Annotated in this window: 63 protein-coding genes and 1 tRNA gene; 21 read left to right on the top strand and 43 right to left on the bottom strand. The window is 68.7% G+C overall.

The annotated features are described in order from the left end of the window. The first annotated feature begins 114 nt into the window (after positions 1-114). The gene (gene rpoZ, locus GO308_RS17225; RefSeq protein WP_066482264.1) at positions 115-459 is read left to right on the top strand and encodes a DNA-directed RNA polymerase subunit omega; all 345 of its coding nucleotides are present in this window, start codon (positions 115-117) and stop codon (positions 457-459) included. A gap of 265 nt (positions 460-724) precedes the next feature. Here the strand turns inward: rpoZ and GO308_RS17220 are convergent, their stop codons facing one another. Both GO308_RS17220 and GO308_RS17215 read right to left on the bottom strand, forming a co-directional pair. Next, a complete protein-coding gene (locus GO308_RS17220; protein ID WP_240886285.1) occupies positions 725-1,408 on the bottom strand; it encodes an RlmE family RNA methyltransferase in 684 nt (227 codons plus the stop codon). Then, positions 1,405-2,496 (bottom strand): Ppx/GppA phosphatase family protein, encoded by a 1,092-nt coding sequence (locus tag GO308_RS17215; protein WP_066546998.1) that lies wholly within the window; start codon positions 2,494-2,496, stop codon positions 1,405-1,407. Before GO308_RS17215 ends, GO308_RS17220 begins: the two co-directional genes overlap by 4 nt. 157 nt (positions 2,497-2,653) lie before the next feature. Here GO308_RS17215 and GO308_RS17210 point away from each other — a divergent pair. Continuing rightward, positions 2,654-2,727: transfer RNA gene (locus GO308_RS17210), tRNA-Gln, on the top strand. 77 nt (positions 2,728-2,804) lie between these two features. Here the strand turns inward: GO308_RS17210 and GO308_RS17205 are convergent. After that, positions 2,805-3,026, bottom strand: coding sequence for a hypothetical protein (locus GO308_RS17205; protein ID WP_066482145.1), 222 nt, complete (start codon positions 3,024-3,026; stop codon positions 2,805-2,807). Positions 3,027-3,162: 136 nt separating this feature from the next. Between GO308_RS17205 and GO308_RS17200 the strand changes: the two genes are divergently transcribed. The 6 genes from GO308_RS17200 to GO308_RS17175 all read left to right on the top strand — a co-directional run bounded on the left by GO308_RS17200 (position 3,163) and on the right by GO308_RS17175 (position 6,893). Then, complete coding sequence (locus GO308_RS17200; RefSeq protein ID WP_240886284.1) at positions 3,163-3,765, top strand: hypothetical protein; 603 nt, start codon at positions 3,163-3,165, stop codon at positions 3,763-3,765. A gap of 69 nt (positions 3,766-3,834) precedes the next feature. After that, positions 3,835-4,215 carry a fluoride efflux transporter CrcB gene (gene crcB, locus GO308_RS17195; RefSeq protein WP_082731220.1) on the top strand — a complete coding sequence of 127 codons (381 nt, stop codon included), beginning with the start codon at positions 3,835-3,837 and terminating at the stop codon, positions 4,213-4,215. Beyond that, positions 4,212-5,318, top strand: a complete 1,107-nt coding sequence (locus tag GO308_RS17190) for an RluA family pseudouridine synthase (RefSeq protein ID WP_240886283.1) — start codon at positions 4,212-4,214, stop codon at positions 5,316-5,318. Before crcB ends, GO308_RS17190 begins: the two co-directional genes overlap by 4 nt. Beyond that, a complete protein-coding gene (locus GO308_RS17185) occupies positions 5,315-5,974 on the top strand; it encodes an HAD-IA family hydrolase (protein WP_240886282.1) in 660 nt (219 codons plus the stop codon). Before GO308_RS17190 ends, GO308_RS17185 begins: the two co-directional genes overlap by 4 nt. Then, positions 5,971-6,195, top strand: a complete 225-nt coding sequence (locus tag GO308_RS17180; protein ID WP_066482136.1) for a hypothetical protein — start codon at positions 5,971-5,973, stop codon at positions 6,193-6,195. Before GO308_RS17185 ends, GO308_RS17180 begins: the two co-directional genes overlap by 4 nt. Further along, positions 6,192-6,893: an ATP12 family protein gene (locus GO308_RS17175; RefSeq protein WP_240886281.1), complete on the top strand. Its 702-nt coding sequence runs from the start codon at positions 6,192-6,194 to the stop codon at positions 6,891-6,893. Before GO308_RS17180 ends, GO308_RS17175 begins: the two co-directional genes overlap by 4 nt. A gap of 114 nt (positions 6,894-7,007) precedes the next feature. Here GO308_RS17175 and gmk read toward each other — a convergent pair whose 3' ends face one another. From gmk to fumC, 4 genes are all read right to left on the bottom strand, one after another. Further along, complete coding sequence (gene gmk / locus GO308_RS17170; RefSeq protein WP_066482132.1) at positions 7,008-7,658, bottom strand: guanylate kinase; 651 nt, start codon at positions 7,656-7,658, stop codon at positions 7,008-7,010. 159 nt (positions 7,659-7,817) lie between these two features. Beyond that, positions 7,818-8,015 (bottom strand): hypothetical protein, encoded by a 198-nt coding sequence (locus GO308_RS17165; RefSeq protein ID WP_240886280.1) that lies wholly within the window; start codon positions 8,013-8,015, stop codon positions 7,818-7,820. Then, positions 8,012-8,224, bottom strand: coding sequence for a hypothetical protein (locus tag GO308_RS17160; protein WP_066482128.1), 213 nt, complete (start codon positions 8,222-8,224; stop codon positions 8,012-8,014). Before GO308_RS17160 ends, GO308_RS17165 begins: the two co-directional genes overlap by 4 nt. Before the next feature lie 55 nt (positions 8,225-8,279). Continuing rightward, positions 8,280-9,671 (bottom strand): class II fumarate hydratase, encoded by a 1,392-nt coding sequence (gene fumC, locus GO308_RS17155; protein ID WP_240886279.1) that lies wholly within the window; start codon positions 9,669-9,671, stop codon positions 8,280-8,282. A gap of 131 nt (positions 9,672-9,802) precedes the next feature. On the opposite strand from fumC, the gene GO308_RS17150 reads away from it, so the two are divergent. Both GO308_RS17150 and GO308_RS17145 read left to right on the top strand, forming a co-directional pair. Continuing rightward, entirely contained in the window at positions 9,803-11,251 is a 1,449-nt protein-coding gene (locus GO308_RS17150) for an ABC transporter substrate-binding protein (RefSeq protein ID WP_240886278.1), read from the top strand. A 5-nt stretch (positions 11,252-11,256) separates the two neighbouring features. Continuing rightward, positions 11,257-11,688 (top strand): DUF4112 domain-containing protein, encoded by a 432-nt coding sequence (locus tag GO308_RS17145; RefSeq protein WP_240886277.1) that lies wholly within the window; start codon positions 11,257-11,259, stop codon positions 11,686-11,688. Between the two features lie 27 nt (positions 11,689-11,715). On the opposite strand, the gene GO308_RS17140 is transcribed toward GO308_RS17145, so the two are convergent. From GO308_RS17140 to GO308_RS17020, 25 genes are all read right to left on the bottom strand, one after another. Continuing rightward, complete coding sequence (locus GO308_RS17140) at positions 11,716-12,405, bottom strand: ribonuclease T2 (RefSeq protein ID WP_082731221.1); 690 nt, start codon at positions 12,403-12,405, stop codon at positions 11,716-11,718. A 23-nt stretch (positions 12,406-12,428) separates the two neighbouring features. Beyond that, positions 12,429-12,863, bottom strand: a complete 435-nt coding sequence (locus tag GO308_RS17135) for a hypothetical protein (RefSeq protein ID WP_156437817.1) — start codon at positions 12,861-12,863, stop codon at positions 12,429-12,431. 69 nt (positions 12,864-12,932) lie between these two features. Then, a complete protein-coding gene (gene nadC / locus GO308_RS17130) occupies positions 12,933-13,778 on the bottom strand; it encodes a carboxylating nicotinate-nucleotide diphosphorylase (RefSeq protein ID WP_240886276.1) in 846 nt (281 codons plus the stop codon). Continuing rightward, positions 13,747-15,411, bottom strand: a complete 1,665-nt coding sequence (locus tag GO308_RS17125) for a response regulator (RefSeq protein WP_240886275.1) — start codon at positions 15,409-15,411, stop codon at positions 13,747-13,749. The genes nadC and GO308_RS17125 overlap by 32 nt, the downstream gene beginning before the upstream one ends. Before the next feature lie 112 nt (positions 15,412-15,523). After that, positions 15,524-16,534, bottom strand: coding sequence for a quinolinate synthase NadA (gene nadA, locus GO308_RS17120; protein WP_240886274.1), 1,011 nt, complete (start codon positions 16,532-16,534; stop codon positions 15,524-15,526). A 54-nt stretch (positions 16,535-16,588) separates the two neighbouring features. Further along, entirely contained in the window at positions 16,589-17,368 is a 780-nt protein-coding gene (locus GO308_RS17115; protein WP_240886273.1) for a hypothetical protein, read from the bottom strand. A 74-nt stretch (positions 17,369-17,442) separates the two neighbouring features. Next, positions 17,443-18,150 (bottom strand): DUF4230 domain-containing protein, encoded by a 708-nt coding sequence (locus tag GO308_RS17110; RefSeq protein WP_066482108.1) that lies wholly within the window; start codon positions 18,148-18,150, stop codon positions 17,443-17,445. Further along, positions 18,132-18,998, bottom strand: coding sequence for an MBL fold metallo-hydrolase (locus GO308_RS17105; protein WP_066546961.1), 867 nt, complete (start codon positions 18,996-18,998; stop codon positions 18,132-18,134). Before GO308_RS17105 ends, GO308_RS17110 begins: the two co-directional genes overlap by 19 nt. Positions 18,999-19,185: 187 nt before the next feature. Next, entirely contained in the window at positions 19,186-20,865 is a 1,680-nt protein-coding gene (locus tag GO308_RS17100) for a M56 family metallopeptidase (RefSeq protein WP_240886272.1), read from the bottom strand. Further along, a complete protein-coding gene (locus GO308_RS17095) occupies positions 20,862-21,233 on the bottom strand; it encodes a BlaI/MecI/CopY family transcriptional regulator (protein WP_066482100.1) in 372 nt (123 codons plus the stop codon). The genes GO308_RS17100 and GO308_RS17095 overlap by 4 nt, the downstream gene beginning before the upstream one ends. 401 nt (positions 21,234-21,634) lie before the next feature. Next, positions 21,635-21,958 carry a Grx4 family monothiol glutaredoxin gene (gene grxD / locus GO308_RS17090; RefSeq protein ID WP_066482097.1) on the bottom strand — a complete coding sequence of 108 codons (324 nt, stop codon included), beginning with the start codon at positions 21,956-21,958 and terminating at the stop codon, positions 21,635-21,637. Between the two features lie 6 nt (positions 21,959-21,964). Beyond that, positions 21,965-22,204, bottom strand: coding sequence for a BolA family transcriptional regulator (locus tag GO308_RS17085; RefSeq protein WP_066482089.1), 240 nt, complete (start codon positions 22,202-22,204; stop codon positions 21,965-21,967). 2 nt (positions 22,205-22,206) lie between these two features. After that, positions 22,207-22,530: a DUF1476 domain-containing protein gene (locus GO308_RS17080; protein ID WP_066482085.1), complete on the bottom strand. Its 324-nt coding sequence runs from the start codon at positions 22,528-22,530 to the stop codon at positions 22,207-22,209. A gap of 222 nt (positions 22,531-22,752) precedes the next feature. Continuing rightward, the gene (locus GO308_RS17075) at positions 22,753-23,754 is read right to left on the bottom strand and encodes an NADPH:quinone oxidoreductase family protein (RefSeq protein WP_240886271.1); all 1,002 of its coding nucleotides are present in this window, start codon (positions 23,752-23,754) and stop codon (positions 22,753-22,755) included. After that, positions 23,717-24,346, bottom strand: a complete 630-nt coding sequence (gene leuD / locus GO308_RS17070; protein WP_240886270.1) for a 3-isopropylmalate dehydratase small subunit — start codon at positions 24,344-24,346, stop codon at positions 23,717-23,719. Before leuD ends, GO308_RS17075 begins: the two co-directional genes overlap by 38 nt. Next, positions 24,346-25,200: an N-acyl homoserine lactonase family protein gene (locus GO308_RS17065; protein ID WP_240886269.1), complete on the bottom strand. Its 855-nt coding sequence runs from the start codon at positions 25,198-25,200 to the stop codon at positions 24,346-24,348. The genes leuD and GO308_RS17065 overlap by 1 nt, the downstream gene beginning before the upstream one ends. A gap of 331 nt (positions 25,201-25,531) precedes the next feature. Further along, entirely contained in the window at positions 25,532-25,672 is a 141-nt protein-coding gene (locus GO308_RS17060) for a hypothetical protein (protein ID WP_240886268.1), read from the bottom strand. A 4-nt stretch (positions 25,673-25,676) separates the two neighbouring features. Further along, positions 25,677-27,125 (bottom strand): 3-isopropylmalate dehydratase large subunit, encoded by a 1,449-nt coding sequence (leuC, locus tag GO308_RS17055; protein ID WP_240886267.1) that lies wholly within the window; start codon positions 27,123-27,125, stop codon positions 25,677-25,679. Between the two features lie 46 nt (positions 27,126-27,171). After that, positions 27,172-28,140 carry an NAD(P)-dependent oxidoreductase gene (locus tag GO308_RS17050; RefSeq protein WP_240886266.1) on the bottom strand — a complete coding sequence of 323 codons (969 nt, stop codon included), beginning with the start codon at positions 28,138-28,140 and terminating at the stop codon, positions 27,172-27,174. A 75-nt stretch (positions 28,141-28,215) separates the two neighbouring features. Beyond that, positions 28,216-28,689 (bottom strand): hypothetical protein, encoded by a 474-nt coding sequence (locus tag GO308_RS17045; RefSeq protein WP_240886265.1) that lies wholly within the window; start codon positions 28,687-28,689, stop codon positions 28,216-28,218. Between the two features lie 7 nt (positions 28,690-28,696). Next, positions 28,697-30,022 carry a LysM peptidoglycan-binding domain-containing protein gene (locus GO308_RS17040; protein WP_240886264.1) on the bottom strand — a complete coding sequence of 442 codons (1,326 nt, stop codon included), beginning with the start codon at positions 30,020-30,022 and terminating at the stop codon, positions 28,697-28,699. 87 nt (positions 30,023-30,109) lie between these two features. Continuing rightward, positions 30,110-30,781 carry a 3-oxoacid CoA-transferase subunit B gene (locus GO308_RS17035; protein WP_066482065.1) on the bottom strand — a complete coding sequence of 224 codons (672 nt, stop codon included), beginning with the start codon at positions 30,779-30,781 and terminating at the stop codon, positions 30,110-30,112. Between the two features lie 12 nt (positions 30,782-30,793). Next, entirely contained in the window at positions 30,794-31,186 is a 393-nt protein-coding gene (locus GO308_RS17030; protein ID WP_240886263.1) for a type II toxin-antitoxin system VapC family toxin, read from the bottom strand. Continuing rightward, entirely contained in the window at positions 31,183-31,443 is a 261-nt protein-coding gene (locus GO308_RS17025) for a type II toxin-antitoxin system prevent-host-death family antitoxin (protein ID WP_276616651.1), read from the bottom strand. Before GO308_RS17025 ends, GO308_RS17030 begins: the two co-directional genes overlap by 4 nt. A gap of 39 nt (positions 31,444-31,482) precedes the next feature. Continuing rightward, positions 31,483-32,190 carry a CoA transferase subunit A gene (locus GO308_RS17020; protein ID WP_240886261.1) on the bottom strand — a complete coding sequence of 236 codons (708 nt, stop codon included), beginning with the start codon at positions 32,188-32,190 and terminating at the stop codon, positions 31,483-31,485. Positions 32,191-32,442: 252 nt separating this feature from the next. On the opposite strand from GO308_RS17020, the gene GO308_RS17015 reads away from it, so the two are divergent. The 3 genes from GO308_RS17015 to GO308_RS17005 are packed head-to-tail and all read left to right on the top strand — an operon-like array spanning position 32,443 to position 36,012. Then, complete coding sequence (locus tag GO308_RS17015) at positions 32,443-33,882, top strand: NAD-dependent succinate-semialdehyde dehydrogenase (protein ID WP_066546934.1); 1,440 nt, start codon at positions 32,443-32,445, stop codon at positions 33,880-33,882. Positions 33,883-33,929: 47 nt separating this feature from the next. Next, on the top strand, positions 33,930-34,346 hold the full coding sequence (locus tag GO308_RS17010) for a hypothetical protein (protein ID WP_066482059.1): 417 nt from the start codon (positions 33,930-33,932) through the stop codon (positions 34,344-34,346). Between the two features lie 10 nt (positions 34,347-34,356). Beyond that, positions 34,357-36,012: a thiamine pyrophosphate-binding protein gene (locus tag GO308_RS17005; protein WP_240886260.1), complete on the top strand. Its 1,656-nt coding sequence runs from the start codon at positions 34,357-34,359 to the stop codon at positions 36,010-36,012. On the opposite strand, the gene GO308_RS17000 is transcribed toward GO308_RS17005, so the two are convergent. The 8 genes from GO308_RS17000 to GO308_RS16965 all read right to left on the bottom strand — a co-directional run bounded on the left by GO308_RS17000 (position 36,009) and on the right by GO308_RS16965 (position 43,510). Then, positions 36,009-36,788, bottom strand: a complete 780-nt coding sequence (locus GO308_RS17000; RefSeq protein WP_240886259.1) for an alpha/beta fold hydrolase — start codon at positions 36,786-36,788, stop codon at positions 36,009-36,011. The two genes, GO308_RS17005 and GO308_RS17000, sit on opposite strands and share 4 nt — an antisense overlap. A gap of 164 nt (positions 36,789-36,952) precedes the next feature. After that, positions 36,953-37,096, bottom strand: coding sequence for a hypothetical protein (locus tag GO308_RS16995; protein WP_197417084.1), 144 nt, complete (start codon positions 37,094-37,096; stop codon positions 36,953-36,955). A 10-nt stretch (positions 37,097-37,106) separates the two neighbouring features. Next, a complete protein-coding gene (locus tag GO308_RS16990; RefSeq protein ID WP_240886258.1) occupies positions 37,107-37,466 on the bottom strand; it encodes a hypothetical protein in 360 nt (119 codons plus the stop codon). 69 nt (positions 37,467-37,535) lie between these two features. Then, positions 37,536-37,706: a CsbD family protein gene (locus GO308_RS16985; RefSeq protein WP_066482053.1), complete on the bottom strand. Its 171-nt coding sequence runs from the start codon at positions 37,704-37,706 to the stop codon at positions 37,536-37,538. A gap of 75 nt (positions 37,707-37,781) precedes the next feature. Then, positions 37,782-39,035: a lipase gene (locus GO308_RS16980; protein ID WP_066672788.1), complete on the bottom strand. Its 1,254-nt coding sequence runs from the start codon at positions 39,033-39,035 to the stop codon at positions 37,782-37,784. A gap of 44 nt (positions 39,036-39,079) precedes the next feature. Beyond that, positions 39,080-40,081: an alpha/beta hydrolase gene (locus tag GO308_RS16975; protein WP_240886322.1), complete on the bottom strand. Its 1,002-nt coding sequence runs from the start codon at positions 40,079-40,081 to the stop codon at positions 39,080-39,082. 2 nt (positions 40,082-40,083) lie between these two features. After that, positions 40,084-42,372 (bottom strand): TonB-dependent receptor, encoded by a 2,289-nt coding sequence (locus GO308_RS16970; protein WP_240886257.1) that lies wholly within the window; start codon positions 42,370-42,372, stop codon positions 40,084-40,086. 130 nt (positions 42,373-42,502) lie between these two features. Further along, positions 42,503-43,510, bottom strand: a complete 1,008-nt coding sequence (locus tag GO308_RS16965; RefSeq protein WP_240886256.1) for a helix-turn-helix domain-containing protein — start codon at positions 43,508-43,510, stop codon at positions 42,503-42,505. Between the two features lie 139 nt (positions 43,511-43,649). Here GO308_RS16965 and GO308_RS16960 point away from each other — a divergent pair, with 139 nt between their 5' ends. Genes GO308_RS16960 through phbB form a run of 3 tightly spaced genes read left to right on the top strand, consistent with a single transcriptional unit; the run spans position 43,650 to position 47,602 of the window. Further along, complete coding sequence (locus GO308_RS16960; protein ID WP_240886255.1) at positions 43,650-45,842, top strand: molybdopterin cofactor-binding domain-containing protein; 2,193 nt, start codon at positions 43,650-43,652, stop codon at positions 45,840-45,842. Beyond that, complete coding sequence (gene hemH / locus GO308_RS16955; protein ID WP_066550002.1) at positions 45,839-46,846, top strand: ferrochelatase; 1,008 nt, start codon at positions 45,839-45,841, stop codon at positions 46,844-46,846. The genes GO308_RS16960 and hemH overlap by 4 nt, the downstream gene beginning before the upstream one ends. Before the next feature lie 33 nt (positions 46,847-46,879). Beyond that, positions 46,880-47,602 carry an acetoacetyl-CoA reductase gene (gene phbB / locus GO308_RS16950; RefSeq protein WP_066482046.1) on the top strand — a complete coding sequence of 241 codons (723 nt, stop codon included), beginning with the start codon at positions 46,880-46,882 and terminating at the stop codon, positions 47,600-47,602. Between the two features lie 202 nt (positions 47,603-47,804). Here the strand turns inward: phbB and GO308_RS16945 are convergent, their stop codons facing one another. Continuing rightward, on the bottom strand, positions 47,805-48,188 hold the full coding sequence (locus GO308_RS16945) for a glycine zipper 2TM domain-containing protein (protein WP_066482043.1): 384 nt from the start codon (positions 48,186-48,188) through the stop codon (positions 47,805-47,807). Positions 48,189-48,376: 188 nt separating this feature from the next. On the opposite strand from GO308_RS16945, the gene GO308_RS16940 reads away from it, so the two are divergent. Then, on the top strand, positions 48,377-49,372 hold the full coding sequence (locus GO308_RS16940) for an esterase-like activity of phytase family protein (protein ID WP_240886254.1): 996 nt from the start codon (positions 48,377-48,379) through the stop codon (positions 49,370-49,372). Here GO308_RS16940 and rpmB read toward each other — a convergent pair. Then, the gene (gene rpmB, locus GO308_RS16935; protein WP_066549997.1) at positions 49,369-49,665 is read right to left on the bottom strand and encodes a 50S ribosomal protein L28; all 297 of its coding nucleotides are present in this window, start codon (positions 49,663-49,665) and stop codon (positions 49,369-49,371) included. The genes GO308_RS16940 and rpmB overlap by 4 nt on opposite strands. Positions 49,666-49,840: 175 nt before the next feature. On the opposite strand from rpmB, the gene GO308_RS16930 reads away from it, so the two are divergent. The 3 genes from GO308_RS16930 to GO308_RS16920 all read left to right on the top strand — a co-directional run bounded on the left by GO308_RS16930 (position 49,841) and on the right by GO308_RS16920 (position 50,975). Beyond that, complete coding sequence (locus GO308_RS16930) at positions 49,841-50,086, top strand: hypothetical protein (RefSeq protein ID WP_066667084.1); 246 nt, start codon at positions 49,841-49,843, stop codon at positions 50,084-50,086. Between the two features lie 92 nt (positions 50,087-50,178). Then, positions 50,179-50,607, top strand: coding sequence for a nucleoside deaminase (locus GO308_RS16925; protein WP_066482033.1), 429 nt, complete (start codon positions 50,179-50,181; stop codon positions 50,605-50,607). Further along, positions 50,604-50,975, top strand: coding sequence for a hypothetical protein (locus GO308_RS16920; protein WP_240886253.1), 372 nt, complete (start codon positions 50,604-50,606; stop codon positions 50,973-50,975). The genes GO308_RS16925 and GO308_RS16920 overlap by 4 nt, the downstream gene beginning before the upstream one ends. A 49-nt stretch (positions 50,976-51,024) precedes the next feature. Here GO308_RS16920 and GO308_RS16915 read toward each other — a convergent pair whose 3' ends face one another. Beyond that, positions 51,025-51,702 carry an OmpA family protein gene (locus GO308_RS16915; RefSeq protein WP_066482028.1) on the bottom strand — a complete coding sequence of 226 codons (678 nt, stop codon included), beginning with the start codon at positions 51,700-51,702 and terminating at the stop codon, positions 51,025-51,027. A gap of 150 nt (positions 51,703-51,852) precedes the next feature. On the opposite strand from GO308_RS16915, the gene GO308_RS16910 reads away from it, so the two are divergent. Next, the gene (locus GO308_RS16910; protein WP_066482022.1) at positions 51,853-53,151 is read left to right on the top strand and encodes a hemolysin family protein; all 1,299 of its coding nucleotides are present in this window, start codon (positions 51,853-51,855) and stop codon (positions 53,149-53,151) included. The last annotated feature ends 253 nt before the right edge of the window (positions 53,152-53,404 follow it).

The raw sequence follows: 53,404 nt of genomic DNA, 5'->3' as shown, positions 1-53,404 counted from the left end.
CCGGCGACGCAAGCGGAGGGTAGCGGGCGGCGCGCGGGGCATGACGTTGACATTGAGCGCCCGTCGATCTACCTGCTCGCCTTTCCCGAATTCCGTAAGCGAAGGAAGCGTGGCATGGCGCGCGTGACAGTCGAAGATTGCGTCGACAAGGTTCCCAACCGGTTCGATCTCGTCCTGCTGGCGGCGCAGCGCGCCCGGCAGATTTCGGGCGGTGCGGAGCTGACGATCGACCGCGATCGCGACAAGAACCCGGTGGTGGCGCTGCGCGAGATTGCCGAGGAAACGATCCGTCCCGACCATCTCGAGGAAGCGGTCGTCTCCAGCCTGCAGCGCGTCCAGGTCGATGACGAGGAAGCGCCCGACGATGTCGGCTCGCTCGCCGCGTCGGCGGAGGCGCTGCGCCTCACCGCGGCCGCGCCGCCGCGCAACCAGAATTTGGGTGGCGACTACGACGGTTGAGTCGCTGATTTAGGACGTCGCCCCGGCGCAGGGGCTCCCGCAAACCATTACTTTGCGGTGAACCGCGCAGGCCGGGACCGCTATCCACTGTAGCGCAACATTTGCCAGCGGCCCCGGCCTGCGCCGGGGCGACGCGTCTTGGCCATGCGCGCGGTGAGCCGTCACCCGACCTCGTGCCGGGGTGACGACAGCGGGGCGGTGGTGCGCGGGTGACGCTTTCTTCGGACGCACGCTTTGTGCGGGCAGCCCCTCGGCCGGGGCGATGCTAGCTGTCGCTTGCGGTCGACCGGCCCTTGAAGCCCTGGGCGATCACATACCATTCGGATGAATCCTTGCGGCTCGCCGGTGGCTTGGCGTGCTTGACGGTCGCGAAATTGCGCTTCAGCCCGGCGACGAGCGTGTTGTCCGCCCCGCCCGCCAGCACCTTGGCGACGAACGCGCCGCCGGGGCGCAGGACGTCGCAGGCGAAATCCGAACCCGCCTCGACCAGCGCCATGGTGCGCAGATGGTCGGTCTGGGGGTGGCCGACGGTGTTCGCCGCCATGTCGGACAGCACGATGTCGGCGGAGCCGCCCAGCGCCTCGACCAGCAGCTCGATCGCACGATCGGACAGGAAATCCATCTGCAGGATCGTCACGCCGTCGATCGGGTCGACGGGCAACAGGTCGATGCCGACGATCGCCGCCTGGGGTACCTGTTTGCGCACCACCTGTGCCCAGCCGCCCGGCGCGATGCCCAGGTCGACGACGCGACGCACGCCCTTCAGCAAGCCGAAGCGTTCGTCGAGCTCGATCAGCTTGTAGGCGGCGCGGCTGCGATAGCCCTCCGCCTTGGCGCGGCGGACATAGGGGTCGTTCAATTGGCGTTCCAGCCATCGCGTCGACTGGGCGCTGCGCCCGCGCGCGGTGCGCACCCGCTGATGGCCGGGGCGGCCGATGTTGCGGCTCACGCGGTGCCGCCCTGCATCAACCGGCGCAAAATGCCTTCGCGGATGCCGCGATCGGCGACGCCCAGCCGTTCGGCCGGCCACAGATCGAGGATCGATTCGAGGATGGCGCAGCCCGCGACGACCAGGTCGGCGCGCTCCTGGCCGATGCACGGGATGGCGGCGCGATCGTTGAGGTCGAGGCCGGCCAGCCGCGTGCTGATCGCGCGCATGGCATCGGCGCTCACGGTCAGCCCGTCGACCTGGGCGCGGTCATAGCTGGCGAGCGCCAGGTGGACGCTGGCCAGCGTCGTCACCGTGCCGCTGGTGCCGAGCATGCGCAGCGGCGGCCCGTCGGCGATCCCGCGCGCGTCGAGCCGCGCCGCAAAGGGCGCGAAGGCCGCGCTCGCCACTTCGCGCATCCGGCGATAGGCGGCCGCGCGGGCGGCGCCATCGGTGCCGTCGCCGCCACCATGCGCCTCCGTCAGCGACACGACGCCCCATGGCGCGCTGTGCCAGTCGAGCACGCGGAAGCGGTCGGCATGGCCGTCGATCAGCACCAGTTCGGTCGACCCGCCGCCGATGTCGAACACCAGCGCCGGGCCGTCGCCGGCTTCGAGCAGATTGTGGCAGCCCAGGACCGCAAGCCGCGCTTCTTCCTCCGCGCTGATGATGTCGAGCCGGATGCCGGTTTCCTCCTGCACCCGCGCGATGAAGGCCGCGCCATTGGCGGCGCGCCGGCATGCCTCGGTCGCGACCGAGCGGGCGAGCGTGACCTGGCGGCGGCGCAGCTTGTCGGCACAGATGCGCAAGGCCGCGATCGTCCGCTCGATCGCCGCATCGCTGAGCCGGCCGCTCGACGCCAGCCCCTCGCCCAGCCGGACGATGCGCGAAAAGGCGTCGACGACCGCGAAGCCCTCGCGCTGCGGCCGCGCGATCAGCAGCCGGCAATTGTTGGTGCCCAGATCCAGCGCGGCGTAGAGGCCGGGATGATGCCGCGGGGCGCGGGGTTCGGGCGGACGTGGTTCGGCGGTGCGTGGCCGCTGCTGGCCCCCGGGGTTACGGGGGCCCGGTCGCCGCGATGGCGGCAGATGGGCGGGACTTTCCCCCATTGCATACTCACTTCGGTTCTTCCGTCACAGCGAAGTCGCTGCTCGGCGCTTGGGACAAAGGCTATCGCAATGTCGACGCGCGGGCAAGCGGCGCCGCCACGGCCACATCGCCGCCCCCTTGACCCCTCCCGACGCGCGCTTTAGAGCCGCCCGCGATTGCCCCGTCGTCTAAAGGTAAGACCACGGACTCTGACTCCGTTAATTGAGGTTCGAATCCTCACGGGGCATCCAGCCACCTTTGCCAGCCGTCATTCAACGCCGGGCACCGAGAAAGGCCTGTATGCCTCGCGGCCACGCGCCGTGCGGGATCAGAAGATACCGCCGCCGAGGATCAGGCGCAGCGTGCCGATCACCAGCACGACGAGGTTGAGGTTGCGCCCGGAATTCGAGCTCGACAGCGCGCCGATACCCGCGCCGACCACCGCGAAGGGCAGGATTAGCCAGTTGGCCCAGCCGAGCAGCGGGAAGAACGCGACCGCGACCAAGGCGAGCGCGACGATGCCGATGAGAATCGAGATCAGGTTCAGCATGGCGGTTCCTCCGTACGGCCGACCCTTAGGGCTTGGCTGCGGGCGTTAACAGAAATTTTATCAATTAACTGTCTTTGCACAGACTTTCTTAACCTTCGCGACTCAAGGCTCGTGCGATGATGCAGGAGCTGTTTGGATGACGCATTCCCTTTTGCGCGCGACGGGCGCGGCGCTGCTCGTACTGGGGCTGGCCGCGTGCCAGTCCGAACCGGACAATGCGCTGGTCGCGCTCGACGATGCCCTGCTGGAAGGGGACAACCGCACCGCGGCGCCAGCCGCCGCCAATGCGACCGATACGGGAATCGTCGTCGACCCGCGCGTGGCCGGCGCGGCGACCGGCAATGCGCCGGCGGCGACGCCCGGCGCACTCGCGAAGGGACGAAAGAACGCCGCCGCCTGCGCGACCGAAGTCGACTATTCGCCGCAATGGGCCGAAAAGCTGCCCCGCGACCTGCCGATGACGCCCGATGCGCGGCTGATCGAGGCGGCGGGCAATGCCACGGGCGATTGCGCGCTGCGCGTCGTCAATTTCACGACCGCGCTGCCGGTGGAGAAGGCGATCGACTGGTATCAGGCGCGCGCGACCAAGGCGGGTTACAGTGCCGAGCGTCAGCGCGACGGCGCGCAGCACGTGCTGGGCGGCGTGCGCGAGCGCGACGGCGCGGCCTATGTCGTGTTTCTGAGCGCGCGGCGCGAAGGCGGCACCGAAATCGACCTGGTCGCCAATCGCGGGGTGTGAGCGCGTCGCGTCGCCGTCGCGGCGCGCGGCCATTTCCCTGAAGGCCGATCCGCGCTACGGCAACGCCAGATGCCTAATCTCGTTCTTGTAATGATCGGCGGCGCGATCGGGTCGGCCGCACGCTACCTGGTCGGCCGCGCCGCGCTCGCTTCGTTCGGGCCCGCGCTTCCGTGGGGGACGCTGATTGTCAATCTGGGCGGCGGGCTGGCGATGGGCGCGGTGGCGGCATGGCTGGCGCGCGGGCCGGCGACCGCGGGCGAGCCGGCACGGCTGCTGATCGCGGTCGGCGTGCTGGGCGGCTTCACCACCTTCTCGGCCTTTTCGCTCGACGTCGTGACCCTGATCGAGCGCGGCGCATGGGGACCGGCGATCGGCTATGCGCTGGTGTCGGTGGTGGGATCGGTGCTGGCGCTGTTCGCGGGCCTGTCGATCGTCAGGGGGCTGGCATGAGCGAGGGCGCGCGCGAGGTCCGCCAGTTCACCGTCGCCGCCGATGACGACGGCATCCGGCTCGACCGCTGGTTCAAGCGGCACCTGCCCGAAGCGAGCTTCAACACCGTGTCGCGCTGGGCGCGCACCGGCCAGTTGCGCGTCGACGGCGCGCGCGCGACGCCGGGCGACCGGCTGGCCGCGGGCCAGGTGCTGCGCGTGCCGCCCGCCGAGCCCGAAAAGCCCGACACCGCGGCGCGGGCCAAGCCGGCGCGCAAGCCGCTATCGGCCGAGGAGGTCGAGCTGGCGCAGGCGATGGTCATCCATCGCGACGCGCAGGCGATCGTGCTCAACAAGCCGCCGGGCCTCGCGACGCAGGGGGGCACCAAGACGACGTCGCATGTCGACGGGCTGCTCGACGCGCTGACCTTCGAGCTCGAGGCGCGGCCCAAGCTCGTCCACCGGCTGGACAAGGACACGTCGGGCGCGCTGCTGCTGGCGCGCACCGCGCGGGCGGCGGCGTTCTTCTCCAAGCATTTTTCGGGGCGCAGCGCGCGCAAGGTCTATTGGGCGCTGGTCGTCGGCGTGCCGCAGATCGAGGACGGCTATATCGACCTGCCGATCGCCAAGCAGCCGGGGACGGGCGGCGAGAAGATGCATGTCGACGAGGCGGAGGGGCAGGCGGCGCGCACCCGCTATCGCGTGATCGAACGCGCGGGCAACCGTGCCGCCTGGGTCGAGCTGCAGCCGCTGACCGGGCGCACCCACCAGTTGCGCGTGCACATGGCGGCGATCGGCCACCCGATCGTCGGCGACGGCAAATATGGCGGGCCGGAGGCGTTCCTGAGCGGGCGGATCAGCCGCAAGATGCACCTGCACGCACGCCGCATCCGCATCGACCATCCCGATGGTGGGCGGATCGACGTCACCGCCGGCTTGCCCGATCACATCGCCGAATCGATGGCGACGCTGGGCTTCGACGTGGCGCAGGGCGATGCGATGATGATCGACGACGCGCCCCCGCCGCCGAGCCGGGCGCAGCTGAAGGCCAAGGCGAAGGCGCATGCCAAGACGGTGCGCAAGGAACGGCGCGGCGAACGGCGCAGCCGGGGGAGCGGCGGATGACTCGACTGGTGGTCTTCGACTGCGACGGTACGCTGGTCGATGGCCAGGCGAACATCTGCATCGCGATGGAGCGGGCATATGACGGCGACGGCCTGACCCCGCCCGATCGCCACGCCATTCGTCGCATCGTCGGGCTGAGCGTGCAGGATGCCGTCGCGGTGCTGTCCCCCGCGCTCGACGCCGCCGCGCACCTGCGGCTCGCAGAGGCGTTCAAGGCCCATTTTCAGGCGCTGCGCACCTCCGCGCTGTTCCAGGCGGAACCGCTGTACGAGGGGATTCGCGAGCTGCTCGCCGGGCTGGCGTCGGCGGGCTGGGTGCTGGGGGTCGCGACGGGCAAGTCGGATCGCGGCCTGCGCCTCGTGCTCGAACATCACGGGCTCGCCGACCATTTCGTCACGCTGCAGACCGCCGACCGGCACCCGTCGAAGCCGCACCCCGCGATGATCCATGCCGCCATTGCCCAGGCGGACGCGACGCCCGAGACGACGATCATGATCGGCGACACCAGTTACGACATGGCGATGGCGGTCGCGGCGGGCGTGCATCCGGTCGGGGTCGACTGGGGCTATCACGACCGCGACGAGCTGGTCGCGGCCGGCGCGCGCTTTGTCGCCGATCACGCCCGCGACCTCACCCGTTATCTGGAGCACGCATGAGCAGCGACGACGAGGAACGGGCCCGCAACCGATACTTCACGCTGGTCGGCGTGCACCTGGCGGCGACGGCGGGCGCGGTGTTCGGGCTGGTCATCGTCGGCCGTGCCGCCGCGTTCGAGACGCGGTTGCTGGGCGCGGCGATCCTGCTCGCGGCGGTCTATGTCATGGCGGTCGTCCCGCGCAGCCTGGCGCGGCGGTGGCGCACGCCGCCGGGCGCATGAAGCGCTTCTGGCGATCGGTCACGGTCGCGGATGCCGGGGCGGGCTGGCAGGTGCGGCTCGACGACCGCACGGTCAACACGCCGGGGCGCGTGCCGCTGGCGCTGCCGACCGAACGACTGGCCGATGCGGTCGCGCGCGAATGGGACGCGGTCGGCGATCGGATCGATCCGGCCGCCATGCGGCTTACCGGCCTCGCCAACGCGGCGATCGACCGGATCGCGCCCTATCCCGACGGGTTCGCGGCGGGCATCGCGGCCTATGCGGCGAGCGACCTGCTCTGCTATCGCGCCGATGCGCCGCCGCCGCTGGTCGCGCGCCAGCAGGCGGTGTGGGACCCGCTGCTCGACTGGGCGCGCCGGCGTTACGACGTGCATTTCGTCGTCACCACCGGCGTGATGCATGTCGATCAGCCGGCCGCGACCCTGGTGCGGTTGAGCGATGCGGTTGCGGCGCGGCCGGCATTCGTGCTGGCGCCGCTGTCGTCGCTGGTGCGGCTGAGCGGATCGCTGGTGATCGGGCTGGCGCTCGCCGAGGGCGCGGTGGAGGCGGCGACCGGCTGGGCCGCGGCGCAGGTCGACGAGGACTGGCAGACTGAGCAATGGGGCGAAGACAGCCTGGCCGCCGAGGCGCGGGCGGGGCGGCGGATGGATTTTGATGCGGCGGTGCGGTTCCTGGCGCTGCTCGACGATCGGGGATGAGGCGCATTCGCCCTTCACCCCGACACGAGGCCGGGGTGAGGGCGATCTGGGTCAGTGCCAAAGCAAGGATGATTGCACCGCGGCCGGAGACCCATGTCTCACGACTTGGGCCGGTTACTTCATCAATTCGCGGATGAAGCCGATCAGGCCGGGCTGGCGCGACCGCTTCATGCGTTCGGTGACCAGGATCTGGCGGACCTTTTCAAAGCAGCGATCGACATCGTCGTTGACGAGCACATAGTCATAGCCGTCCCAATGGCTGACCTCGGCCGCGGCACGTGCCATGCGGGCATCGATGACCTCCGCGCTGTCGGTGGCGCGCGCGGTCAGCCGGCGGCGCAGCTCCGCCATCGACGGCGGCAGGATGAAGACGCGAACGACGTCGCCGCCCTTCAGCTGGAACAGCTGCTGCGCGCCCTGCCAGTCGATGTCGAACAGCACGTCCTGCCCGAGCGTGAGCATCGCTTCGACCTGCGCGCGCGGCGTGCCGTAGCGGTGGCCGAAGACATGCGCCCATTCCAGAAAGGCGTGTTCCGCCACCATCTGCTTGAAGCGGTCGGTCTCGATGAAATGATAATCCTGGCCGTCGACTTCGCCCGGCCGTATCGGGCGGGTCGTCGCGGACACCGACATGCCGAGTCCCGGTTCGGCGTCGAGGAGCTTGCGCGCGATCGTCGACTTGCCCGCGCCCGATGGCGAGGACAGGACGAACAGCACGCCGCGGCGATGAAAGCCGTGCGGATCGGGTTCGGGGACGAAAGCCATGCGCGCCCTTGCCGTGTGCAGGGGCCGCTCGTCAAGCTGCCAGCACGATGGGTCGCCCCGGGGCAGGCCGGGGCCTCCATCCACTGTCGCGCAACATTTGCCAGAGGCCCCGGCCTGCGCCGGGGCGACGTGGTGGTTCAGCCGGGGCGACCGCGCGGATCAGCCGCGTCGGCGCGCCTTGTGGCGGTCATACGCCTTTTTCGCGACATAGCCGCCGCCGATCACCATGCCCAGCGGCCCCATGCGGCGCAGCAACCCCGCCGCCGCCCAGCCCAGCGCCGCGCCCTTGACGCCCCCGCTGCCGTCGCGTCGATCGATCTCGCGTCCGACAAGCGCGCCGATCACATGCCTGATCATCCTTCGCCTCCGCCAAACAGCCGGTCGCCGGCCTGTCCGATGCCACGCAGCACCGCCCAGCCGACAAAATAGGTGACCGCGACCGGAATCGCCACCTTGAGGACGTTGGCAGTGACGGCGCCGATGATCGCGCCGTCGGCGACGCCGTCCTCGCCGCTCATCCCGTCGATCGCGCCGCCGATCAGCGCGCCAATGGTGGTTGCACCCAAAACCGGTCTCCTTGAATTGCTGGTCCCGCCGTCAACGCGCCAGCCGTCGGCGGGTTCAATTGCCGACCATCGTCTCGGGGCGCACCACGCGGTCGAAAGTCGCCGCGTCGACCAGGCCGAGCGTCAGCCCCGCCTCTTTGAGCGTCAGGCCATGCGCATGGGCATGCTTGGCGATCTTTGCCGCATTGTCATAGCCGATCTCGGGCGCGAGCGCGGTGACCAGCATCAGCGACCGGTCGCGCAGCTCGGCGATGCGCGCTTCGTTGGCGACGAGGCCGTCGACGCAGTGATCGGCGAAGCTGCGCATCCCGATCGCCAGCAGCTCGATCGAGCGCAGCACCGCCGCGCCGATCATCGGCTTGAACACATTGAGCTCGAGATGCCCCTGCATGCCGCCGACGGTCACCGCCTGATGATTGCCGATCACTTGCGCTGCGACCATCGTCAGCATTTCGCACTGGGTTGGATTGACCTTGCCCGGCATGATCGAGCTGCCGGGTTCGTTGGCGGGCAGGTCGATCTCGCCCAGCCCCGATCGCGGGCCCGAGCCGAGCAGCCGGATGTCGTTGGCGATCTTCGTCAGCGCGACCGCAAGGGTCGCGAGCGTCGATGACAGATGGACGAGCGGGTCGTTGGAGGCGAGTGCCTCGAACTTGTTGTCGGCGGTGCGGAAGGGCAGCCCGGTCAGCGCGGCGATTTCCGCCGCGACGGCGGTGTCGAAGCCCGGCGGCGCGTTGAGCCCCGTGCCGACCGCGGTGCCGCCCTGCGCCAGCGCGGTCATGCCGTGCATCACCGCCGGTTCGATCCGCGCGCGACAGCGATAGATCTGGTGGACATAGCCCGAAAACTCCTGCCCCAGCGTGACCGGGGTCGCATCCTGAAGGTGCGTGCGGCCGATCTTGATGAGGCCCGCCCACGCCTTCGCCTTCACATCGAGTGCGTCGTGCAGCCGGTCGAGTGCGGGCATCAGGTCGCGCGTCGCGGCGATCGCGGCGGCGATGTGGAGGGCGGTGGGAAAGCTGTCGTTCGACGACTGGCTCATGTTGACATGGTCGTTGGGGTGCACGGGTGACTTGCCCCCGCGCCTGCCGGTCAGCGCCTCGTTCGCGCGGCCGGCGATCACCTCGTTGACGTTCATGTTGCTCTGGGTCCCGCTGCCCGTCTGCCAGATGACCAGCGGGAACTGGTCGTCGAGCACCCCGTCCGCGACTTCGACGGCTGCCGCCTCGATCGCGTCGGCGACGGCGGGGCCGAGTCCGTGCGCACGGTTCACGCGTGCCGCCGCCTGCTTGATGCGGGCGAGCGCGTGGATGATGCCGATCGGCATGCGTTCGTGAGCAGGGAAGGGAAAATTGCCGATCGACCGCTGCGTCTGCGCGCCCCAATAGGCGTCGGCCGGAACCTCGATCGATCCGATCGAGTCGCTCTCGGTACGCGTCGCGCTCATGGCATTCTCCCGTGGCTGGCCCGCGCCCAAGCTGGGGTCGCGCGCCGGCTTCGCCAAGGCGCGGGCTTGCGATTGTTTGCCGCGCCGATCGCGTGTTGCCCGCGCGCGGCACGCGGCATAGGACGGCGGTCATGGCGCGCGCGATGCTCACCCTGCTGGTCCTGCTGATCACGGTCGGCTGCGAGCGCCGCCCCGACAATGTGCCGGTGGTGGTCAGCGTCGTCGGCGGGCGCGCCGGCCTGGTCGAACCGTCGCAGCGCGACATGACCGAGCCGCAGCGCGTCCTGGTCGGCGCGACCGCGCAGGGGCTGGTCCGCTTCGACGCCAATGGCCAGGTCGAGCCGGGGCTGGCCGAACGCTGGATCATGATCGACGACGGCACCAGCTACATCTTCCGGCTGGGCGAGGCGGAATGGGCCGACGGCAGCCGCGTGACGGCGGGCGACGTGGTCGCGGTGCTCAATCGCGCGATCGCCGAAGGATCGGCCAACCGGCTCCAGCCCTTCCTCGCCAACATCAACGAAGCGGTCGAAATGACGCCGCAGATCGTCGAGCTGCGCCTGAGGCGGCCGGTGCCCAATTTGTTGCAGCTGCTCGCCCAGCCCGAGCTGGCGATCATCCGCGCGCGCGGGCTGACCGGCAGCGGGCCGTTCCGCGTGGCCGAGCGCGAGGGCGGCAGCCTGGTGCTCAGCCCGGTGTTCGACCCGGTCGCCAATCCCGATGCGGCCGAGCCGCAGCCCGAGGACCTGGTGCGCCTGCGTGGCGAGCGCGCGGCGTTGGCGATCGCCCGCTTCGCCGCGCTCGCCTCCGACCTCGTGCTGGGCGGCAGCTATCTCGACTGGCCGCTGCTCGGCCTGGCCGAGCTGCCGCCGCGCAGCGTGCGCACCGATCCCGCCGCCGGGCTGTTCGGCTTTGCCGTCATCGGTCGCCAGGGTTTCCTGGCGTCCAGCACCGCGCGCGAGGCGGTGGCGATGGCGATCGACCGGCCGCGGCTGCTCGCCCAGTTCCGCCAGGACTGGGCCCCGGCGGAGGCGATCCTGCCCGAGCCGCTCGATTCCGCCGCGCCGCCCGCCGAGCCGAGCTGGCGGTCGCTCAATTACGACATCCGGCTGGCACTGGCGCGCACGCGGGTGAACAACTGGGCGGCCGACCAAGGCGCGCCGGCGATCCGCATCGCGCTGCCCGACGGGCCGGGCGCCAACCTGGTCTGGGGCGCGGTTGCCGCTGACCTGCGCGCGGCGGGGATGCGGCCCCAGCGGGTCGGGATGCGTGCCGCCGCCGACCTGATCCTGATCGACCTGGTTGCGCCGACCGACACCGCGCGCTGGTATCTGACATCGGCGTGCGTGCGCTGTGCCGACGACGCGGCGACGCTGATCGATGCGGCACGCGACGCGACGACGACCGATGCCAAGCGCCAGCGCCTGGCGGAAGCGGACGCGGCGCTGACTGCGGATGCCGCCTTCATCCCGATCGCGCGACCGCTGCGTTGGTCGCTGGTCGCGCCGCGGCTGCGCCAGTGGCAGGGCAATGCGCGCGGGTGGCATCCGTTGAATCGATTGCGCGCCGACCCCAATTAGAAGGTATGGCCAAACCCAACCCCGTCGACCCCGCTACCCTGGACCGCATCGCCGCCGCATTGCAGGTCGGCACCGACCCGGCATCGGTCCGCCGCCGGGTCGAGGCGATCGAGCGCGTGCTCGAACGCGCCTTCACCATCCCGGGCACGCAGCAGCAGTTCGGCCTCGACGCGCTGCTCAGCCTGATGCCCGTCGGCGGCAGCTTCATCGCCGCCGCGATGGGCAGCTATATCCTGTGGGAAGCGCGCAATCTGGGGCTCAGCCGGCTTCAGATGGCGCGGATGGCGGGCAATGTCGGTTTCGACTGGTTGCTGGGCCTGATCCCGGTCGTCGGCGCGGTGCCCGACCTGTTCTTTCGATCCAACAGCCGCAACCTGAAGATCATCCGCCGTCATCTGGACAAGCATCATCCGGCGACGGTCACGATCCAGGGCTAGCGCGCGTTCACTGACGCGCTGAACGGATCAGCGGCTGCGCCAGATGCGCAGCCGTCCGCCCGTTGGCTGGCGTTGGTGCGCGGGACAGGCGCGATAGCGAAAGCGCGTGTCGAGGCAGACCCACAGCTCGTCGAGCCACCCGCCTTTCGCGGTCGTCACCCGCATCATGTCGGCCCGCAGCCCCGGATTGGCGCGCGCGACCGCCGTGGCGAATTGCGCGACGGTCAGGTCGCGCCGCCGCGACAGCGCGTCCATGTCGGGATAGCGCAGCCGTGCGTAGAGCCGCGTCGCCCGCCCGAAATAGGCCGCCGCGCCACCGTCCATGCAGCTCCCATGTTTGGCCCATTCGTGCTGAAGCAGCTGGACCGAAGGGGTCGCGCACAGATTGGCGCGCACGACCGGCTCGCTTAGCAGCGGCACGGCCCGGCAATATTGCGGCCATACCCGGTCGCGACCGTCAGGCCACAGCCCGTGGAGCGTGAAGCCGAAGCGGTTGCCCGCGCCGCACTGGAACCGGTCGTTCCTGTCGCGTGCATTCTCGCGGCAATATTGCGGCGCCCAGCTGAGCGCGAGCGTGTAGCCGCCGATCGGGACGACCCGGCGCGGCGTCCGCGCATCGGGCCCGTCGGGGCGCGGACGCGGCAGATCGGCAGGGATCGCGCAGCGATAGGCCTGGGCCAGTGCGCTCCCCGGCGCAAGGAGCACGCATGCGGCCATCGCCGCGATCGCGGCGCGCCGGATCACGTCCGCGGCTCGACATCCGGCTGCGCGTCGGACGCGAACCAGGTGACAGTGTCGCGGCGGAACAGACACAGCAGCGACGCGACCGCGAATACCCATGAGATGATGTTGACCACGGTCGACGGCCCGAACACGAACATGTCGGACAGCGCGGTATTCAGGAACAGGCCGGCGCTGATGAAATACAGCACCGCCATCACCCAGCGCGCGGTGTTGTTGCCGCGCCGCGCGATCAGCAGCCACAGCAGGAACGACAGGCCGAGATTGATGACGATGCCGATGATCAGCAACGGCGTCGCCAGCGCGGCGATGTTGGGATCGGCGCTGAGCTGTTCGCGCACGGGACCCCAGGCCAGCAGCGTCGCCACGATGCCGAGCAGGACGCTGATCCAGAACAGGCGTTCGAACAGGATGATCGACTTGGGACGGGACACGCGCGACTCCCCATAGCGTGACGGTAACATGAATACTAACTTCACCGCGTTGCGCGGCAAGCCGCAAACCTAATTGAAGTCGAGTCCGATATCGGCGGCCGGCGCGGATTGGGTCAGCCGCCCGACGCTGACATAGGTGACGCCCGTTTCGGCGATCGCGCGGATCGTGTCCAGTCGTACCCCGCCCGATGCCTCGGTCGGCACGCGGCCCGCGACCAGGTCGACGGCGCGGCGCAGCGTCGCCAGGTCCATATTGTCGAGCAGCAGGTGGGTTGCGCCTGCATCGATCGCGGGCGCGATCTGTTCGGTCCGGTCGACCTCGACGATGATGCGTGTGATCCCCGCCGTGACGGCGCGGCGCACCGCCTCGCCCACCGATCCGGCGACGGCGACATGATTGTCCTTGATCATCGCGGCGTCCCACAGGCCCATGCGATGATTGGTCGCGCCGCCCATGCGGGTCGCATATTTCTCCAGCACGCGCAGCCCCGGCAGCGTCTTGCGCGTGTCGAGCAGGGTCGCGCCCGTGCCCGCGATCGCATCGACATAGGCGCGCGCCAGCGTCGCGACGCCCGACAGATGCTGGACGGTGTTGAGCGCGCTGCGTTCGGCGGTCAGCATCGCGCGCGCATTGCCCGACAGGCGCATCAGGTGCGTGCCGGCCGGAACCGCATCGCCGTCGGCGACCAGGCGCGTGATCGCCATGTCGGGCTGGATCGCTCGGAAGAACGCCTCAGCGAGTTCAAGTCCCGCGACGACGATCGCGTCGCGGCTGGACATCACGCCGTCGAAGCGCGCGTCGGCGGGAATGACCGCGGCCGACGTGATGTCGCCGATCGCGCCCAGATCCTCGGCCAGCGTCGCGGCGACGAACGCGTCGCGGTCAAACCCCGCCAGAGTCATCGATGCTTTCATGCTGCGTCCCCAGTCCGCGAACCGCGCCCTGATAGGCAAGTTGCGCCAGATCGCCAGCCTGAAACGGCTTGCGCAGCAAATGGGTGTCGGCATCCATCACCGCGTCCAGCGCGGCGCTGTCCGAAAACCCGCTGACCAGGATGATCGGCAGGTTCGGTGCGGTCTGGCGCACCCGGCGCACCACCTCGGCCCCGTTCATCTCGGGCATCGCGAAGTCGACGACCATCAGCGCCGGGTCGCTGTCGCGCAGCGCGGCCAGCCCCGGTGCGCCGCCGTCAAAGGCTTCGACCCGATAGCCAAGCTGGTCGAGCGTGTCCGCGATCACCTGGCGCACGCCATCATCGTCGTCGATCACCATCACCCGCACATCGTCGTGCGGCGCGCGCGGCGCGGGTGTCTCGCTGGCGAGGTTGAGGCTCGGGACGTCAAGCAGTTCGGTCTCCTGGTCGCGCCGCAGCAGGATGGTGACGGTCGTGCCCTGTCCAGGCCGGGTGTCGATGTGAAGCGCACCGCCCGACTGCTTGGCGACGCCATAGACCATGCTGAGGCCCAGGCCCGTGCCCTTGCCGACCCCTTTGGTCGTGAAGAACGGGTCGAGCGCGCGCCGTGCGACTTCGGGAACCATGCCCGAGCCCTGATCGGTGACGCGGATCGCCACATATTCGCCCGGCTCGACCCCGGGTGCCTCGCCGAATCGGATCCGGGTACGCTGGGTCGAAATGGCCAGCGTGCCGCCGTCGGGCATCGCGTCGCGCGAATTGATCGCGAGATTGAGGATCGCGAGCTCGAGCTGGGTACGATCCGCCAGCACCGTGCTTTCCTGACCCTCCAGCCGGGTTTCCAGCCGGATCGTCGGCGTCAGGCTGCGCTGGATCAGATCATGCATGCCGCCGATCAGCGCGTTCACCTCGACCGGGCGCAGCTCCATCCGCTGGACGCGCGAAAAGGCGAGCAGCTGGTGAGTCAGACGGGCGCCCCGCTCGACCGCACCGATCGCGTTCTGCGTCCAGCGCTTGACCGCGTCGAGCCGGTCCGGCTGCTGGCGGATGAGCTCCAGATTACCGGCGACCGCCTGAAGCAAATTATTGAAGTCATGCGCGATTCCGCCAGTCAGCTGGCCGATCGCGTCGATCTTCTGCGCCTGGACCAGAGCCTCTTCGGCGCGTTCGCGCTCGCCGATCTGTGCCTTGAGCTCGGCAAGCGCCGTGTCGCGCTGCTCGACCATGCTGGCCAGCTCCTGGTTGGCCAATCGCAGCTGCTGGGACGAGGGGATGGCGAGCAGCCGGGGGATGAGCATCCACAACAGGATGGCGGTCGGCACCGATGCCGCCGCGGTCACCAGCTTGATCAGCGCTTCCAGCCCGTAATCGCCGTGCCACAGGTTCCAGATCGCGATCAGATGCGATGTCCCGCAGGCGAGAATGAACATTGCGAACAGCCAGAAGATCGCGCCGAACTGAAGGTCGCGGCGGCGCCGGACGAAGCTGACCAGGGCGACGGGGATCGAGAAATAGGACGCCGCGATCAGACCGTCGGAGATGACATGGGTCCAGACCAGTTCCGGCTGCCACAACAGGCAGTAGCCGTGCGGCGCGAATTCGCCGGCTAACAGTCGGTCGACATAATTCTGCATGGCTTGTCCCCAGCCCCATCAGGCCCAAGCGGCCCCCGGCGCCAGCATCACATGGGTCGGGACAACAAGCTAGAAGCTAATTCAAAACATGAGCTTAACGTAGTCGAAGCCGTCAGTCGCCGCTGATCCTGACCGGCCCCAGGTCACCGAGCCCGACCGTGCCGCTGGCCATGGCCAGCATCCGGTCGAGCGAGGTCTTGGCCTTGAGGCGCAGCTCTTCCTCGATCTCGATCCGCGGCTCGAGGTCGCGCAGCGCGACATAGAGCTTCTCGATCGTGTTGAGCGCCATGTACGGACAGATGTTGCAGTTGCAGTTGCCGTCGGCACCCGGCGCGCCGATGAAGGTCTTTTCCGGCACCGCCTTTTCCATCTGGTGGATGATGTGCGGTTCGGTGGCGACGATCAGCGTGTCGCCGGGCATCGTCTTGGCGTAGTCCAGAATGCCGCTGGTCGATCCGACATAATCGGCGTGATCCAGGATGTGGGCCGGGCATTCCGGGTGCGCGGCGACGGGCGCGCCGGGGTGCTGCGCCTTCAGCTTCAGCAGCTCGGTTTCGCTGAACGCTTCGTGGACGATGCACACCCCCGGCCACAACAGCATGTCGCGCCCCGTCTTGCGCTTCAGGTAGCCGCCGAGATGCTTGTCGGGGCCGAAGATGATCTTCTGCTCCGGCGGGATCTGGCTCAGGATCTTTTCCGCCGATGAACTGGTGACGATCACGTCCGACAGCGCCTTCACCGCGGCCGAGCAGTTGATGTAGGTGAGCGCGATGTGATCGGGATGCTGGGCGCGAAACGCCGCAAACTGTTCGGGCGGGCAACTGTCCTCAAGGCTGCAGCCGGCGTCCATGTCGGGCAGCACCACGATCTTCTGCGGGCTCAGAATCTTGGCGGTTTCCGCCATGAAGCGCACGCCGCAAAATGCAATGACGTCGGCGTCGGTCTCCGCCGCGCGGCGCGACAGTTCCAGGCTGTCGCCGACGAAATCGGCGATGTCCTGCAATTCGGGACGCTGGTAGTAATGCGCCAGGATGACGGCGTTGCGCTCACGCCGCAGTCGGTCGATCTCCGCCAGCAGGTCGAGCCCGCCCAGCGATCCGCCCATGCCGTTGCGTGCGTCCATGTCCCGTACCCCGCATTGCCAGAACGGCCCACATGGCCGCCCGGCGCGCGCTAATCAAGGGCGCGCGGGCGGAGGGGGGGCAAAGGCGAGCGGGGCGGCCGACGCGCCGGGATGCCCGGCGGTGACGGCTGCGAAGATCGCGTCGCCGACCGGGCTGCGCACGATCAGCTCGCCGACCCCCAGCGTGCCGAGCAGCACCGCCACGCTCCACCACCATGCCGGGTGCACCCGTCCCTCGACCCGCCGGTCGCGGATCATGCCCGCGATCGGGAAGACGAGCGCGACCAGCGCCGCGATCTGGAATGCCCAGGGGATCATCAGCGGCATCGGCAGCATGCGCCCGAAGCCCGGCCCCAGGATCATCGTCATCGCCCCCAGGTGCAGCCGCGCGTGCCAGTCGGTACGGCGGCGGTTGACGATCGCGGCTGCGGTGAGCCCGGCAAAGGCGAAGATCGTCATCGGATTGACGATCAGGAAATATTGCGGCTGGAAGAAGAAGGGCGTGAGACCCGCGCGCGTCTTCACGATGATGACGCCAACCCCCGCAATCAGCATCGCGATCACCCATCCCGCGCCGATCCAGCCGAGCGCGCGATGCAGCGCGATCGATCCGCGCGACGCGAGCAGCGTCTGGGTGACGAGCAGCGCGACCCAGCCGAAGAAGATCATGCCATGTGCGTGGGTGAGCATGGGCGCGTCGAAGCTCGAGCGCCCGGCGAGATATTGCGTGGCGAACCCCGCCACCAGCACCAGCGCCATCAGCAGCGCCATCGTGACGAAGAAGCGCGCGTCGCGCGGTACGGCGACCGGTGACGCGGAGAAGGCTGTGGCCATGTTGCATCCCCCCGAATGACTGCGCGCGCCTATAGCGCAATCGCGGGCCGGGCGACAGTCGTCCGCGTGCGCGCTCAGCGCGCCTGGCGGTCGGCCAGCACCTGCTGGATCGATCGCGTCACGTCCCAGCGTTCGTCGTCGCCGGGCACAGGTTCGTCGGGAAAGAACGCCTCGACACGCGCATCGACGCCGGCGGCGCGCAGCGGCAGGGCAAAGCTGCGCTCGACCGCGCGGCGGGTGGCATCGCGCGCCAGCTTCATCGGCACTGGCTCGCCCGCCTGGCGAACCAGTTCCGCTTGGCCGGCGCGACGATTGGCGGCATCGAGCCGCGCCTCCGCATCGGTGATCGCCAGCAGGATGCCGCCGCCGTCATATTCGCGGATCTGGGTCAGGTCGATCTGCGGGCCGACGATGGCCACAGGGGGCAGGCGCACCCGCATCGTCCGCGTCGGCGCGTCCCAGGCGATGTCGTCGGGGCCGAGCTCGGCCATGTCGATCTCGTACCGGACCAGCCCCGGCAGGATCAGCGTGCGTTCGGCGGACAGGCCCAGCCGGGTCTGGCGCGACGTCACCACCGCGACATAGCGCGCGGCAAAGGCCGACAGCCGGTTCTGTTCGCGCAGCCCCTGCAGGCTGGCGCTGGCGATCGTCACCGGATCGGGATCGAGCCGCTGCTCGACGCTTCGCCCGACCAGCCAGACCGCAGCTGCGCCGGCCAGCGCGATCAGGACCAGCAGGCCGGCGGCGCCGACCAGCGCGCGGCTTACGCGACCCCCCGCCATCGATCCTCCTGTCCGACCACCAACCCGCGATTTTCCAGGTCGATCAGGTGGGCGAGCACCGATCGCCCCGCCGCGCCGTGCAGCCGGGGGTCGAGTCCGGCATACATCTGCGCCACCATGTCCGGGATGGCGCGGGGCGCGTCGCGCAACAGGCGCAGGATCTGGCCCTCGCGCTGCTTGCGGTGCCCGATCATGCCGCGCACCAGCCGCTGCGGCCGGTCGATCGCGTCGCCATGCGCGGGGTAATAGATGCGGTCGTCGCGCGTCATCAGCCGCTCCAGGCTGGCCATGTAGGCCGCCATGTCGCCGTCCGGCGGCGAGACGACGCTGGTCGACCACGCCATGACGTGATCGCCGGTGAACAGCGCGCCGCTTTCGATCAGCGCGTAGCAGAGATGGTTGGATGTGTGCCCCGGCGTCGCGACCGCGCGCAGCGTCCAGCCGTCGCCCGCCACCTCCTCGCCATCCGCCAGGACGCGATCCGGCGCATAGGCCGGGTCGAACGCGGCGTCGGCGCGCGGCCCGGCATCGTCGAGCGACAGCGGTGCGCAGCCGACGATGGCGGCCCCGGTCCGCGCGCGCAGCGGGGCGGCGGCGGGGCTGTGGTCGCGGTGGGTGTGGGTGCACAGGATGGCCGCGATCCGGCGCGAACCCGCCGCCGCCACGATCGCGTCGACGTGCGCGGCGTCGTCAGGACCCGGATCGATCACCGCGACGTCGGCGGCACCGGTCGCGCCGACGACATAGGTCTGGGTACCCCAATAGGTGTAGGGTGACGGATTGGGCGCCAGCACGCGCGCGACCAGCGGCTCGACCTGCACCGCGATGCCAAAGGGGGGCTCGCTCATATCAATGGAGATGGCCGTTCGGCCGGCGGCTGGCAAGGGCGCGCCGCGCGCCGCGCGCGCGAAAAAGGACGGGGCCGGCTCCGCGCACGAAGGAAGATGGAGCCGGCCCCGGTTGCGACGACAGCGGGCCATGGGGTGCCCCGCCGCCGCGCTGTCCCCTCCCCAGGGGAGGCGGAAAGCGTGTCGATCAGTCCTCGTCGCCGTCGATCTTCTCGACCTGAAGCTCCTTCAGTGCCTGATCGATGCCGGCCAGCGCCTCGCGCCGCTGTTCCTCGCTGAGCTCGGACTGATGTTCGATGGTGTTGCGCGCATGCTTCAGGCCCCACATCGCGCTCTGGATGCCCATGCGCGCCGAATTAAGCGCGAAGACGCGGGTGCGCTCGGCCTTGCCGGCGGCATCCTTCGCCATCCACTCGATCCGATCCTTGCAGATGATCGTCGCGGGCTTCTTGGCGCCGCCCTCACCGGTTTGCAGGTGGATGACCGGGGCCTTGCCCTTGCCGCAATCGCGTTCGACGATCTCGGGCAGGTTCCGTTCCACTTCCCGGGCGAGCCGTTCGGCATCGACGGCCTTCAGCGCCGCCGAGTCCGCCAGCTTGCGCAGTTCGGCGATGTCCTTCCCGTCCATGGTCATGAACGTCGTATGCTCCTCGCCCTCGGGCGTGCGGACCACGACGAAGCGGCGCTCGATCTTCTTGATCTTCTCCGGGGCTTCCGGGGCCTCGGGCGCTTCGGGTGCCTCGGTTGCTTCGGGCGCGGCCGCCGGGGCGGGCGGAGCCGGCGGGGCGGACTGCAGCGCGACCGCCGACAGCCGCGTCAGATCGGCGCCGATCGTGGCGCTCACCCGCTCGCGGACCCGCTCGGCCGCGGCGGTGCCGGACGCGGTGACGAACAGCCCGGCCATCGCCAGCGTCGTCAGGCTGAGCGTGCCGCCCACCAGCTGGCCGCGAGTCATCTTCCTGTGCTTTGTCAGCATCTTCAGTCTCCCTTTGATGTCGTTTATGGTATGGAGGTGGCAGGCAGCCGACACCGCGCCGCCATGCGCTGATTTGACGATCGCGCGGCCATAGGCGTGGCGCAGGTCGGGCGCGCGGCCGGCCAGGACATAGGCGTCGCAGGCCATTTCCTGATCGGCGCGGAACGCCTTGAACGCGCGCCAGGCCAGCGGATTGAACCAGTGGAGCGCGAGCATCGCCAGCGCCACCCAGTTGGCGACGAGGTCGCCGCGCTGGTGGTGGGTCAGCTCGTGCGCCAGCGCCAGGTTGCGCTCGACCGGATCGTAACGCTCGGCGAAGTCGCGCGGAAAGGCGACATATTTGCGCCAGATGCCGAAGGCGAGCGGGCCGCTGGTCGCCGCGGTCTCGATCACCGTCACCCGTCCGTCGGCGACCAGGCGCTTGCGCCGCGCCTGGGCATGGACCCGCGCGCAGAAGCGGCTGTGCGAGACGAGATGATAGGCGAGAAACGCGACTGCGCCGACCAGCCAGAGCGCACCGACCAGGACTGCGATGCTCGGCCCGTGCGGCGTGGCGACGGGGGGCAGCACCGCGATCTCGACTGGGCCGTGGGCCATCACGATCTTCGCGTCCAAGATCGACTGGCGGGCGAGCTCCAGCGACAGATGCGCGGGATTGAGCACGCCGACCGCGACGCCGCCGTCGCTCATGCCGCTGACCGCCGGCGCGATCAGCTGGCTGAGCCGCCAGTCGCCGGGCAGGGGCGGCAGGAACAGCCGCAGCACCGGCAGCGCCCACAGCGCATAGGCGACCGAAGGGCCGAAGGCGCGGCGCACCGGATCGCGCAGCACGAGGACGAGCAGCATCAGCAGGCTGGAGGCGATCAGCGCCTCGACGATCCACGCGATCATTGTTTCAGCTCCTTCAGCAGGGCCTCGATCTCGGCAATGTCCTGGTCGGTCAGCGCGTCGCGCTCGGCGAGGTGCGCGACCAGCGGGGTCAGCCGGCCGCCGAACAGCCGGTCAATGAAGCGGCGCGATTCGCCCTCGACATAATCCTCCCGCGCAACCAGCGGGCGATAGAGGTAGCGGCGACCGTCGGCCTCATGCGCGATCACGCCCTTGGACAACAGCCGGCCGAGCAGCGTCTTCACCGTGTTGGCGGTCCAGTCGCGCGCAGGCGCGACGCGGTCGACGACATCCTGGGCGGTGAGCGGACTTTCGTCCCACAACACCTCCATCACGCTATGTTCGGCGTCGCTGATCCGTTCCTGCGTCATCTGTTCGTTTCACCCCATCCGGCCAATCGACTCGCGGCCTGTCGACCACAGCCGTAATCGTATTGATTACATCTGTAGTCAACCGGCTGAACCGCGAATGAACGAAACGGTCGGGAAATGACCGGATGGCGACTGACGGCGGGGCCGGGGATCAGTCGCGGCGGTTCGGGAGGCGCTGTCGGTGGGTTTTACAGCCGGGGCACGGCCGGGAGGGGCGTTAACGATCGCAAACCGCATCTGGCCGTCATTCGTGCCAATTGGCACGGATGGTGCGGGACAGGGGGACAGCCGAGCGCAAGGACGGCTTCAATCCGGCGGGCCGATGCCCCCCCGATCTCCGTATCGGCCCGCCATCCCGCTTCATTCGACGATCAAGCGCCCGCCGGAGCAGGCGGGTACGTTCAGCCCTGCGCCTTCGCGCCGAGCAGCTCGGCGAGCTCGCCCGATTCGTACATTTCCATCATGATGTCGGAGCCGCCGACGAACTCGCCCTTCACATAGAGCTGGGGGATGGTCGGCCAGTCGGAATATTCCTTGATCCCCTGGCGGATGCCCTGATCCTGGAGCACGTCGACGCTTTCAAACGGCGTGTCGAGATGCTGGAGGATGGCGACCGCGCGGCTGGAAAAGCCGCACTGGGGAAATAGCGGGCTGCCCTTCATGAACAGCACTACGTCATTGGTCTTCACGATCCCGTCGATCCGGGCCTGTGCGTCGTCGGTCATGTCACTTCACTCCTGTACCGGCGCGGCGGTGGTCAGTTGCAGCGCGTGCAGCACGCCGCCCATCCGCCCGCCCAGCGCCGCATAGACGGCCTGGTGCTGCTTGATCCGGGGCAGCCCCCGAAAGGTTTCGCTGACGACGCGCGCGGCATAATGATCGCCGTCGCCGGCAAGGTCGGTGATCTCGACCCGAGCATCGGGAATGCCCGCGACGATCAGCGCCTCGATCTCTGCGGCCGCCATCGGCATGGCTATTTGGCTTCCATCAGCTGGCGGCGGGCTTCGACCTCCATGTCGGCCAGTGCCGCGCGCACCGTCGCATCGTCGATCGCGACGCCGGCGGCGGTCAGGTCGGCGATCAGCTTGCGCACCACATCCTCGTCGCCGGCTTCCTCGAAATCGGCCTGGACGACCGCGGTCGCATAGGCTTCGGCTTCCTCGCGCGTCAGCTTCATCTGCTGCGCGGCCCATTGCCCGACCAGGCGGTTGCGCCGCGCGTGCACGCGGAACAGCATCTCCTCGTCGCGGGCGAATTTCGCCTCGAAAGCCCGTTCGCGGTCGTCAAAAGTGGTCATCGGTCAGCAGCGCCCCATGATGGATGTTCCGCCCCGGAAATAGGCACCGTGCCGGAGAAGCGCAACGGCGCGTGGGTGGTTAGAGGGTGACCCGCGCTTTTCGTCACCCCGGGCCTGACCCGGGGTCCCGCTGTTTCTCGCGCCGGATCAGGCAGCGGGACCCCGGCGCAAGGCCGGGGTGACGGTAAAATCATTGAAATGGCGAGGACTTTAGACCACGCCTCAGCCGCCGACGCGGACCACCAGCTTGCCGATCGCGTCGCGCGACGCCATTTTCGCGATTGCCCGGCCGCCCTCGGCGAAGTCGAATACCTCGGTCACGCGCGGACTGATCCGCCCTTCCGCCCACAGGCGGAACAGATGGTCGACATGCGCCTGGTTGGCGGCGGGATCGCGCGCGGCGAACGCGCCCCAGAACACGCCGCAGACATCGCAGCTCTTGAGCAGCGTCAGGTTGAGCGGCAGTCGCGGGATGCCGGCGGGGAAGCCGATGACCAGATAGCGTCCCTCCCACGCGATCGAACGCAGCGCGGGTTCGGCATAGTCGCCGCCGACCGGGTCATAGATGACGTTCGCGCCGCCGGGACCGGTCGCGGCCTTGAACTGATCGGCAAGCGCCTTTGACTGGTCCTTGTCAAACGGCGCGCGGGCATAGACGATGACCTCGTCCGCGCCGGCCGCACGCGCGGCCTCGGCCTTGGCCTCGCTCGACACCGCCGCGACGACGCGTGCGCCGAATGCCTTGCCCAGCTCCACCGCCGCCAGCCCGACACCGCCCGCTGCGCCGAGCACCAGCAACGTGTCGCCTGCCTTCAGATGCCCGCGGTCGAGCAAGGCGTGGATGGTGGTCGCATAGGTGAGGAGCAGCGCCGCGCCGTCCTCGAAACCGCGATCATCGGGCAGGCGATAGAGGCGGCTTGCGTCGATCGCCATGCGCTCGACCAGCCCGCCATGGCCGACGGTTGAGATCACCCGGTCGCCGACCGCCCAGCCGGTCACGCCCTCGCCGACTAACGAGACGACGCCCGCAATCTCGCTGCCCGGTGCAAAGGGGCGGGGCGGCTTGAACTGGTATTTGTCCTCGATGATCAGGACGTCGGGATAGTTGATCGCACAGGCGCGGACATCGACCACCACTTGCCCCGCGCCCGCGACCGGATCGGGCAGCTCGGCCAGTTCCAGGGTTTCAGGTCCGCCCGGTGCCTTCGACAACAATGCCCGCATGTCCGCCTCTCCTGCCGATCCACGGGCGTGCATCGGCGACCGCGGATTCATATTTCGAAATCGCGGTATCCTTTGACAGGGTCAGCGCGATTTCGTCCAGCCCTTCCATCAGGCATTGGCGGCGAAACGGGTCGAGGGTGAAGGCGAAGCGGTCCTGAAAGGGCGTGGTGACGGTCATCGTCTCCAGATCGACAGTGATCGGCTGGGTACGGGCGACCTCGATCAGCCGGTCGATCGCTTCCTGGGGCAAGGCGACGGTGACGATCCCGTTCTTGAAGGCGTTGCCGGCAAAGATGTCGGAAAAGCTGGGCGCGATCACCGCGCGCACGCCCATGTCGTTCAATGCCCAGGCGGCGTGCTCGCGGCTGGAGCCGCAGCCGAAATTGTCCCCCGCGATCAGGATCGGCGCGCCGGCATATTCGGGCTCATCGAAGACGTTACCCGGTTCCGCGCGCACGGTCTGGAACGCGCCCCTGGCCAGGCCCGACCGGGTAATCGTCTTCAGCCATTCGGCAGGGATGATGACGTCGGTGTCGACATTGCTCGCGCCCCAGGGATAGGCGCGCCCGGCGACGGTGCGGACCGGCTCCATCACTCGGCCGCCCGGGGGAAGGCGGGCAGCTTGGCGATGTCGGCGGGCTCGTGCTGGATGATGACGGTGGCCTTCAGGTTCTTCGCCATCGCCTTGAACCGGTGGATCGAGGCGAGCGTATCGGCGCGGTCGGTGTTGAAGGTGGGCACGCCGTCGCTGTCGTAATTTTCCTGGAAATGGCTGAGGTCGCCGGTCAGCAGGAACCGCTTGCCGCCGGCGAGGCGCACCAGCAATCCGTGATGGCCCGGCGTGTGGCCCGGCAGGTTGAGCATGACGACGCTGCCGTCGCCGAACACGTCCTTGTCGCCGCTGATCGGCTCGGCCTTGCCGGTGCCGCTGATCCAGTTGGCGACGGGGGCGGGGTTGGTGCCGGGCGCACCGGCCTTCAGCGCATCGAAATCGCCCTTGCCGATCAGCAGCGTCGCGGCGGGGAAGCTGCCCGCCTGGCCGATATGGTCATAGTGATAATGGCTGATGCCGACCATCTTCACCGCGTCCGGCTGCACGCCAAGCTCGGCAAGCTGCTCGACCACCGTTTTGGTCACGGTGGCGGCGATCGGTGCCTTGGGGTCGATCGCCGCGCCCTTGAGCGCCGCGGGCAGGCCGGTGTCCCACAGCAGATAGTCGGCGCCATGCTGGATCAGATAGCAGCTCGACGTCAGCCGCTTCGACTGGCCGGTATAGGCCTGGGTATCGGAAAAGACGTTGAGATTGTTGGCGACGACGCTGCCGCAATCGAGCCGCCACAATTTGACCGGGGCGGGGGCGGCGGGTGCCGTCGACTGGCCGACCAGCGGCGCGGCAAGCGCGAGTGCAGCAATGGCGCCGAGCGTGGAAGTCGCGAAATGCCGCATGGTCATTCTCCTTGGGTGCCGGTGGAAGCCAGGCCTTGTTTCAATCAAACCCACCCACTCATCCCCTACTCAGAGGCTGACCGGGAATAGGCGTCGTTGCAAAACCTAGCCCTTTACTTTTCGTCACCCCGGGCTTGACCCGGGGTCCCGCTTCTTCTCGCGCCGGATCAGGCAGCGGGACCCCGGCTCAAGGCCGGGGTGACGAGAAAATTGCAGCTCGTTCCTCGATCAAACGCACTTTCCAAATCAGTCTCTCAGGATGAGCGGGGGTAGGGAAATTGCGTAAACCAGCGACTAAATGCCGCCTTTCCGAAAGCGGGCGGAAAGCGCTTCACAGCTCAGCGCGCTCACCCTCCGCCCGCTCCGCTTGGCGCACCTCGCCACGCTTCACCGTCCCGGCATAGCCGGCATAGGCCGCCGCCAGCCCGCTGATGATCGTGCCCGCGAACAGCAGCACCATGACCCGTTTCATGCCTTCACTCCCCTTCACCCGCGCGAGCCAGGTCGCGCACATCGGTCAGCCGGCCTGTCACCGCCGCCGCCGCGGCCATCACGGGCGAAACCAGATGGGTTCGCGCGCCCGGCCCCTGCCGTCCTACGAAATTGCGATTCGAGGTGGAAGCGCATCTTTCGCCCGGCGGCACCTTGTCCGGGTTCATGCCCAGGCACATCGAACATCCCGGCTCGCGCCATTCAAAGCCCGCATCGGTAAAGATGCGATCGAGCCCCTCGGCCTCGGCCTGATGCTTGACCAGCCCGGATCCCGGCACGACCAGCGCCTGGCGGATGCCGTCGGCGACGCGCCGCCCGCGCAACACCGCGGCGGCGGCGCGCAGATCCTCGATCCGGCTGTTGGTGCAGCTGCCGATGAAGATGTGCTCGACCGCGATGTCCTGCATCCGCGTGCCCGGCGTCAGCCCCATATAGGCGAGCGACTTGCGCGCCGCCTCGCGCTTGGCGGGATCGGCGAAGCTGTCGGGATCGGGCACCGCGCCGGTGATCGGCACGACATCCTCCGGACTCGTGCCCCAGGTCAGCGCCGGCGCGATGTCGCTCGCGTCGATGTGCACCGTGCGGTCATACCGCGCACCCGCATCGGTCGGCAGCGTGCGCCAATAGGCGACCGCGCGGTCCCAGTCATCGCCGGTCGGGGCGAGCGGGCGGCCCTTCAGATAGGCGAAGGTCTTGTCATCGGGCGCGATCAGCCCGGCGCGCGCGCCCCCCTCGATCGACATGTTGGCGATGGTCAGCCGCCCCTCGATCGACAGGTCGCGGATCACCTCGCCGGTATATTCGATGACATGGCCGGTGCCGCCCGCCGCGCCGATGCGGCCGATGATCGTCAGGATGACGTCCTTGGCGGTGACGCCGAAGCCGAGCGTGCCGTCGACGCAGACTTCCATCGTCCGCGACTGGCTGAGCAGCAGCGTCTGGGTGGCGAGCACATGCTCGACCTCGCTCGTCCCGATGCCGAAGGCGAGCGCGCCCAGCGCACCGTGCGCGGCGGTGTGGCTGTCGCCGCAGACGAGCGTGGTGCCGGGCAGCGTGAAGCCCTGTTCGGGGCCGACGACATGGACGATGCCCTGCTCGCGCGCGGTTGCGTCGATATAGCGGATGCCGAATTCGGGCGCATTGCGGCGGAGTGCCGCGAGCTGCTCGCGGCTGGCCGCGTCGGCGATCGGGATCGGCTGGCCGGCGGCATCGACGCGCGCGGTGGTCGGCAGATTATGGTCGGGTACCGCCAGCGTCAGGTCGGGGCGGCGGACCGGCCGTCCGGCGCTGCGCAACCCCTCGAACGCCTGGGGGCTGGTGACTTCGTGCACCAGATGCCGGTCGATATAGATCAGGCAGGTGCCGTCATCGCGCCGTTCGACGACATGATCGGCCCAGATTTTCTCGTAAAGGGTGAGCGGACGGCTGGCCATGCGCCGCGCCTTAACCATTTGCTGCGCGCGTGCAAGCGCGGGCGCATCATTCTTGCGGGGCGAGCGGGCGCTCCTTGGGGCTGACATAGCGCGGGTCGTGCGCGAAGGGCAGTCGCGCCCCGTTACGCAGCGCCGCCAGCACCGCGGCGAAATCGGTGTCGAAGCCAAAGCCGAGATCGCGCTGGATCGCACCCGAATCATAGACGCGCCCGATCGTGTCGGGCAGCCGCCAGCCGCGCGCGGCATAAAGCGCGGGTGCGTCAGGGAAATGCCGCGCGATCACCGCGGCGGCGTCGCGCTTCAATTCGGTCGCATCGGCACGCGCGAAGGGCGTGGGCGCGGAGACGATGTAGGTGCCAAAGCCGACAAGCGGCGCGGCGTCCAGCGCGGCGACATGCGCGCGTGCCGCATCCTCCACAGTCAGGCGGCGGTTGAGGAACTCGTTGGCTTTCAGATTCTCGCCGGGCGGGTCGCCATGCGTGTCGTCATCCTCCGGAAAGAAGCGCCCGGTGCGCAGCACGACGACGTTGAGGCCATGTTCGAGATGGGCAAGGCGGCACAATTGCTCCGCGGCGTATTTGGTCACGCCATAGATGTTGCGCGGTTCGATGGGCCCCGAGCTTTCGTCGAGCCACACCGCCGCATCGCCCGCTTCGTCGCGGATGGCGCGGGAGATCATCAGCGACGTGGTCGAGGTGAAGACGAAGCGGTCGTGCCCGGCGGCCCGGGCGGCCTCCAGCAGGTTGAGCGTGCCGGTCACGTTCACGTCGATGAACGCCTGCGCCGGATAGCGGGCGATATCGGGCTTGTGCAGCCCGCCGGCATGGATCACCGCCTCGATCGCATGGTCGGCAAAGGCGCGGTCGATGACGGCGCGGTCGGCGACCGATCCGATCACCTGCGTATCCGCCCCGGGCGCGACGTCGACCCCGACGACATGATGCCCTGCGGCGCGCAGCAGGGGGGCAAGAAAACGGCCGAGCCAGCCCGACGATCCGGTCAGCAGGATGTTCATGGCCGCGTCCCTACCCGCGCGACGCCGCGCCGAAAAGCGGGAACATGTCGCGATTGCGTGGCCGTTGGTATCGGGTCAGTCGGCGACCGACACCTCATAGGCTTGGCCGGTGGTGCCGATCGGATAGACCGACGCGCTGAAGCCGCCTTCGACATAGAGTACCTGGCCACCCGGCAGCGCTGTCACGAACTTCTGTGCGAAACTGTCGAGCCGCGACCATCGGCCCAGCTTTTCCAGCTCGGGCCGGGTCACCATCATCGCCGTGACCGAGGCGCAGGGTTCTTCCCAGAACAGCGTTTCGGGATCGTGGCCGGCATAGACATAGCGGATGTCGCACGCCGGTGCGCCGCGCAGCACGAAGTCGCGCTTGCCGAGGATGCGTGACGTTCCCGCCGGGGCCGGGGGCTTGGCCGCGGCGGGCGTCGTGTGAGGCGCGCCCGCGGGCTTGCGCGCCTGGGCCGCGCCGGCGTCGTCGCCGGCCGAGCAGGCGGTGGCTGCCATGCACAGCGCCGCAACCCATCCGACCGGCCGCACGGGGCCAGGTGCCATCACGCGGCTAGTCCGGGTCGAATTCGACATGCAGATGGTTGTTGCTCGCATTGGCAAAGGTTTCAAACAGAACGTCGTAGCGGTCGCCCAGGATCCGCTGCACCTCGTCACGCAGGGCATGGCCCTGCGCCACGCTGATATTGTTGCCCCGGAAATCGAGCGCCTCGTTCGAATAGTGCAGCGATGCGGTGCCGTGGCGGCTGTCATTGCCCGAGGTGATGACCGGCGTCGGCAGGCCGAGCCGTTCGGCGGCCTGTGCCACGGCACGGATCGCCGGTGCCATTTCGGATGCCAGCCGGTCGATGCGGACACCCGGTTCCTTGATCGCCACACCCGCCTCCGCGGCGAGGCGGCGGCCGTCGAACGCGCCGGGCGGCTTGCGAAGGGGTGAGGGTTCGGCGGCACCGGGCAGGGCGACCACATAGTCGCCAGGCCGGTATCGCTGCAATTCGGGCACCGTGCCGTGGCGGTGGATCGCGTCGCCACGGCCCAGCACCGGGCCGTCCAGCGCCATGATCCAGCCCAAATTGTTGGCGCTGGAATAATTGGGATTGGCGTAGTTGAGGTGCGATCCGATCGACGATGCGCGGCCCGCCGCGCGCTCGGCGAGATAGCTGTCGACCAGCTGGTCGACCCGTGCGCTGATCCGGCTGGCCGGGATGTCGTCCACCGAATTGCGACCGTCGCGGCGCGACACCGGCCCGTTGATGTCGGAAAACTGGTTATAGGCGTTGACGACGTCGGCGACGCTGTCGCCCCATCGCCCCGACACCGTGCGATTGAGGATCGTGTCGATGATGCCATGCGCCTGCGCGTCGCCCGCCGATTGCACCCATTCGGTCTGCAGCGTCTTCTTGAGGTCGACGATATCGGCGGCGCTGAGCGTCAGCGTGCCGTTTTCGACGCGCGTCGTGCCGGCGACGGGTGCGACGGCGCCGGCGTGCGCGGGGCTGGCCGCAGCGGGACGCTCGGCAACCGGGATGCGCAGCACGTCGCCCGGATAGATGCGGTCGGGATTGGCGATCTGCGGGTTGGCGGCAAGCAGGCCGTCGATGCCGACGCCCGCGCGTCGCGCGATCGCGCCCAGCGTGTCCCCCTGTTGCACGACATGGTTGCGACCCGCCCCGTCCGGCAGGACCAGATCGTCGCCGGCGCGGATGCGGTCGGGATCGCGGATGCCGTTGATCGCCGCCAGCGTCGCGACATCGGTGCCATGGCGCGCGGCGATGGCCGACAGGGTCTCGCCGGGGGCGATGCGGTGGATGGCCGGCGGTGGCGGCGGTGCCGACGCCGACAGGGACTGACCTTCACGCGCTGCGATCGCACCGACCATGGACCCACTCCTCGATACGCGAGGGGGGCAGGCATCCCATATCGTCTCGTGTCCGTCTCTAGTCGGACCGACTAGGCGCGGGCGCGGTCATGCCGGGGTGAGGGCGACCTCGTACTGCGCGGTGGTCCTGGCCGCGACTTCGTCGGCGGTGACGCCCGGGGCCAGCTCGATCAGGCGGAAGGGCGATTGATGGTCGGGGCGCTCGAACACCGCCAGGTCGGTGATGATCATATCGACGACGTTCCGGCCGGTCAGGGGCAGCGTGCATTCGGGGATGAACTTCGCGCCGCCGTCCTTGGCATTGTGCTCCATGACCACGATGATGCGCTTGACGCCGGCGACCAGGTCCATCGCGCCGCCCATGCCCTTGATCATCTTGCCCGGGATCATCCAGTTGGCGATGTCGCCGCCCTGGCTCACCTCCATCGCGCCGAGCACGGTCAGGTCGATATGCCCGCCGCGGATCATCGCGAAGCTGTCGCTGCTCGAGAAATAAGAGGAGGAATCAAGCTCGCTGATCGTCTGCTTGCCCGCATTGATCAGGTCGGGATCGACCTCGTCCTCATAGGGGAAGGGGCCGATGCCGAGCATGCCGTTTTCGGACTGGAGCGTGACTTCCAACCCCTCGGGAATGTGGTTGGCGACCAGCGTCGGGATGCCGATGCCCAGATTGACGTAATAACCGTCCTCCAGCTCACGCGCGGCGCGCGCGGCCATGTCGTCACGGGTCCAGCCCTTTGTCGCCACCACTTCGCTCATCTGCTCGCGCTCCTACCAATATTGGGAAATACCGAACTCGGCCATTTTCGAATCGTTGCTGATCAATGCGAGGTTTTCGAGCCGGGCCTGCGCCGCCAGGAGCCGGTCCCACGGGTCGTTGTTTGAGGAGATGAAGCCGCCCGCCAGATCGGCGTGGTCCGCCGTGAGGGGCAGCAGCGCGAAGCCTTCTTCGACCGCGATCTCCGCCACACGACCGGCATAGGGCGCCGCCGATGGCAGCTTGCCGATGCGGAACTTGGTCGCGATCTCCATCGCGGACACCGGCGAGACATAGACGTCGATCGTCCGGTCGGCGATCACGTCGAACGACGTCATGGTCAGAAGCTCCGCTTCGCCAAGCCACCAGATCAACGCATGGGTATCGAGCAGGAAGCCGCGGCTCATGGTGTGTGGCGATCACGCATCGCCATGCCGAGATGATCCTCGGGCAGCGGATCCCAAAAGCCGTGATCGAGGATGCCCTTGACGCCCGGGTCGGCGAAGCGCCCGGGCGTGCGCCGCGCGGGCGGCGGCGGGTTGAGCGGCACCAGCTTCGCGATCTCCACCCGGCCGCGCGCAATGATGATCTCCTCGCCCGCTTCGACGCGGGCGAGCAGGCGCGACATGTGCGTTTTCGCTTCGTGGACAGTGACGGTTGCCATGACTAAGTTACTTAGTCCACCTCCCGAGGTTTCACAAGCTCACGCCGCCTCGCGCTGGCGCACCGTCCTGAACTCGATCTTCTTGTCATAGGGCGCGCCGACGATCATCCGCTTCACATAGATGCCGGGCAGGTGGATCGCGTCGGGATCAAGCGCGCCGACCGGCACGACTTCCTCGACTTCGGCGACGCACAGGTGGCTGGCGGTGGCCATCGGCTGGTTGAAGTTGCGCGCGGTCTTGCGGAAGACGAGGTTGCCGGCTTCGTCGGCCTTCCACCCCTTGATGATCGACAGGTCGGCGACGATGCCGCGCTCCAGGATATATTCCTGCCCGTCGAAGACCTTCACTTCCTTGCCCTCGGCCACTTTCGTGCCGACGCCGGTGCGGGTGTAAAAGCCGGGGATGCCCGCGCCGCCCGCGCGGCAGCGTTCGGCGAGCGTGCCCTGGGGGCAGAATTCGACCTCGAGCTCGCCCGACAGATATTGCCGCTCGAACTCCTTGTTCTCGCCGACATAGCTGGAGATCATCTTTTTGATCTGGCGCGTGCGCAGCAGCTTGCCCAGCCCCTCGCCATCGATCCCGGCATTGTTGGAGACGAAGGTCAGCCCCTTCACCCCCGACGCCTGGATCGCGTCGATCAGCCGTTCGGGAATGCCGCAAAGTCCGAAGCCGCCGGCGCAGATCAGCATGTCGTCGCGCAACAGCCCCGCGAGCGCGGCCTCGGCATCGGGATAGAGCTTGTTCATCGCGGACTCCCTCAATTGCGCCCGCCGGATAGGCGCGGCCGGCGCGCGCGGTCAAGCGATGCCTGTCCGGCTTTAACGCAACCTTGCGGTGGTGCGCCGAAGCGAGCGCGGGCGGCCGGCGATCGGCCGAATGCGCTCGTTTCAGCTTGGGGTGCGGCCGACGCACCGGCGCTGTCCATCCGCCCCCCTCGCATCGCGATTGCGCTTGGCCTATCTGGGGTGCCCAGCCCACCGCCTGCCGAAGGACGCACCATGCCCGACCAAGCCTATGACGCCGACCTGAAGCTGTTCGTCGCCGGGGCATGGCAGGCGGGCGAGGGGCGCGACACGCGGCCGGTGGTCAATCCCGCGACCGGCGATGCGATCGCCGAGGTGCCGCTCGCCTCGTCCAGCGACCTCGATGCGGCGCTCGACGCCGCCGACCGGGCGTTCGCGCCCTGGCGGGCAACCGATGTCGAGGCGCGGGGCGCGATCCTGCACAAGGCCGCGGCGCTGATGCGCGAGCGCGCCGACCAAATCGCCGCACTGCTGACGCGCGAACAGGGCAAGCCGATCGCCGAGGCGAAGGGCGAGGTGATGGGCGCGGCGCAGATGTTCGATTTCTATGCCGAGGAGGCCAAGCGCGCCTATGGCCGCGTGCTGGTGCGCCCGACCGGCCAGCGGTCGATCGTCATTCCCCAGCCGGTCGGCGTGACTTTGGCGCTCAGCCCATGGAACTTCCCGGTCTATCTGATGGCGAAAAAGCTCGCGCCGGCACTCGCCGCCGGTTGCTCGGTGATTGCCAAGCCGCCGGAGGAAACGCCGGCGTGCACCAGCGCGATCCTGCGCTGCCTCGACGATGCGGGGTTACCCAAAGGCACCGCGCAATTGGTGTTCGGGGTGCCCGATACGGTCAGCCGCCACCTGATCGCCTCGCCGGTGGTGCGCAAGGTCAGCTTCACCGGATCGGTGCCGGTCGGCCAGCACCTGCTCAAGCTCGCCGCCGACGGCGTCAAGCGCACGACGATGGAGCTTGGCGGCCATGCGCCCGTGCTGATCTTTGCCGATTGCGACCTGGAAAAGACGCTCGACATGGTCGTGCCGCAAAAGTTCAGGAACGCCGGCCAGGTGTGCGTCAGCCCGACGCGCTTCTATGTCGAGGCGTCGATCTACGAGGCGTTCCTCGCGGGGTTTGCGGAGCGCACCGCGCGGCTGCCGGTCGGTGACGGGTCGGACCCCGCCAATCGCATGGGGCCGCTCGCCAATATCCGCCGCCCGGAAGCCGTGGAAAAGCTTGTGGCGGATGCGCAGGCGAAGGGCGCGCGGACTCTGGCCGGGGGGGAGCGGTTCGGTGACGGCGGCTTTTTCTTCCGCCCGACCCTGCTCGCCGACGTGCCGGTCGAGGCCGACATCATGTCGAACGAACCGTTCGGCCCGGTCGCGGTCAGCCGGTCGTTCGAAACGTTCGATGAGGTGATCGAACAGGCCAACCGCCTGCCCTATGGCCTGGCCGCCTTCGCCTTCACGGAAAATGGCCGGCGCGCCAACCTGCTCGGCGACGCGCTGGAGGCCGGCATGGTGGGCATCAACAATTTCGCGATCAGCAGCGCCGATGCGCCGTTCGGGGGCATCAAGCATTCGGGCTTCGGCAGCGAAGGCGGGCCGGAGGGGCTGGCGAGCTATCAGGTGACCAAGGCGATCCATCAGGCCTGAGCCATGTCGGTTACGATTTGGCAAAATATTGCTGCTACCGAGTCGCGATGGACGCAAGATTCGAAATCGACGTCGACCCGTCGCGCAACCTTGTCCGTCAGAAGCTGGCCGGCTTTTTCGGCCCGGACGATATTGCGCGGTTCGTTGCCGCCCGTAACGCCGCGCATCGCCGGCTGACCTGTGGTCCCAACCAGCATGTCACGCTGGCCGATGTGCGCGAGATGAAGATCCAGCCGCAGGAAATGGTGCAGGCGTTCGGATCGGTGCTCGCCGATCGCAGCCAGCAGTCGCGCAAGCTGGCCTTCGTCTTTTCCTCCTCGCTCGCACGGATGCAGCTGCTGCGCGCGGCCGAGCGGCGCGATGCGCGTTATTTCACCAGTATCGCAGAGGCCGAAGCGTGGCTGATGGCCGACGACGATCCGGAGGATGCGGCGCCGCTTTGCAGGGAAGCCGCTGCCCGCTAACAAGCCGGGCATGACTGAACCACGCAGCGGCGGCCGCATCCTGGTCGACAATCTGGTCGCGCAGGGCTGCGATCGCATCTTTCAGGTGCCGGGCGAGAGCTTTCTGGCCGTCCTCGACGCGCTGGTCGACGTGCCGGCGATCGACGTCGTCACCTGTCGCCAGGAGGGCGGGGCGGCCTTCATGGCGTGCGCCGACGGCGCGCTGACCGGGCGGCCCGGCGTATGCTTCGTCACCCGCGGGCCGGGGGCGACCAACGCCAGCATCGGTGTGCATGTCGCGATGCAGGATTCGCAGCCGATGATCCTGTTCATCGGCGATGTCGATCGCGGGATGCGCGACCGCGAGGGGTTCCAGGAAGTCGATTTCGTTGCGATGTTCGCCCCGCTGGCCAAGCTGGCGCTGAGGATCGACGATGCGCGCCGCATCCCCGAATATGTCGCGCGCGCGTTCAGCGTGGCGATCAGCGGCCGGCCCGGCCCGGTGGTGATCGCGCTGCCGGAAGACATGCTGAAGGATGTGGTCGAGGCGGTGGATCGGCCGCGAGTCGAACGGCATCCGATCGCCCCCGACCCCGATAATTTCGCCGAAATGCTCGATCTGTTGCGCAAGGCCGAGCGTCCGGTGGCGATCGTCGGCGGGGCAGGCTGGGACACGGCGACCGGCGCGGCCTTCGACTGCTTCGCGCGCAGCTGGGGCATCCCGGTGGCGGCGGCATTCCGGCGGCAGGACGCGATTTCCAATGACTCGCCGGTCTGGGCAGGCAATCTCGGCTATGGCCCCAACCCCAAGCTGGTCGCGCGGATCAAGGCCGCCGATGTCGTGCTGGCGATCGGCGCCCGGCTGGGCGAGGCGACCACCGACAGCTACACGCTGATCACCCCCGATCACCCCGGCCAGACGTTGATCCACATCCACCCCGATCCGGCGGAGCTGAACCGCGTCTATCGCGCCGATGTCGCGATCTGTGCCGATGTGCTCGAAGCTGCGAACATGCTGGCGCGCGCCGAGCCGCCTGCGACACCGCACCCGTCAGCCGCGCAGGCGCGGGCCGACTATCTCGACTGGACCACCCCCACGCCCCGCGACGGTGTAACGCTGGACCTTGGCCAATGCGTGCTGGCAATGCGCGAGCGGATCGCGGCGGTGGACGCCGTGATCTGCAACGGCGCAGGCAATTTCTCCGGCTGGTGGCATCGCTATTGGCGCTACGGCCCCCATGGCAGCCAGCTTGCCCCGACCGCCGGCGCGATGGGCTATGGTGTGCCCGCCGCCGTCGCCGCCGCGCGCCGTTGCCCGGACAAGACCGTCGTCGCGGTGGCGGGCGACGGCGATTTCCTGATGAACGGGCAGGAACTGGCGACTGCGGTCCAGCATGGCGTCGACCTGATCGTCATCGTCGTCGACAATGGCGGCTATGGCACGATCCGCATGCATCAGGAGCGCGACTATCCGGTACGGGTCAGCGGCACCGAATTGCGCAACCCCGACTTCGCCGCACTCGCCCGCGCGTTCGGCGGCTGGGCGGAGACGGTCGACCGCACCGCCGATTTCGCCCCCGCGCTCGACCGCGCGCTGGCCGAGCGCGGCGTGCGGCTGTTGCACCTTCGGACGGATATCGAAGTGATCACGCCGGGCACGACGATCACCCGGCTGCGCGACGCCTAACGCCGGATCGACGCCAGGAAGCGTTCGACCGCCATCCAGTTGGCCGGCGCGCCGGCGGCGTTGCGCGCGGCGATCAGCGTCGAGCTGCCATGCACGCCGGTTTTCGGCTCGGCCAGCGTCGCACCGCCGGGCACCGCCGCGGCGATGTCCCGTGCCGCCTTGAGCTCGCCCGCGTCGCTTGCCGCGGTGACGAACACCGGTGCCTTGACCCGTGCCGCCGCATCCCGGACCAGCCGGGGCGACCCCAGATACTCGCCGGGCGAGAATGCGAGCACGCCCGCGACCTTGTCCGCATGATCGGCGGCGACCAGAAACACGAGGGCGGCCGAGTAGCTGCTGCCCCAAAGCAGCACCGGCGCGTCGCCCGGCCGCGTATCCGCCCAGGCGACCGCCGCGTCGAGGTCGGCGCGGGCCTCGAGATAGTCGCGCGTCCCGCCCAGCGCGCGCACGGTTTCGTTGCGGCCGAACAGGTCGCCGCCCGACCGCTGGTCGATCGCCAGCGAGCTGTAGCCCAGCTCGGCGAGGTGCGGCTGGATGGTCGCATATTCGTCCTTGCTCGACCCCGCCTGGTGGAACAGCAGGATCAGCCCGCGCGCGTCGGTCACCTCGAGCAGCCGGCTCGTCACCTTCACCCCGTCAGCCGCGGTCAGGCCGATCGTCCGGGCGGCGGTCGGCGCGAGTTCGGAGGCCGCGACGGCCGCGTCGGCGGCGGGCGGGCCCGCATCGGTACCGCATCCGCCCAGGATCAGCACCGCGGTGAGGGGAAGCAGACGCATGATGCGCTCCGATGGCCAGGGTGACAGAATGATATCGCTGCCGGGGCGGGTTTCGATCGACATCTTGCCCCCGCCACGACAACGGGGCGCCGGACGAAGGATCGTCCGACGCCCCGTCGCAGGTCGTCAGGCCAGGCGGTCATCCCCGCCGGGCGGTTGGCGGATCAGTCGCAGCACGGCAGGCCGCAGCACACGCCGATGGCGCAGCAGGCTGCGTGTACCGCAGTGCCGACGGCGCCGGGCGCGGCCGCATAGGCCGAGCTGGCGGTGAAGAAAAGGCCGATGGCCCCGTATTTCAGATAACGCATGTCAAATTCCTCAAATGGTCGATTGGGTGATCGCTGCGTCTTGGCCGCGCGGCGGGGGTGGATCGGGACTGGCCGGAAAGCGTGCCGGGTCGCGGCTGTGGATGATGGCATAGGATACGGGCGCGAAGGGTGCGGCGTGATCGACCGGGTTCGCGCGGACGAAGCCGGCATGACAACCGGCGCAGGCGACGTCGCACGCCGCCGACTGTCCGGGCTCGTCGTCCGGACAGCAGGAATTGGTGCAATCGGGCCGGACCGGCGCGGCTTCGACCATGCCCATATGCGTCGGCGCCATATGAAAAGACGCCCCCGCCGCGCCGGTCGGCGCGAGCAGGAGCGTCGTTATCAGGATCAGGACGCCCCAGCGCATATGCCTGCCTATCATGCCGCGGGTTTCGCTGCAAAACGGGCCGGGGTTACCGCGCCGGGGGATTTTTCGTCAGATGTCGTCGCCGAGCGCGCCCTTCACCTTGCCGGCAAACTGCTGGGCCTTGCCCTTGCCTTCCTGGGCCGCGCCCTCGGCGCGCGTGTCGGGATCGTTCGACTGCTGCTTGGCCTTGCCCAACGCTTCGTTGACGTTGCCTTTGATCTTGTCGGTCAGCTCGCCCATGGCGGAACTCCTTTCGGGTTGTGGTCGTGATGGTTGATCAACGGCCCGTCCCGATCGGAGTTCCGGGGAGCGGCGTCAGCTCGCCGACAGATATTGCCGGATATAGTCGGTCGACGTGCTGACCCAGCCGAGCTCCAGGTGATTGACCGCGACGGTCACGCTGCCGCCATGGGTGGTGATCCCCTGGATGTCGCGGCAGCTTTCGATGAACACGACGCCGTCGGACGGCCCGGTATGTTCATTGTGGAGCAGCGCGATATCGGGCTGGTTGCCGCAGACATTGTGGACGCGCACGCCGGCGGGCGAGGGCGCGTAGCGGATGGTATCAACCAGCGAGCGGCTGAGATAGGCGTTGAGGCCCGGCCCGGCGCTGTAGAAGCCGGTGCCGCCGTAAAAGGTCGTGTACCAGTCCTGCTCATAGGTCGGCAGCGCGAACCGGCCGACCCAGGATTTGAGCAGTTGCGCCGATCCCGGGAAATAGGCCGAGCCATAGGTCCATTCCGCGCCCGAGCGCCACAGGCCATAGCAGACCAGCGAATCATGCGGGGTCGGGCCATTGATGACGCCGCCGCACGCCGGATAGACGGTCAGGCTGAACGTCCAGCCGTGGCGGAACGACAGGTCGATGCCGTTGTTCGCGCTGCCCAGCAGGATCAGCCGGCGGACGTCGCCGCGATAGGCGGTGCCCCATGTCTTGCGGACGCCGGAGATGTACATGCGCGCGTTCGACGCGGCTTTCGACCAGGCGACGACGTCGACCGATGTCGCCCCGGTCCGCGATTTGATGATCGCGATCGCATCGGCGATCTGTTCCGACCAGAAATAGCCGTCGCCATTCTTATGCGGCAGGCCGAGCGCGAACACCTTGTAACCGTCCGCCGACAGCGTCTGCATCAGCCCGGTCGAGGGGCAGGTCGGCCGGCCGCAGCCATAGCCACCGGCTTCATTGGGGTCGGCCCAGGCGAGGTCGGCGTCCTGGTTGGCGCCGTGTACCAGCAGCACCGGGGTCGCGCGCGTGCCGGTGTTCCATCCCGGCGCGTAATACATCAGGAATTTCGACGAATGCGGCTGCGGCGTGCCGAACGCGGTCGCGCGCTGGCCGCTCTGGTCGCCGCGCCCGTCGGTGGGAAAGGCTTCCTGGGTGAAGCCGGTGGCGTTGTCGCGCCATCGCTCGATGCGCACCCAGCCATTGGCGATGCCGCTCGAATAGGTCGCCTCCAGCGTGGTGCTGCCCGCCGATGCCGGCGCGGCGGCACCGGCCATCGACATCGTCACTGCAATCGTTGTCCACAGGCGGCGCCAGCCGCGTGCAATCCGGGTTCCCGTCATGGCCTCTCACTCCTGTTGTGGTTCGGCCGGTGTCCCCGGCTCTGCTAGATGATGCGCATCGCCTGTCCCATCGCCTGGGCCAGCTCGCGGCGCATCGCCTGCGCGCAGTCGAGGATGCCGAAGGACAGGAAGGCGTGGATGGTCGATTCAATGCATTCGTAGCGGCTGGCGACGCCGGCCTCGATCAGCCGCAAATGATAGGCATGGGCCTCGTCGCACAGCGGGTCGTGCCCGGCGGTCACGATCATCGCCGGGGCGAGGTCCGCGGGGATGTCGCCGATCAGCGGCGATACGCGCGGGTCGTCGGGGCGGGCGGGCGTGCCGGTCAGATAGACGTCGCGCGCGAAGTCGATGCCGGCATTGGCCAGGAAATAATCGCCCGCGCCGAAATCGCGGCGCGAGGCATAATCCGCATGGTCGGCGGTCACGTCGGTCATCGGATAGACCAGATATTGCGCGCGCAGCCCGCCGACCCCCGCCTGCGCGATTTCGCGGGCGACCACGGCCGCCAGGTTGCCGCCCGCGCTGTCGCCCATCACCGCGACGCGGGCCGGGTCGCAGCCGATCGTCGCGGCCGATCCCATCAGGAATCCGGTCGCGGCCATCGCATCGCTCAGCCCGGCGGGAAAGGGATGTTCGGGAGCGAGCCGATAGTCGAGGCTGAGCACCGCGACCCCGCTCAGTGCGGCGAGCGACGCGGTGAGCCCATCATAGGCGTCGATGCCGCCGAGCGACCAGCCGCCGCCATGCAGGAACAGCACCACGCCGGGGTCGGCCCCATCCGGCGCGGCGGGGCGATAGAGCCGCGCAGGGCGGTCTCCGGCCCCGCCGGGCACGGTCAGGTCGACGACCCGTTCGGGGCGCAGATCGCGATCGGCACCGCGAAAGGCCGCGAACACCGCGTCGGCAAAAGCGCGCGATCCGGCCATGCCCTGTTCGACCACGCGCGGCAGCCATTCCTGCTTCATGGCGTCATAAGCGCGCAGCAGCGCCCGGCTCTGCGGGTCGAGCGTGTCCATGTCGGCCGCCACCGCCTCGCGTCGCACGCTCAATACCGGACGATCAGGCGCAGGTCATAGGTGCGCGGGGCGCTGAAGAAGCCGACCTGGACGCCGGGGAATTCCTGGAGGTTGAACCCCTGCACCCGCACATTGCGGTCGGTCAGATTTTCCACCCCGGCGCGCAGCTGCCAGCGGTCTTGCGGGCCGTTCAGCGCGACAAAGGCGTTGATCCGCTCATAGCCCTCCTGCCGCAGCAGCGGCGAATCGGTGATCTCGGTCGCCACGGTCGAACGATAGGACCCGTCGACATGGAAGGTCGCGGACAGGTAGCTGCTGAGCGGTGCGGTATAGGTCGCGCCAAGGCTGGCGTTGAAATCGGGCGCGTTGACCACGCGGCGGTCGCTGACGTCGGTGACCACCCCGCCGACCAGGATGTCGAAGCGGTCGTAATTGGCATCGAGGAGGCCGAGCGAGCCGGTGATCGCCAGGCCGTCGGTGGGCTGGGCGAGCAGTTCCAGCTCGGCACCCCACGCGCTCGCCGACGCGGCGTTGGTGAACAGGCTGACGAACACGCCGGTGACGGGATCGGAGCCGAACGACGTCACCTGAACGTCGGTATAGTCATTGTAGAAGACCGAGCCGTTGAGCGTCAGCCGCCCGTCGAGCCAGCTCGTCTTCGCGCCGCCCTCATAGCTCCAGACGAATTCGGGGCGGAACGGCTGGAACGCGAAGTCGGTGGAGGCACGGCCGTCGAACCCGCCGCTCTTGAACCCGCGCGAGGCCGATGCATAGAGCAGCACGTCGTCGCTCGCCTGATAGGAGATCGAACCGCGCGGCGTGAACGCGTCGAAGCTCGCCTCGCCGTTGATCGGCCGTCCGGCGACCCCCACCCCGGCAAGAAACGGTGGTGTGTTGCGGATCGTCGAGATGGCGGGGTTGAAGAAATTCTCGAACAGCCGCCCCGAGCTGCGATCCTCGGTCGTGTAGCGCAGGCCCGCGGAAATGCTCAGCCGGTCGGTCAGCTGATAGGTGGCGTCGCCGAAGATCGCATAGCTGTTGGTTTCCTGCCGCGTCTCGGCGAGGCTCGACGAGGCGAAGCCGAACAGCGTGACCGGAAAGCCGAAGATCGTCGCCGCACCATTGTCGACGCCTGAAAAGGTCGTGTCGTCATCATAGAAATAGTAGAGGCCGCCGGTGAAGGTCAGGTTGTCGGGGTCCTCATAGGTCAGGCGCAATTCCTGGCTGAACTGGCGCTGGTCCTGGTTGAGCAGGATGTCGAGGATCGGCAGCCGCGAGCCGTCGGTGTCGAGGTTCAGGTCGAACCGGAACTCGCGATAGGAGGTAATCGATTCCACCGTCACCTTGTCATTGACGAACCAGCGCGAGGTGAGCGCTACGCCCCAGCCGGTCTGGTCGGACAGGCCGTTCGCGTTGGTGTCGACCTGATAGTCGCCGGGGCTGGCGGGGAAGGTAACTAGCCCGCCGGGGATCGCGCCGGTGATCGGCGTTTCGCGCACTGGGCTGCGCGACGTGTCGGGGCGGTCGACGCGGCCATCGGCGCTCAGCAGGAACTCGACGTCGCTCGACGGCTCGAACAACAGCGAGACGCGGCCCGACAGCGTGTCGACATCGCCGTCGTCCTGGCCGGTGAAGCTGTTCTGGTTATAGCCGTCGCGCTTCGAATAGGCGAAGGCGACCTTGGCGCGCAGCGTGTCGCCGGCGATCGGCCCGCTCAGCCGCCCTTTCAGGATCAGGCTGTCGAAATTGCCGTAGCCGACTTCGCCATAAGCCGTGACGTCGCGGGTCGGGCGGGTCGACACGAACTTGATCGCGCCGCCGATCGTGTTGCGGCCATAGAGCGTGCCCTGCGGCCCGCGCAGCACCTCGATCCGCTCGACATCGAACACTTCCAGGAACGCGGCCTGTGAGCGCGAGATGAAGACGTCGTCGACATAAACGCCGACGCCGGGGTCGGCAAAGGCGAGCGAGTCATTCTGGCCGACGCCGCGGATGTAGATGACCGCGTTCCCGGCATCGCCTTGGTCGAGATAGAGGTTGGGGGTGGCATATTGGATGCCCGACAGCGTGTCGGCCTGAAGGTTGCTCAGCGCGTCCTCGCCGAATGCGGAGATCGAGATCGGCACGTCCTGCAGCGATTCCGCGCGGCGGCGCGCGGTGACGACGATGTCGCCGGGCAGCGGATCGTCGGTTTGCGCCTCGGTGTCGGCCGGGGGACCGGCATCCTGGGCCATCGCGCCGACGGGCGCGCCCATCAGGCCGATCGCCGACGCCAGAACAGCGGCGCGGATGCGCCCGATCCCGCTTGAAACCTTCATGTCTATCCTCCCCGCCGATCATTGGTCGGCTTGCTCGCGAGGATCAGGCTAGGCGGGAAGGGGTGCGAGGGTCGAGGACAAGCGCGGTCAAGTTGACAGGACAAATTCGCTCACGCCGCGCAACGCGCGATCAGGCTTCGTTGTTCTGTGGTTCGCCGCGCATCCGACCGCGATATTGTGCGGGGGTGACCGCGTGCCAGGCCTTGAACGCGCGCGAAAAGCTGCGCGCGTCGCAAAAGCCGAGCGTGTCGGCGATGTCGGGGACCGCGCGGCCGTTGGCGAGCAGCACCGTCGCACGCCGCGCCAGCGCCTCCGCGCGCAGCGTCCGGAAATCGGCACCCTGCGCGGCAAGCCGGCGGCGCAGCGTCGCGACGCTCAGGCCAAGCCGACGGGCGATCGCCGCCTGGTCGGTGATGCCGCCGCCCAGCAGGCTGCGGACCTGGGCGACTGGATCCCCGTGCGCGGCATCCGCCTGGCGCGCGTCGATTGTGGCGAGGATGCGCGCATAGACGTCCTGGCTGGTGAAGGTGCCGAGATCGGGCGGGATGCCGAGCGCCGCGGCGCCGGGCGCATATTCGAGCAGATAGGCGTTGGCGTGGCGGCGGACCGGCACATGCCAGTAACCGAGCAGCCCGTCCGCCGCGCCGGTGCCCGGCCGACGCGTCGCGACCATGCGGAGCCACGGATCGAGCGGGCTGGACACCACCATCGACAACATGCTGTGCACAAAGATCAGCACCCCTTCCATCACGGTGGTTGCCGCGTCCGGATCGGCATCGAACGCAAAGGGAAAGCCGGCATCGTCGATACGATAGACCAGCCGGTCCGCCTGACGCTCGACCCGGTTGAAGCTGCCGCCGTGGAGGAGGTTATAGGCGCGCGCGATCCGCCGCATCACCTCCTCGAGGTCGCGGGCACCGGCCAGCGTCTCGCTGACGAAATCGGTCGTGCCGCGCGCCAGCGGCCGGCGCGACAGCTGGCACGTCTCGTCCTCGGTCTCGATCGACAGCTGGAGGAGCATCCGGAAATGCCGCGCGATCACCGGCTCGGCGTCGGCGGGCACGGCCGCCGATATGGCGGGTGCCGCGCGGAAGGCGCGGTCGGCAGGCAGCGGCGGGCGCGTTGCGTGCGGATGCATCGCCGCGATTGTGCGTCGCTTGCGCGCGGATCGCAATCGACTTTGCGCATCGACCCGGTCGATGCCGCGTTTGCGGGACGTCAGGTCATGTTTCCAATTGCGGGCAAGCGCACTAAGGCCGGGTGCGATGGCGGACCAAATGGCCAAATCGCCCCGGATCAGCCGGCGGCGCCTGATGATCGGCGGCGGCGCGGGCGTCGGGCTGGTGGTCGCGTGGTGGCTGTGGCCGCGCCGCTACCTCCCCAACCTGCCGGTGGGGGAGGACGAGACGCTGTTCAGCGCGTGGCTGAAGATCGCGGAAACCGGGCAGGTGACCGTCGCCGTGCCCCAGGCCGAGCTGGGGCAGGGGGTCTATACCGCGCTGCCCCAGATCCTGGCCGACGAACTCGGTGCCGACTGGCGCACCGTCGGTGTCGAGCCGGCACCGCTGCACCCCCTTTATGCCAATCCCGACGGTGCGCAGGCCCTGTTCGGCACCAAACCCGCGCGGCACGCCGATGTGGCGCTCATGCTGACCGCGGGATCGACATCGGTGCGCGCGTTCGAAGCGCCGCTGCGCGAGGCGGGCGCGGCCGCGCGCGTCATGCTGTGCAAGGCGGCGGCGGCGCGCTGGGGCGGGGACTGGGAATCCTGCGCCACCGCCGACGGGTTCGTCATGCGCGACGGGCAACGGCTGCGCTTCGCCGAACTGGCTGCCGAAGCGGCAGAGCACCGCGTGCCCGAGGCACTGCCCCTGCGCAGCGAGGGCCCACGGCTGACCGGCCAGTCGCTGCCCCGGCTCGACACCCCGGCAAAGGTCGACGGCGCCGCCAATTTCGCTGCCGACATCCGCCTGCCCGGCATGGTGTTCGCCGCGATCCGCCAGGGGCCGATCGGCGACACGCGGCTGGTGCGGATCAACCGCGCGGCGGCCGAGCGGCTGCGCGGGGTGGTCGGCATCGTCGAACAGCCCGGCTGGGTCGCGGCGGTGGCGGAAAGCTGGTGGGCGGCCAATCGCGCGCTCGACACGCTCGCCCCGCGCTTTGAAACGCGCGGCGGCATCGTCAATTCGGACAGCATCGCGGCCGCGCTGCGCACCGCGATCGCGGGTGAGGGCAAGCGCATGGCGTCCATGGGCGACCTTGCCGCCACCTTTCGCGGGGCATCGATCGTCAGCGCCGAATATCTGGCCGCACCGGGACTGCACGCCGCGATCGAGCCGATGAGCGCGACCGCGGTCTGGCGCGACGGACGGCCGACGGTGTGGATGCCGAGCCAGGCACCCGCGCTCGCCCGCGCGGCGATCGCGCGCGCCTGTGCCGTCGATGCCGATACGGTGACGCTGCACGTCACCATGGCGGGCGGATCGTTCGGCGCCAAGCTGGAGCCCGACGTGGGTGTCCAGGCCGCGCTGATCGCGCGCGCGGTCGACAAGCCGGTCCAGCTGACCTGGTCGCGCAGCGAGGACTGCCTGCACGATCGCTATCGCCCGCCCGCGCTCGCCCGCCTGAGCGCGCGCGTCCAGCCCGGCGGCAGCGTCACCGGCTGGCTTGCCAAGATCGCCGCACCTTCGATCGGCCGCGAGCTCGAGGCGCGGCTCAACGGCGGGGAAGCGGGCTGGCGCGGCAGCCTGGGGCGCAGCGGCGATGCGGCGGCGGTGGCGGGCGCGCGGCCGCTTTACGCCATCCCCAATCTGGCGATCGACCACCATCCGGCCGATATCGGCGTGCCGGTCGGCGAATGGCGGTCGGGCGCGCACGCCTATACCTGCTTCTTCAACGAATGCTTCGTCGATGAACTCGCGCATGTCGCCAATGTCGAGGCGATCAGCTTTCGCACGACGATGCTGGCGGCCGAGGCGCGGATGGTGCGTTGCATGTCGGTCGTCGCCAGCTTGGGCGCGTGGCAGGGCGGGATTCCGGGCAGCGGCCAGGGCGTCGCCACCCATGCCGCGCACGGATCCTACATCGCGGTGCTGGCCGAAGCGCGGCCCACCGGCGGCGGGATCAAGGTCGACCGGCTGATCGCCGCGGTCGATTGCGGGCGAATGATCAATCCGGACCTGGTCCGCCAGCAGATCGAGGGCGGGTTGATCTTCGGCATGGCCGCCGCGATTGGCGGCGCGACCGGATTTACCGAGAATCTCGCCGATGTGCGCGGCTTTGCCCAGATGCGGCTGCCGACGCTGGCCGACATGCCCGAACTGTCGATCGAACTGATCGAGAGCAATGCGGATCCCGGCGGGGTCAGCACGCTGGCGGTGCCGCCGGTCGCCCCCGCCATCGCCAACGCGCTGGTCGCGGCGACCGGCACCCGGATCCGCCGCCTTCCCCTGTTGAGCGAAAGCGAATGACCTTGCCGCCCGATCATCCCCCGGTCCTCCGTCCGCGCATCGGCGTGCTGCTGATCAACCTCGGCACCCCCGACGATCCCAGCCCGCGCGCGGTCAAACGCTATCTGGCCGAGTTCCTGTCCGACCGCCGCGTCGTCGAGCTGCCGCCGATCGCGTGGCAGCCGATCCTGCGCGGGCTGATCCTCAACACCCGGCCGCGCAAGTCGGCGGAGGCCTATCGCGCGGTATGGACTGATGACGGCTCGCCGCTGGCGGTCATCACCCGCGATCAGGCGGCGGCGCTGCAGGGCGCGTTCGGGGCCGATGTGACGGTCGACTGGGCGATGCGCTATGGCCGGCCGTCGATCGCGGAGCGGCTGGCGGCGATGCGCGAAGCCGGGTGCCAGCGCATCCTGATCGCGCCGCTCTATCCGCAATATTGCGCGGCGACGACCGCGACCGCCAATGACAAGGTGTTCGCCGAGCTGATGAAGCTGCGCTGGCAGCCGGCGCTGCGCACGCTGCCGCCCTATCACGACGACCCCGCCTATATCGACGCGCTCAGAGTATCGGTGGAGGCCGGGCTGGCCGCGCTCGATTTCGTGCCCGACACGATCATCGCCAGCTTTCACGGCATGCCGCGCCGCACGCTCGACCTCGGCGACCCCTATCATTGCCAGTGCCAGAAGACCGCGCGGCTGCTGAGCGAGGCGCTCGGACGGCCGTTGACCGTGGCGTTCCAGTCGCGGTTCGGCCCGGCCGAATGGCTCGGCCCGCCGACCGACGACACGCTCGTCGAGCTGGCAAAAGCCGGCAAGCGCAAGGTCGCGATCCTCGCGCCCGGCTTTTCGGCCGATTGCCTGGAAACGCTTGAGGAGCTGTCGATCCGCGGGCGCGAGCAGTTCGAGGAAGCCGGCGGCACCCATTTCGCCTATCTGCCCTGCCTCAACGCGTCGCCGGGTGGCATCGAATTGTTGCGCCATCTGATCGCGCGCGAGCTTGAAGGCTGGGTGCGACCCGCCTAACCGTGGGTCAAACACCAGCAAGGAGTGTCGAGGATGTCGAGGGTAGCGATCGTAACGGGCGGGACGCGCGGGATTGGCGAGGCGATCAGCTGCGCGCTCGCCGCACAAGGAATCACGGTGGCGGCGAACTATGCCGGCAATGACGAGCGTGCCCAAGCGTGCGCCGCGCGCAACAACATCAAGGTCTACAAGTGGGACGTCGCCGACCACGACGCCTGTATCGAGGGCGTGAAGCGCGTCGAGGCGGAGCTGGGGCCCGTCGACATCGTCGTCAACAATGCCGGCATCACCCGCGACGGCACGCTGATGAAGATGAGCTATCAGGCGTGGAAGGAAGTGATCGACACCAATCTGGGCGGCTGCTTCAACATGGCCAAGGCGACCTTTGCCGGGATGCGCGAGCGCAAATGGGGCCGCATCGTCAATATCGGGTCGATCAACGGCCAGGCCGGGCAATATGGCCAAGTCAACTACGCGGCTGCGAAATCGGGCATCCACGGCTTTACCAAGGCGCTGGCCCAGGAAGGCGCGAAGTTCGGCGTCACCGTGAACGCGATCGCACCGGGCTATATCGATACCGACATGGTGGCGGCCGTGCCCGCCGACGTGCTGGAAAAGATCGTCGCCAAGATTCCCGTCGGGCGGCTGGGCCAGGCGCATGAAATCGCGCGCGGCGTGGCATTCCTGTGCTCGGACGATGCGGGCTTCGTGACGGGGTCGACGCTGTCGATCAACGGCGGCCAGCATATGTATTGACGGGCGGAGGCGGGTCGCGCGCCGCGGACCGCGCCGGTGCGCGGCAGCGCAGTGCCCGTCACGGCCGGCGGGAGCCAGCCGGCTCCCGACCGACGACGCGGCGGCTTTGCCGTCGCCGTCCTTGCTTGTGACATGATAAGAGGGGCCGGCCCCCGAAGGAACCGGCCCCCGCCCTCGCTACGCTACCCGAGGGATCGAAGGATCAGCGGCAACCGCGCGGACGGTCGGCCCGGTCGATCGCGCGTCCGGCCAGCGCGCCAACCGCGCCGCCCAGGATGGTGCCGACCGCCCGGTCGCCACGCCCGGCGACTTCGTTGCCGAGCAGGCCGCCGGCGATCGCGCCGACCACCAGACCACCGGTGCCATTGTCGCGGCAGCGATAGTTGTTGCGGTAATTGTTACGATAGTAGCGGCGGTCCTGGCGCCAGTCGCGGCGGTCGCGGCGATAGTCGCGATAGCCATAGCCGTCGTCGTAGCCGCGGCCATAATAGCCGTCGCGGTCAAGCGCCATGGCGGGCGCGGCGGGGACCAGAGCAGTGGCACCCATCGCGAACGCGGCGCCGGCGAGCATCAGCTTGTTCAGCATTTCAAATCTCCTCGTCACTTCACGTTTCGATCGTGCCGGCGCCGGAACCAGGTCCATCCGCCGTCGATGAAAGCGTTATGCGCGAGTCGCGCTGAGGCGATCCTGAATGCGCTCGTTATGCGCGGTTCAGCTTCGCGGGGCGGCATCATGCCCTTGAATAATCCGCGTGGGTGGTGCGAAGGCGCGGGATGCGTCGCGTTCTTGTCGTCATCTTCCTCATTCTGGCGGGCGTGCCGACCTGGTCGGGCCGCGAACGCCTGCCGCTGTTCGGCGCGCGACCGGTGCTGCGCGCCGAACGCGTTGCGCTCTACCCCGACAGCCCCGCGCGGCGCGATCTCGGCGCACTCGAATATCTGGGGGGGCTGCGGCTGCGCGGCAACGACCCCGCCTTTGGCGGCTTCTCCGCGATGACGGTGGCGGGTGACCGGTTCACGCTGCTTGCCGACGGATCGACGTTCATCCGGTTCCGCATGGGCAGCGACCTGCGCCCGCACAGTGCCCGGTTCGGAGTGCTGTCGCAGGGGCCTGGCACCGGCTGGCCCAAGGAAAGCCGCGATTCGGAGGCGATGGCGCGCGACCCGGCGACCGGCACCGCCTGGGTCGCGTTCGAACGGACCAATCAGATCTGGCGCTATGAAGGGCAGCTGGCGCGCGCGACCGGCCAGGTCGTCCCGGCGCTCATGCGGCCATGGTCGACCAATGGTGGGCCCGAATCGATGGCGCGGCTGCGCGACGGGCGGTTCATCGTGATCGCGGAAAACACGCGCTGGCCCGAGGATCGAGCGCGCGGACCCGGCATCGAACGCGCCGCGATTCTATTCAATGGCGATCCGGTCGCGCCCGGCACCCGCGCCGATCGCTGGCGCTATCGCCCGCCGGCCGGTTTCAGCCCGACCGATGCGACCGAGCTTCCCGACGGGCGGATCGCGATTCTCAACCGCCGGGTCGGCGCGCCCGACTTCTTCACGGCGGTGCTGACGGTGATCGACGGTTCGGCGCTACGTCCGGGCGCGACGCTGACCGGCCGCATCATCGCGCGGTTCGAGCCGCCCGTGCGCCACGAAAATTTCGAAGCCATCGCCGCGACGCGCGAAGGCGATGCGACCATCCTGTGGATCGCGTCCGACGACAATCAGTCCTGGCTCCAGCAGACGCTGCTGCTGAAATTCCGGCTGGTGGATTAGGCGGCCTTGGACGCCGACAGCTTGCGCGCGACGTCGCGCTTCAGGCGGCGCGCGCGCAGCGACAGGTCGTCGTCGCTGGTCTTGATCAGCCAGTTGTCGAGGCCACCGACATGTTCGACCGAGCGCAGGCCGTGGGTCGACACGCGCAGCTTGACCGAACGCTCCAGCGCGTCAGAGATCAGCGTCACATTCTGCAGGTTGGGCAGGAAAGTGCGCTTCGTCTTGTTGTTGGCGTGGGACACATTGTGACCCACCTGGCGACCCTTGCCGGTCAGCTCGCAAATGCGCGACATGATTCGTTCCTGATTTCGGTCTGGCGGGGCCCGAGCCCCGGAAAGTGGGCGCGATTATCGACAAAGTGCCGCCGCGTCAACCGCCCGGACGCGGTTGCATTGTCCGGCCGACGCAACCCTTGGCCCTGCCGGCGCGTTCGACTCGGCACTGAAACAAATGGAAAAGAGGTGGATGATGCGCGGATTCCTGATTCTGGTGGCGATCCTGGTGATCGGCGTGGTGATCCTGCTGGCGACCGGCATGATGAATATCGACCAGACCGCGGACACCAAAGTGCCCGAAATCAAGGTCGAGGGTGGTCAGGCCCCCGAATTCGACGTCGATGTCGGCGATGTCGACGTCCGCACGGTCAACCGGACGATCGAGGTTCCGGTGGTCGAGGTCGAACAAGCCGAAAAGTCCGATCGCGCGCCCGAATAAGGGCGACCGCCGCGACCGCCGCGACCGGCGCGGGCTGGCGCAAGGCCACGGCGGGCGGCATAGGGAAGACGATGTTCCCCTTGCCCCCGCCGATGCGCGCCGCGCTCGACGCCGCCGATGACGCCGCGCGACGGGGCGATATCCCCGTCGGCGCGGCGATCGTGCATCGGGGCGAGGTCATTGCGACCGCGGCGAATGCCCCGCGTGGGGCGCATGACCCAACCGGCCATGCCGAAATCCGGGTAATCCGCGCCGCCGCCACGCTGCTGGCGCGCGACCGGCTCGACGATTGCGACCTGTGGGTGACGCTGGAGCCCTGCGCGATGTGCGCCGGGGCGATCGCGCATGCCCGCATCGCGCGGCTTTACTACGCCGCGCCCGATCCAAAGGGCGGTGCGGTCGAACACGGGCCGCGCTTCTTCAACCAGCCGACCTGCCACCACCGGCCGGAAGTCTATGCCGGACTTGGCGAAGCCGAGGCGGCCGACCTGCTCCGCCGATTCTTCGAGGCGAGGCGATGAGCGTCGGGGCCAACACTGCCCGACGTGTGCGGCCCGGCGGTCTGCGCCACATGGTGGCGCTGCTCCTGCTCGCTGGCTGCACACCTGGCGACAAATTTGATTCCGCGAAATGGAAGGGGGCGGATCTGACCACCCGTGCGCGCGCGGACATGGTCGATGCTCTGATCCGTCAACATCCCTTAGCCGGAATGCACCGCAACGACGTCGTTCGGTTGCTCGGCGAGCCGACGCAAACGGACAAGTGGGAGGGGTGGGACATGATCTATGTCCTTGGCCCGGCCAGCTACACATCGGTCGATCATGCGTGGCTGGTGATCAAGCTGGGTGCGGATGGCCGCGTTTCGGACTATCGCATCACCGCGGATTAGGCTCGCGGGTCTGCCCCGGTGCGGGATTGCACCGGGGCGACACGCGGGATCAGCCGGCGCTGGTGTCGGTGATCGGCACGATCTTGATTTCGACGCGGCGGTTCTCACTGCGGCCGGCCTCGGTATCGTTGCTGGCGACGGGCTGGGTTTCGCCGAAGCCGCGCGTGCCGATGCGCGCGCTCTTCACGCCCTGGGTAGCCAGATAGTCGGCGACCGACCGCGCACGGCGTTCGGACAGCGCCTGGTTGTAGCTGTCGGTCCCGGTCGAATCGGTGTGGCCGTAGACGTCGATATAGGTCTGCTCATATTGCGCGAGGACGCTCGCCACTTCGTTGAGCGTGCCGCGGAATTCGGGCTGGATGTTGGCGCTGTCGGTCGCGAAGGTGATGCCCGAGGGCAGGTTGAGCAGCAGCTCGTCGCCGTTGCGCGTCACCTGCACGTCGGTGCCCGCGGTACGGGCACGCAGCTCGCGCTCCTGCCGGTCGATATAGGCGCCGATCCCCGCGCCCGCGAGCGCGCCGATGCCCGCCCCGACGATCTTCTCGGTCCGGTCGCGCCGCCCGCCGACCAGGTCGCCGAGCAGATAGCCGGCGAGCGCGCCGCCGCCGCCGCCGATCGCGGCCTTCGACACGCGACGCTCGCCGGTCACCGGGTCGGTGACGCATGCGGTGGTGAGCGTCAGCGTGGCGACCGCGGCCGCACCCATCAGACGGGATGTGAACTTCATACTTTCCTCCTGAACAATCGCTCTTGCACTGCAGAACCATCGGACCGCCGCCGTTGTTCCGGCAGCGGATCGAATCGCGTGCTGAACGCCGCCAGCTGAACCGGTTGTGAAAGGGGGCCGGTTGGCGCTAAGGGGATGGGACCAACGCTGATGGAAACCCTCCCTTCATTTCCCTGGCTGGATGTTGCGATCATCCTGGCGCTCGTCGCGCTGAACGGCGTGTTCGCGATGTCCGAACTCGCGATCGTCTCCGCGCGCCCGGCGCGGCTGGAGGCGATGGCGCGCGGCGGCAGCCGGGGTGCGGCCGCCGCGCTCAAGCTGTCGGAGGATCCGGGCAAGTTCCTGTCGACGGTGCAGATCGGGATTACGCTGATCGGCATCATCGCGGGCGCCTATTCGGGGTCCAGCCTCGGCCTGCCCGTCGCGCTGCGCATCGAGCGGCTGGGGATCGAGCATGAGGCGGCCGAGGTGATCGCGTTCACGATCGTCATCGGCCTGACCACCTATGCCTCGCTGGTGATCGGCGAGCTCGTCCCCAAGCAGTTCGCGCTGCGCGCGCCGGAGCCGATCGCGGCGCTGGTTGCGCTGCCGATGCGCTGGCTGGCGGTGGCGACTGCGCCGATCGTCTGGGTGCTCGATTCGACGACCTCGCTCGTCTTCCGCGCGATCGGTCTGAGCCGCGAGGCCGAGAACCGCGTGACCGCGGAGGAGCTTCAGGTGCTCGTCGCCGAAGCGCACAAATCGGGCGTGATCGAGGAGCATGAACGCTCGATCATCTCGGGCGTGGTGCGGCTGGCCGACCGGCCGGTGCGCGAGGTGATGACTCCGCGTACCGATGTCGACTGGCTCGACGTCGACCTGGATGCCGAAGGGCTGCGCGCGGCGCTGCTGCGCACGCCGCACACCCGCCTGCCGGTTGCCGAAGGGTCGATCGATTCGGTCGTCGGCGTCGTCCAGGCGCGCGACATCGTCGGGGCGCTGATGCGCGGCGAGGCGATCGACCTCAGGCGGCTGGCGCGTTCCGCGCCGGTGCTGCCCGATCAGGTCGACGCGATGGACGCGCTGGGTGCGCTGCGCCGGGCCGACGTCGCCATGGGCTTCGTCCATGACGAATACGGCCATTTCGAAGGCGTGGTGACGCCCGCCGATCTGCTCGCGGCGATCGCCGGCGAGTTCAACGCCGATGACCCCGGCGAAACCCCCGGCGTCCACGAGCGCGAGGACGGATCGCTGCTCGTGTCGGGCCAGATGCCCGCCGACGCCTTTGCCGAACGCATCGGCCTCGACCTGCCGGAGGATCGCGATTTCGCAACGGTGGCGGGGCTCGCGCTGGCCGTGCTCAAGCGGTTGCCCGAGGAGGGCGACCATTTCGTCGAGCAGGGCTGGCGCTTCGAGATCGTCGACATGGACGGGCGCAAGATCGACAAATTGCTGGTCAGCGCGACCTGATCCCCCCGTGGGGCTGGGATTCGCGCCAGCCGTCGATCATTTCTCCCTCGGTCGTCAGCGCCGCGTCGCCCGTCCGCCCAGGATCAGGCGCGCGCATCCTGTTCGATCGCGTTCTCGTTCCACTGCAGCGCCTTGAGGACGGTGTCGACGATGTGTTGTGCGTTGAGTTTTGCGAGGTCGTACTGGCGTTCGGGTTTATCCTGGTCCTGGAACAGGTCGGGCAGGCGCATGGTGCGCAGCCTGAGGCCGTGGT

Origin of the sequence: Sphingomonas sp. SFZ2018-12 (assembly GCF_022496715.1) — a bacterium.
Classification (GTDB): Bacteria; Pseudomonadota; Alphaproteobacteria; order Sphingomonadales; family Sphingomonadaceae; genus Sphingomonas.
This window is presented reverse-complemented; position numbering and strand designations above follow the sequence as displayed.

Bases quoted from the DNA above. Each gene is read 5' to 3' on its own strand.
- grxD (WP_066482097.1), bottom strand. From the start codon at position 21,958: ATGACCGACGACGCACAGGCCCGGATCGACGGGATCGTGAAGACCAAT.
- GO308_RS17080 (WP_066482085.1), bottom strand. From the start codon at position 22,530: ATGACCACTTTTGACGACCGCGAACGGGCTTTCGAGGCGAAATTCGCC.
- GO308_RS16945 (WP_066482043.1), bottom strand. From the start codon at position 48,188: ATGCTGAACAAGCTGATGCTCGCCGGCGCCGCGTTCGCGATGGGTGCC.
- GO308_RS17115 (WP_240886273.1), bottom strand. From the start codon at position 17,368: ATGGCCACAGCCTTCTCCGCGTCACCGGTCGCCGTACCGCGCGACGCG.
- GO308_RS17180 (WP_066482136.1), top strand. From the start codon at position 5,971: ATGAGCAGCGACGACGAGGAACGGGCCCGCAACCGATACTTCACGCTG.
- rpoZ (WP_066482264.1), top strand. From the start codon at position 115: ATGGCGCGCGTGACAGTCGAAGATTGCGTCGACAAGGTTCCCAACCGG.
- nadA (WP_240886274.1), bottom strand. From the start codon at position 16,534: ATGGACGCACGCAACGGCATGGGCGGATCGCTGGGCGGGCTCGACCTG.
- GO308_RS17040 (WP_240886264.1), bottom strand. From the start codon at position 30,022: ATGGTCGGTGCGATCGCAGCGCGTGAAGGTCAGTCCCTGTCGGCGTCG.
- GO308_RS17030 (WP_240886263.1), bottom strand. From the start codon at position 31,186: ATGAGCCGCGGCTTCCTGCTCGATACCCATGCGTTGATCTGGTGGCTT.
- GO308_RS16970 (WP_240886257.1), bottom strand. From the start codon at position 42,372: ATGAAGGTTTCAAGCGGGATCGGGCGCATCCGCGCCGCTGTTCTGGCG.
- GO308_RS17215 (WP_066546998.1), bottom strand. From the start codon at position 2,496: ATGGGGGAAAGTCCCGCCCATCTGCCGCCATCGCGGCGACCGGGCCCC.
- GO308_RS17010 (WP_066482059.1), top strand. From the start codon at position 33,930: ATGGACGCAAGATTCGAAATCGACGTCGACCCGTCGCGCAACCTTGTC.
- GO308_RS17175 (WP_240886281.1), top strand. From the start codon at position 6,192: ATGAAGCGCTTCTGGCGATCGGTCACGGTCGCGGATGCCGGGGCGGGC.
- GO308_RS17205 (WP_066482145.1), bottom strand. From the start codon at position 3,026: ATGCTGAACCTGATCTCGATTCTCATCGGCATCGTCGCGCTCGCCTTG.
- GO308_RS16940 (WP_240886254.1), top strand. From the start codon at position 48,377: ATGCGTCGCGTTCTTGTCGTCATCTTCCTCATTCTGGCGGGCGTGCCG.
- leuD (WP_240886270.1), bottom strand. From the start codon at position 24,346: ATGGAGCCGGTCCGCACCGTCGCCGGGCGCGCCTATCCCTGGGGCGCG.
- GO308_RS17140 (WP_082731221.1), bottom strand. From the start codon at position 12,405: ATGGCCGCATGCGTGCTCCTTGCGCCGGGGAGCGCACTGGCCCAGGCC.
- GO308_RS16930 (WP_066667084.1), top strand. From the start codon at position 49,841: ATGCGCGGATTCCTGATTCTGGTGGCGATCCTGGTGATCGGCGTGGTG.
- GO308_RS16910 (WP_066482022.1), top strand. From the start codon at position 51,853: ATGGAAACCCTCCCTTCATTTCCCTGGCTGGATGTTGCGATCATCCTG.
- GO308_RS16920 (WP_240886253.1), top strand. From the start codon at position 50,604: ATGAGCGTCGGGGCCAACACTGCCCGACGTGTGCGGCCCGGCGGTCTG.
- GO308_RS16925 (WP_066482033.1), top strand. From the start codon at position 50,179: ATGCGCGCCGCGCTCGACGCCGCCGATGACGCCGCGCGACGGGGCGAT.
- GO308_RS16965 (WP_240886256.1), bottom strand. From the start codon at position 43,510: ATGCATCCGCACGCAACGCGCCCGCCGCTGCCTGCCGACCGCGCCTTC.
- GO308_RS16980 (WP_066672788.1), bottom strand. From the start codon at position 39,035: ATGACGGGAACCCGGATTGCACGCGGCTGGCGCCGCCTGTGGACAACG.
- GO308_RS17005 (WP_240886260.1), top strand. From the start codon at position 34,357: ATGACTGAACCACGCAGCGGCGGCCGCATCCTGGTCGACAATCTGGTC.
- rpmB (WP_066549997.1), bottom strand. From the start codon at position 49,665: ATGTCGCGCATTTGCGAGCTGACCGGCAAGGGTCGCCAGGTGGGTCAC.
- GO308_RS16995 (WP_197417084.1), bottom strand. From the start codon at position 37,096: ATGCGTTATCTGAAATACGGGGCCATCGGCCTTTTCTTCACCGCCAGC.
- hemH (WP_066550002.1), top strand. From the start codon at position 45,839: ATGACCTTGCCGCCCGATCATCCCCCGGTCCTCCGTCCGCGCATCGGC.
- gmk (WP_066482132.1), bottom strand. From the start codon at position 7,658: ATGGCTTTCGTCCCCGAACCCGATCCGCACGGCTTTCATCGCCGCGGC.
- GO308_RS17165 (WP_240886280.1), bottom strand. From the start codon at position 8,015: ATGATCAGGCATGTGATCGGCGCGCTTGTCGGACGCGAGATCGATCGA.
- phbB (WP_066482046.1), top strand. From the start codon at position 46,880: ATGTCGAGGGTAGCGATCGTAACGGGCGGGACGCGCGGGATTGGCGAG.
- GO308_RS17060 (WP_240886268.1), bottom strand. From the start codon at position 25,672: ATGAAACGGGTCATGGTGCTGCTGTTCGCGGGCACGATCATCAGCGGG.
- GO308_RS17025 (WP_276616651.1), bottom strand. From the start codon at position 31,443: ATGGCAACCGTCACTGTCCACGAAGCGAAAACGCACATGTCGCGCCTG.
- GO308_RS17100 (WP_240886272.1), bottom strand. From the start codon at position 20,865: ATGATCGCGTGGATCGTCGAGGCGCTGATCGCCTCCAGCCTGCTGATG.
- GO308_RS17050 (WP_240886266.1), bottom strand. From the start codon at position 28,140: ATGAACATCCTGCTGACCGGATCGTCGGGCTGGCTCGGCCGTTTTCTT.
- fumC (WP_240886279.1), bottom strand. From the start codon at position 9,671: ATGAGCGCGACGCGTACCGAGAGCGACTCGATCGGATCGATCGAGGTT.
- GO308_RS17075 (WP_240886271.1), bottom strand. From the start codon at position 23,754: ATGCGGGCATTGTTGTCGAAGGCACCGGGCGGACCTGAAACCCTGGAA.
- GO308_RS16990 (WP_240886258.1), bottom strand. From the start codon at position 37,466: ATGCGCTGGGGCGTCCTGATCCTGATAACGACGCTCCTGCTCGCGCCG.
- GO308_RS16985 (WP_066482053.1), bottom strand. From the start codon at position 37,706: ATGGGCGAGCTGACCGACAAGATCAAAGGCAACGTCAACGAAGCGTTG.
- nadC (WP_240886276.1), bottom strand. From the start codon at position 13,778: ATGAAAGCATCGATGACTCTGGCGGGGTTTGACCGCGACGCGTTCGTC.
- GO308_RS17105 (WP_066546961.1), bottom strand. From the start codon at position 18,998: ATGAGCGAGCCCCCCTTTGGCATCGCGGTGCAGGTCGAGCCGCTGGTC.
- GO308_RS17020 (WP_240886261.1), bottom strand. From the start codon at position 32,190: ATGAACAAGCTCTATCCCGATGCCGAGGCCGCGCTCGCGGGGCTGTTG.
- GO308_RS17145 (WP_240886277.1), top strand. From the start codon at position 11,257: ATGGCCAAACCCAACCCCGTCGACCCCGCTACCCTGGACCGCATCGCC.
- crcB (WP_082731220.1), top strand. From the start codon at position 3,835: ATGCCTAATCTCGTTCTTGTAATGATCGGCGGCGCGATCGGGTCGGCC.
- GO308_RS17065 (WP_240886269.1), bottom strand. From the start codon at position 25,200: ATGCGGCATTTCGCGACTTCCACGCTCGGCGCCATTGCTGCACTCGCG.
- GO308_RS17085 (WP_066482089.1), bottom strand. From the start codon at position 22,204: ATGCCGATGGCGGCCGCAGAGATCGAGGCGCTGATCGTCGCGGGCATT.
- GO308_RS17185 (WP_240886282.1), top strand. From the start codon at position 5,315: ATGACTCGACTGGTGGTCTTCGACTGCGACGGTACGCTGGTCGATGGC.
- GO308_RS17150 (WP_240886278.1), top strand. From the start codon at position 9,803: ATGGCGCGCGCGATGCTCACCCTGCTGGTCCTGCTGATCACGGTCGGC.
- GO308_RS16960 (WP_240886255.1), top strand. From the start codon at position 43,650: ATGGCCAAATCGCCCCGGATCAGCCGGCGGCGCCTGATGATCGGCGGC.
- GO308_RS16915 (WP_066482028.1), bottom strand. From the start codon at position 51,702: ATGAAGTTCACATCCCGTCTGATGGGTGCGGCCGCGGTCGCCACGCTG.
- GO308_RS17200 (WP_240886284.1), top strand. From the start codon at position 3,163: ATGACGCATTCCCTTTTGCGCGCGACGGGCGCGGCGCTGCTCGTACTG.
- GO308_RS17125 (WP_240886275.1), bottom strand. From the start codon at position 15,411: ATGCAGAATTATGTCGACCGACTGTTAGCCGGCGAATTCGCGCCGCAC.
- GO308_RS17015 (WP_066546934.1), top strand. From the start codon at position 32,443: ATGCCCGACCAAGCCTATGACGCCGACCTGAAGCTGTTCGTCGCCGGG.
- GO308_RS17035 (WP_066482065.1), bottom strand. From the start codon at position 30,781: ATGAGCGAAGTGGTGGCGACAAAGGGCTGGACCCGTGACGACATGGCC.
- GO308_RS17000 (WP_240886259.1), bottom strand. From the start codon at position 36,788: ATGCGTCTGCTTCCCCTCACCGCGGTGCTGATCCTGGGCGGATGCGGT.
- GO308_RS17095 (WP_066482100.1), bottom strand. From the start codon at position 21,233: ATGACGCAGGAACGGATCAGCGACGCCGAACATAGCGTGATGGAGGTG.
- GO308_RS17045 (WP_240886265.1), bottom strand. From the start codon at position 28,689: ATGGCACCTGGCCCCGTGCGGCCGGTCGGATGGGTTGCGGCGCTGTGC.
- GO308_RS17110 (WP_066482108.1), bottom strand. From the start codon at position 18,150: ATGGCGGGGGGTCGCGTAAGCCGCGCGCTGGTCGGCGCCGCCGGCCTG.
- GO308_RS17190 (WP_240886283.1), top strand. From the start codon at position 4,212: ATGAGCGAGGGCGCGCGCGAGGTCCGCCAGTTCACCGTCGCCGCCGAT.
- leuC (WP_240886267.1), bottom strand. From the start codon at position 27,125: ATGGCCAGCCGTCCGCTCACCCTTTACGAGAAAATCTGGGCCGATCAT.